Source organism: Tepidanaerobacter sp. EBM-38, from assembly GCA_001896545.1.
In the GTDB taxonomy this organism is placed as follows: domain Bacteria; phylum Bacillota; class Thermosediminibacteria; order Thermosediminibacterales; family Tepidanaerobacteraceae; genus Tepidanaerobacter.
The window spans coordinates 1-46,371 of record MPOT01000017.1; the positions used below are offsets into that span (position 1 = coordinate 1).

Here is a 46,371-nt window from a genome sequence, read left to right on the forward strand (position 1 = left end):
TTCCATTTCGAAATTTTTTTCGAGATATCCTTTTGAGTCAAGAATTTCTAACATTATTTCATATAAATCGAATTCTTTTATTTTAAATCCATAGTTCCCACTATTTACTTTGTCCTTTAAAAAATTGATATAATCCCTTACCAACATCTCATGTTGAGGTTCATAGTCAAAAATATAGTACCCAATCTCATTTCCAAGACCTTTGTTTTCCCTAAAAGATTTTTTGGTTATTGCAGGAAGTATTTTATCAAGTCTTTCTTTTGTTGTAGCCACAGCCTGCCTCCTTTCGATCGCAATATTTAATCCAGTTTACCTAATAAGATATCAAGATATACAGTATCTCCTATTTCTTTTAAATGATCTACGACAGAATGTTCTATAATTGGTCTTACTATTTCTATTTTTTTACCTTTATTTTTAACAAGGCCGGATTCGGTCAGAATCCTTGAAATTACCTGCTTAAGCTTATAAAAGGTATAATCCGCCCAGGATGCCACCTTAGCACTTTGCTCCTTTTTTCTGTCAAAAAATATATTAAAGTCCTTGTCCAAAATGAATCTATCCCCAAGTATGATTTTATCTTTATATACTTCATTCATAAATTCAAAAAACAGCCTATCAGTTTTCATTATAGAATATATTGCTATGAGCTTACTTGTTTGTATGTCAGAATTTACTAACTTTTCTATGAAGAATCTATCCAGTGCATTTAGTCTAGTTATAACAGCTGATGCAATTTCTGCTTTTCTGGCATCAGTATTTACCTGGAATATATTGTCATAAAGTGATTTATTTCGGATTTGATATTCATCCTGCCCTTGTAAAACAAGCTTTGCAGCTTTTTTTATCTCTACATACAAAAATGATTGCGATTTAATTGTCGTCCTGTATTTCCATTTATTTTCCATTGTATTACCTCATTTCGGGCCACTTTTACTTAATGTTATTATAGCACAAACATATTCAAAAGTAAGTCAAATCCCCCTAAAAAGCAAAAAAAGATTCCTGCATCTTTTTTTTGATGCAGGAATCTTTTTTAAGCAACTCTGATTTTTATGTCAAAACCAATTCTGATATATTATCTTATAACTGCAAAGTAGAGTATGAATATGACAGCAAGAGCATACATTATCCAATGCACTTCTTTGCCTCTTCCACCTAATAGCATTACCGCCACATATGCTACGAATCCTATGGCAAGACCAAATGAGATGCTGAATGAAAATGGCATCATTATAATAGTCAGAAAAGCAGGAAATGCTTCATAGAAATCGTTGAAATTTATCTTATTTAAGCTGCTGGACATAAACACACCAACTAAGATTAGTGCAGGAGCTACTGCTTCACCAGGAACGGCCAAGGCAATAGGCGAAAAAATAATGCTTGCCGCAAACATTATTGCCACAACTACCGCCGTAAGTCCGGTCCTTCCGCCTTCACTTACTCCAGCAGTTGACTCTACATAAGTTGTTATTGTACTTGTGCCCATCAGGGAACCTAAAACTGTTCCGATAAAGTCTACAAACAGTGCTTTATTTCCACGCTCTAGTTTACCCTCTTTATCAATCATTCCGGTACGGCTCGCAACACCGACAAATGTGCCGATAGAGTCAAACATGTCTGTAAAAAACAGCGAAAATACCACAGGGAATAAAGATATCTGCATAACCTCTCTAATGTTCAGTTTGAATAAAGTTGGCGCAAGACTTGGCGGAAGTGATATTATGCTTGAAGGAAATTTTGTTATACCCATTGGAATACCAATGATGGTCGTTATTATAATGCCTAGTAAAATACCGCCTTTTACTCTCCTAGCTGTTAAAATTGCCATTATGACAAGGCCTATGACAGCCAGCAAAGGCCCGGGTTCTGCAAGATTGCCCAAATCTAAATACGTAGCCTCACTTGCAACTATAATACCTGCATTTTTAAGACCTATAAATGCTATGAACATTCCGATTCCTGCACCCATAGCGTGTTTTAAAGGCATTGGTATTGCATTAATCAGAAGTTCCCTAAGTCCTGTAAGTGTTACTATGATTCCAATAATGCCGGAAATAAATACGGCTCCCAGAGCTGCCTGCCAAGAAAGTCCCACACTGCCGACCATAACATAGGCAAAATAAGCATTCAAGCCCATGCCCGGAGCCAGGGCAAAAGGATAGTTAGCATATAGACCCATTAATAGTGTAGTAAGAGCCGATGCAAGAGCAGTGGCCATAAATACCGCACCTTTGTCCATCCCTGCCGCTTCTAATGTAATGGGATTTACAAAGAGTATATACGCCATTGTCACAAAAGTAGTTAGGCCTGCTAGGATTTCCGTTTTTGGATTTGTCCCATTTTTTGTTAGCTCGAATCTCCTTTCAAGCCAACTACTTGACCCATTTGGAATAGAGATATCCTCCTTCATTATAAAAGCCTCCTCATAAATTGTGCCTTCAATTAGTTGATATGATTTGTTTTTAAAAGAACTATAGCGTTTTGCTCGTACGTAAAATATCTTAACAAAGTAAGCACTTCTTGTCAATATAAAAACGAACAATGTATTTAATTGTTGAATATATAGTTCGTATGTTAATAAAAAGTTTTTTTCATTTCTATTATATAGCATTATAGTTACGTATTATAAACAGTAAAATCCTATCTTAAAATTTGGGCTTTTTGCTGCAGGTTTTTTATTATTTATTTATTATGATATAATCAAATAAATATTGCAATTTAGACTTGGTCTTGTGAGGTGTTCCCATGAAAATCTATTTACCCAAAACCCCTGATATGGGTGGAAGTTTTAAACCTCAAGATGTGATAAATGCTCATATAGTACAAAAAACCGAAAACGGGTATATTGTAAACATTTGTGGTGATGAGGTTTTTGCGCACTGCTTACTCGATCTGAATATAGGCGATTTTCTTAAATTAAAACTAGTTGAATCTTCAGCATCACAAATCGTATTTAAAGTTGTGCAATATGAAGCAAAAGGAGAGTCGGAAGAAGTCACATCAAGACCTTCAATGCCGTTTAACATGCCTCAAACCTTAGAAACCAATGCTGCATTAAAACTTTTAGCAAAACTTAACCTGCCCATAAAAAAAGAACGTCTGACACTTATTATGGATTTACTAAGGCATGTTGTAAACAATAATGATAGTCAGGAATCTTCATTGGCCTTGGAAAGAGAATTATCCTCTCAATCTCAAAATTTATTATTCCATAAAGCACTGTCAAATTACATAAATAGCGACTCTATCTCTTTTGAAGACCAGGTTTTAGAACAACTTCAAGAATTTGTAGCACTTAAAGATGGAACTTCTACTTTACATAAAACTGCAATACATAATCGAACCGGGGCAGATATCATAAAAGATTACTTGGCATTAAAAGCTTTAAACTTCATATATAATGAAGATGGAAGTAATAGTATTTGCTTTTATACAGTACCTGTGCCTATATATCATAATATATACCTAAAGGTTCCTCACAACTTCTCTTCTCGTGATAATACACAGGCGCATCATATATGCCTTAGTTTTATTATCAATACAAAAAACCTAGGAGCTGTGCTTATTGACTTGGTATATGCCAACGGAAAAATAACGGCATCATCCACCTTTGAAGATAAAAAAGCCTTAGATGCGGCTAAAAGGGTTTTAAGTATGAATAAGAGCGCTAGCAGTTTAATTAAAAGCATAAAACTTAAAGTCGGCAAGGTATCTGTTGATGATTTCTTCTTTGGCGAAATTAAAGAACAGCCCATGCCGACAGGAATAAATCTCATGGTTTGATATTTTAAAGAGGTGAGCTAAAAATACCATGACTGAAAAATCACCTGATTTTATAAAGAAAAAAGCAACCGCACTCAAATATAATAGCGCCGAAGATAATGCTCCGAAAATCATCGCTTCCGGAAAAGGTATAATTGCAGAAAAAATTTTAGAACTTGCACAAGAGCATAATATAGCAATATACAAGGACCCGGCTTTAGTGGAAGCATTGGTTCAACTTGAAGTAGGGCAGGAAATTCCTCTTGAACTCTATCAAGCCGTAGCAGAGATACTGGCATTTATTTATTCTGTTGATAGGGAAAGCTTTTTTGAATCTTATTTTGACGATGATTAGTCAAATTCTGCTGTTATATCATATACTCCATCTATTTCTTTTAGCTTTTGCTTAATTTCTTCAAATTCCAATTTATTAATTTTGGGTATCATTAAAGTTATCTGCAACTTATTTTCTTCGATGGTTTCCATTTTAATATTTTTAATACTGATATTCATCTCACCCAAGCATGACCCTACCCTACCCAACTGACCCGGGTTATCTTCTATAACTACAAAGAGTGATTGTAAAAACTTTCTTTGGATGATTATCTGGTCTAATTTATTAAAGGTTACAAGTGTTATAAGTATCAACACTGTAGCTAAAGCAGCGCCATAATAAAAGCCAGCTCCAATCGCCAAGCCAATTGCCGATACAGCCCATAAACTGGCAGCGGTAGTAAGGCCTTTAACGGTAGCTCCTTCTCTGATAATAGTGCCTGCGCCAAGAAAGCCTATACCGCTTACAACTTGTGCCGGTATTCTCCCCGGGTCTAGATTAGTCTTGCCTTGAAACTGGGTAAAAATGAATATTGATGTGAGCATAATTATAGCAGAACCCATACAGACCAGAATATGAGTTCTAAAACCTGCCGGTTTATTTGTGCTTTCCCTTTCAAGGCCTACAATTCCGCCCAGCACAATCGACATTATCAGTCTTAATGTTAGCTCGGTATTACTTAAAACCATTTTTTCACCCCTTTTTATTTTTTTATGATAAGTCCATATCCCATAAACTTTTTCTCGTAGTTGAAATGGCAATGGCACCCGAAGCCAACGCATTTTTTACTTCTTCTTCAGTTTCGATAAGTCCTCCCGCTATTAAAGGTGTTCTCACTCTTTCTGAAATTCTTTTTAGCGTCTTGGTTAATACTCCCGGCAAAATTTCAACTGCATCAGGTTCTACTTGATCAATGGTCCTGACAGCCGTATCCACTGCAAGGCTATCGAGGATAAATACTCGTTGTATGGTGAAAATTCCCATCCTGCGTGCACTAAGAGCTAAATTGCTTCTTGTTGTGATGATGCCATCTGGCCTGATTTCCTCTACAATATACTTGGTTCCTTCACTGTCCTTGCTTATTCCTTCGACAAGGTCAATATGCAAAAATGCCCTCTTCCCTGCTTTTTTTATGCAGTGAACCACGTACTTTATGTTTAAAATACTTCCCGTAAGTAAAAAAATGCACTTGGGTTTTCTGGACAGAGCCATATCCACATCATCAATATCTCTTATGGCCCCTATAATGGGATATTTTTTAATATCGGCTAAGATTTCGTTATTCAAGAAATTCACTCCCGATTTTTAAGGTTTATATAGCATAACATTACTACTCTTGTCTTTTTATAACTGTCTAAAAAGATTATACCGCTATTTAATTTTTTGGTCAATTTTACTACTTTTGTAGATTTAAAGTTGCTGAAATTTATTGCCTTGAAATGTATTACAATTAATTGGGAACTTTTTTTCTAAATAGCCGTCAAATATAATAAAGGCACAAAGAAGTATTTAGGGGGTGATAGTTATTTCTATATTCCTTTCAGAGTTCCTAGCATATAGCTTAAAAAATAGAGGAGGACTGAATTAAAAATGAAAAAATTATTATCTTTAGTTTTAGTATTGACTTTTGCTTTCTCAATTGTCAGCCCTGCTATTGCTTTGGCTGACACGAGTATTTCCCAGGAAAAAGCGATAGAAAAGATTAAAAAAATATTCGATACAACTATCTATGACCGATTCAATATAAATTACAATGAAAATGACGGTAACAAAAAGGTCTGGGAATTATACTGGTCCAAATCAAAAGCACCATATGGCAGCTTAAGTGCAAGTATTGATGCGGAAACCGGCAATATCTTAAATATGTACATGTACAAAGGCTATGATCCTGACAGAAAAACTTCGGCTATTCCTAAATACAGCAGGGAGCAGGCTATAGAAATAGCCAAAACCTTTGCCGAAAAATTACAGCCTTTGGAATTTGCCAAAACTAAATTGATTAACCGCGAAGAAATCATTTATCCTTTAAGTGTCAAAGATTACGATGACAGCTATTTCTTTAATTTTACCCGTATAGAAAGCAATATACCTGTTGAAAACGATGGCATTTACATTAATGTAGATGCACATACAGGTGAAGTTGTAAGCTATTCCTTTAATTGGTCTTGGGAACCTTTACCATCTGCTGAAAAGGTGATTTCGCCAGAAGATGCAGAAAAAATTTTTAGTGATAAAGAAGGACTAAAGCTGATTTACCAGCGATATTACGACTACAGAACCCGGGAGGAAAATATTAAGCTCGTTTATACCCTTAGCTCCCAAAGATTTTTAATCGATGCGATAACGGGAGAACTGATTAATGATGTGTACTACGATAATTACAACATGGGAGCCGGCGAAGCACAAAAGGCGATGGATTCCGATTTCACGCCTGCGGAGGCAAAAGAAGTCGAAATTACAAAAAATTGCATATCAAAAGATGCCGCTGTAAATATTGTCAAGAAATACATTTCCATTCCCAATGATTATAAACAAAGTTGGGCAAATCTATATGAGGACTATGATAACCCTGACCAGAAAGTTTGGAGTATCAGTTGGGAAAAAAGCGATGACAACGGAGAAGGCGGATCAATTTACGCTCGGGTCAATGCAGTAACTTCAGAGCTGCTAAGTTTTGATTTTTACGATTATAGTAATCAGCCAAAGGAATTTAAGCAAAATTATGATAGAACAGCCGCCCAAAAGAAGGCTGAAGAGTTTTTAGAGAAAATCCAGCCGGAACGTTTTAAAGAAGTAAAGTTAGAAGAAGTAAACGAAAGAGTAGATGAGCTAGAAAAAATACGTGAACACAACTTTACCTATACGCGAATAGTTAACGGAATTCCTTATACTGCTAACGGATTTAACTTAACTGTAGATGCACAAAGCGGCAATATAACCAGCTACCGTATGCAATGGCATGAAAGAGATTTTCCCAGTACAGATGGAATCTTAGCAAAATCCGATGCAGAAGCTCGTTTCTTAAAAGATATAGGGCTAGAATTGGTTTATGCATCTATATACAACCCGAAGGATGATACTAATAGCTACAGACTGGTCTACAGACCTAAAACCGCCAAATCATATACCTTCGATGCCTCTGATTTCAAGCCTTTAGACTATAAAGGTAGACCTATTGAAGAAGATGTTAAAACAATTTTTACCGACATTAAAGGTCACTGGGCTGAAAATGATATTCAACTTTTAATAGACCTTGGTGTTATTAAATCTGCAGAAGACAAATTTTACCCTGATAAAAGCATCACCGAAGGTGAATTTATCAAGCTTTTATTAATAGCTAAAAATCAAGGAATATCCGATGACATGGAATTGCAGCCTGTTGCCAAGTCAGAATCCGGCGAAGAAATTCAAAAATATGTCGATGTAGCTTTAAAATTGGGTTGGGTAAAACCAGGTGAGGTTGATATTAAAAGATTCCTTTCCCGTGAAAAAGCAGCGGCTTTTGTTGTAAGAGCTATGGGTCTGGAAAAGGTTGCATGTCTATCTGATATTTATAAAGACATTGCAAAGGATAGTGCTTCTATAAAACCTGAGTATAAAGGTCATGCCACTATAGCTATGGGCCTTAAACTTCTATCGGCTGACAATGGCAACTTCAAGCCAAAAACCGATGTTACTCGTGCACAAGCCGCAACAATTCTTGTAAAGATGCTTAAAAGCGATAGTAGCCAGTAATAAAATCCCGCCTAATCCACATAAAAGGCATACTAAAGCGGATAATTGATTTTCCATGCTGGTGCCAAGCCTCCAATTATGTAGTAACACTAGAGCAAAAGTATATAACATAAAACGACTTTAATTTAAAATTTAAACTGCAATTTAATTACACATCATGCATAAACCCTGCAGAATTTTATCCCTGCAGGGTTTATGTGTTGCCCTTCAAATTAGAATGTTTTATTGTTTCATCATTAATGCTTTAAGCTCTTCGGCATCAATTTTAATTTTTGCAACTTGTGACTTCATAGCTGCTTTTGCTACTTCGCAGGCTACATGAGCCGCTACTCTTTTGTCAAATGCACCTGGAATACAGTATTCCGATGACAGTTCCTCAGGTGTTATAAGAGAAGCTATGGCATATGAAGCTGCAAGTTTCATTTCTTCATTTATATCAGAAGCCCTTACCTCTAGGGCTCCACGAAAAATACCCGGAAATGCGAGAACATTGTTTATTTGGTTGGGAAAATCCGAACGCCCCGTTCCCACTACTTTTGCCCCGGCTTGCTTAGCCTCATCCGGGTATATTTCAGGCACCGGATTAGCCAGTGCAAATATTATGGCATCTTTTGCCATGGTTTTTATCATATCTTTAGTAACAGTACCCGGGCCAGATACTCCGATAAATATATCGCTGTCCTTTAGGGCACAAGAAATATCTCCACTTAAACCCTGCTTGTTTGAAATATCAGCTAATTCCTGTTTGCTCTCATTTAAATCTGTTCTATCCCTTGACACTATACCCTTACTGTCGCAAACCACAACATCAAAAACTCCCGCTGAAAGCAGCAGTTTAGATATGGCCACGCCGGCGGCTCCTGCTCCACTTATGACAACTTTAACATCCTTTATGTCTTTTTTAACTATTTTAAGAGCATTGATAATGGCCGCTAAAACCACAACGGCTGTACCATGTTGATCGTCATGGAACACCGGAATATCAAGTTCTTGTTTTAATCTCTTCTCAACTTCAAAGCATCTGGGAGCTGATATGTCTTCCAGGTTAATTCCTCCAAAAGTTGGGGCTATATGTTTTATAGTATCCACTATTTCGTTTACGTCTTGTGTATCAAGGCATATAGGAAAAGCATCCACCCCGCCAAAGTTTTTAAAGAGAACAGCCTTTCCTTCCATCACAGGCATACCGGCCTCAGCTCCGATATTACCTAAACCCAGCACAGCCGAGCCATCGGTAACTACCGCAACCATGCGTCCTTTAGCCGTATATTCATATACAGAATCCGGATTTTCCTTTATTTTTTTGCACGGCTCGGCTACACCCGGTGTATAAGCAAGACTTAAATCTCTTGAATTTTTTAGCGGAACTTTGCTGATTACTTCTATCTTACCTTGATGCTTCATATGAAGTTGCAGTGCCTCTTGTTTTAAATCCATATTGGTAAGCCTCCTCTGTTTTTTATTTAAGACAATTGAACTTGCTACTGAATTCTGTATTTCGGGGGTTCACTTTCATAAAGATTATTGCCATAGGAATCTATGACGACTATTGCAGGAAAATCTTCCACATAAAATCTATGTATGGCCTCGGCGCCTAAGTCCTCGTAACAAACGACTTCGGCTTTTTTAATACTCTTAGAAATCAGAGCTGCGGCTCCGCCTACGGCTCCAAAATATACTGCGCCATGTTCTTTCATGGCATTAATTACTTCTTTGGACCTTAGGCCTTTTCCAATCATGCCTTTTAGTCCCAGCTCCAACAAAGGCGGTGTATAGGAATCCATTCGGTAGCTTGTGGTAGGACCTGCCGGTCCTACTACATATCCCGGTTTTGCCGGTGCCGGACCTACATAGTATATAATCTGGCCTTTTGGGTCAATAGGCAGCTTTTCCCCACGATTTATAAGTTCTATCAGTCGCTTGTGAGCTGCATCTCTTGCTGTATAAATCACTCCGGTTATTAAAACATTATCTCCGGCCTTTAGTTTTCTAATCTCTTCATCAGTGACAGGCGTTTCTATCCTAATATTGTTTTCCATTTCCTTCCCTCCTTGCTTTATATAACCCTTTGTGCATGTCTTGCTGCATGACAGCAAATATTTACCGCTACAGGAAGACCGGCAATATGTGTGGGAAAGTATTCAATGTTTACCGAAAGTGCCGTAGTCCTGCCTCCCAACCCTGCCGGGCCTATGCCGGATTTGTTTATTTCATTTAGAATTTCATCTTCAAGCCTTGCGTATCTCACATCACTGTTATGCTCCCCAACGGACCTTGTTGTAGCTTTTTTTGCTAAAATTGCCGCCATTTCCATCGTCCCCCCGATGCCTACACCTAAAATAATCGGAGGGCACGGATTAGGCCCTGCCTCAACGGCAGTCTTTACAATAAAGTCCTTAACACCTTGTATGCCATCAGCAGGTTTTAACATCTTTATTCTGCTCATATTCTCACTGCCAAATCCTTTAGCAGTTACGTTAATCGTTATTTTATCACCCGGCACTATAGTTATATGTGTTATGGCTGGTATATTGTATTTTGTATTCACTCTGTCAAACAAAGGATCGTTTACAACTGATTTGCGCAGATACCCTTTGGTATAGGCCTGTTTAACCCCCTGATTTATGGCATCATTAAAATCCCCACCTACCACTGCCACTTCTTGGCCTAGTTCTATAAAAACAACTGCCATACCCGTATCCTGACATAGTGCTATTTTTTCTTCCGCAGCTATTTCGTCATTTTTAATTATCTGGTTAAGTACTGATTTTCCTATGGGTGATTCTTCTGTTTCATACTGCTGCCGCAACTTATCCAAAATGTCTTTTCCGATTACATAATTTGCCTCTAAAAATAATTCTTTAACAGTCTGTTGAATTACCTTTGCATTTACCTCTCTCATTTAATAATTTTCACCTCTTTAATTTGTTTGTGTTAAGCTGCTTGCGTGATTCTATTTTATGGTTATTTACTTCGATTAATTTAACCAAAATCCTTCTTTATTTTTTATTTTCTTTTATTTATATATATTTGATTCTACCGCAGAAACTTATTTTTTATAAATTTATGGTCAACATATGGTATGCCTTATTATAGTAAAAACAGGGTGTTCATATTTTAGGTCAAAATTGACTTTTTACAGTAAAATCGTGTTTCTCTATTTGCGTAACTTTTATTGTCAATTATATTAAGGTTGTGTTAACATATACTTATGGTTTTGGTGAACATTGTTTGAATTTATAATTAGGTGGTGTCATATTCACCATCCAGCTTTCTGCATTATAATCAATAGTATATTTGGTGATATAAATGGCTATCGTAAATGTCTCAAATTTAAATAAAAGTTTTGGTATAGATACCATTCTGGAAGATATTAATTTTTTAATTGAAGAAAAGGATAAAATAGGGTTGGTAGGTCTCAACGGCACCGGCAAATCTACTTTACTCAAAATACTTGCAGGGCAAATGACCTATGACAGTGGTAACATTTATATAGACCGCAGTATCAAGATTGGGTATCTGGCTCAAGGTGTTAATTTTCAAGTCCATCAAACTGTTGGCGAGGTCCTTTCGTCTATATTTCAAGAACAGCAAAATCAGGAGAAGGAACTGCATAAACTCGAAGCTTTGATGTCCTCCCCGAAGGTTTATGAGAATGAGGCACGTTTAGATGGTTTGATGCATCAATACTCCATACTCTTTGAAGATTTTAAAGCAAATGGCGGATTTGAAATACAGAGTCGTATACGGGGAATTCTAAATGGTTTAGGTTTTAACGATGCCGATGCACAGATTTCAAACCTGAGCGGCGGTCAAAAAACACGTCTTGCTTTAGGTCAGATTCTTTTAGAATCTCCTGACCTTTTACTTTTAGACGAACCTACTAATTATCTGGATTTAGAGTCAATTCAATGGCTGGAAACATTTTTAAAAGATTACCCGAAGGCTCTGCTGGTGGTGTCGCACGACCGGTATTTTCTTGATAATATAGTCGGTAAGATTTTTGAATTAGAAAATAACCATATCTCTGTTTATACCGGCAACTACTCTGATTATGTGAATAAAAAACATGCATTGACAAAAGTTCTACAAAAACATGAGGAAATTAGGCAAAAGGAAATCGAAAAGCTTGAAAGCAATATTCAAACCTTTATCTCGCACAGGAATTATGTTCAAGCAGAAAGTCGGAGAAAAAGGCTGGAGGAGCTGCTGCCGAAATCTATTGTAAAAAACAGCAGTTCTCCAGTTAGGCTGAAATTTGATATTCAAGAAACCAGCGGAAAAGAAGTGCTCCAGATTGAAAATCTGGGCTTCTCCTATGAAGATAAAAGTATAGTGAATGATCTAAATTTAAAAGTGTTTCGAGGTGAGCGCATAGGCATAATCGGCCCTAATGGCATAGGAAAATCCACTCTTTTGAAGATACTGGCAGGTGAGCTTGAACCGCAGGAGGGTTTCATACATTTTGGTCATAATGTTGAACCGGTATATTTTGACCAAGAGCAGCAGGACTTTTCTCCTGATGCCACAATATTGGATGAAGTATGGAATTCTGCGCCAGGTCTTAGTTTAACAGAAATTAGAACCTTTCTTGCCAGTTTATTGTTTTTTGATGATGATGTAGAAAAGAATATAGGGGTACTTAGCGGTGGAGAAAAAAGCCGGGTTGCTTTAGGCAAGGCAATTCTTCAAGGGGCAAATCTTCTTTTATTGGATGAACCTACAAATCATCTTGATATATTGTCAAAAGAAAAGCTAGAAGATGCTCTGAAGGCTTTTAAGGGAACTATTATCGCCGTTTCTCATGACCGCTATTTTCTAATGAAAATCGCAACTCGTATTTGGGAATTTGACAATGGCAATATTATAGATTTTAATGGTAATTTCAACTACTATTTAGAGAAAAAAAACGAGAGTAAAAAGCAGGTCATTCCTGAAAATAAAGAGAATAAGACATTGCTTCGTAAGGTCAAGCTTCGGGAGCGACAAGAGCGTGAAAAAAGAAAGCAAGAGCAAAGACAACTTAAGCAGTTAGAAGAAAGTATCTTGGAAAAGGAAAAGGAACTGGAAGAGCTTGAACATATGCTGTGCCAGCCGGAAGTATACAGCAATCCGGAAAATTCCCAAAAGGTCAATACAGCATACAACCAAGTAATTAGCGATTTGGAACATTTATATGAGCAGTTGGATTATGAGGGTTAGAAGGAGCGATATTTTTGAAAGAAAATTTTATTACATTAGGCATTGAAACATCTTGTGATGAAACTTCGGTGTCAATGGTAAAAGACGGTAGGAAAATATTATCTAATACTATTTTTTCTCAGATTAAACAGCATCAGAAATTTGGCGGTGTAGTTCCTGAAATTGCCTCAAGGCAGCATCTGGAAGCCATAACCCATGTAGCTCAAAAGTCCGTAGAAGATGCCGGCATCGGCTTTGATGATGTGGATTTAGTAGCGGTAACCCACGGTCCCGGTTTGGTCGGCGCACTGCTGGTAGGGGTATCCTATGCGAAGGGTCTGGCTTATGCTCTTGAAAAGCCGTTGGTAGGCGTAAATCACATTGAAGGGCATATTTTTGCAAATTTCTTGGAAAACGATTTCGCTCCGCCTTTTTTGTGCCTTGTAGTGTCAGGAGGTCATTCCCATCTAATTTATGTAAATGATTATGGTGATTATGAACTTATGGGAAGGACCGTTGATGATGCAGCCGGCGAAGCCTTCGATAAGATAGCCCGTGCTTTAGGTTTAGGGTATCCCGGAGGTCCGCTTATTGATAAAACTGCAAGATTGGGTAATGAATCGGCTATATCTTTTCCTGTGGCCCATTTTAAGGAAGACAACTTATCTTTTAGTTTCAGCGGACTAAAATCTGCGGTTTTGAATTATTTAAATCACCAAAAGCAAAAAGACTTGCCTATAATAGTAGAGGATGTGGCAGCCAGCTTTCAAAAGGCTGTGGTTGATGCCTTAGTAGAAAACACCTTAAAGGCCGCAAGGGCAAAAAACGTTAAAACAATTGCCCTGGCCGGCGGTGTTGCTGCTAACAGTCGCTTAAGGGATGAATTGACCAATAGAGCCGGCGGGGAATTTAGGATTCAATTTCCGCCTATGATACTGTGCACAGATAATGCTGCTATGATAGCTTGTGCAGGTTATTATCGTTTTCTCCGGGGAATTAAGCATGATTTCACTCTAAATGCTCATGCAAGCTTAAATTTATTTTAAATAATAACTAGCGGAGGGTTCTATGCGTAGAGTAGAAAGACACCGAACAGAACCAATTAATTCTCTGTGGTTTTGGTATAAAACAGTTAATCCGTTAAGAGCGGTGTTTAATTTTATAGTGATTTATACGGCAAGGTTTGTGCCTTTCCTTCCGTTGAAAAATTCCATGTATAGGCTCACCGGAATGAAGGTGGGGAAAAACGTGTCAATAGGATTAATGGCCATGTTTGACATATTCTTTCCTGAGCTCATAGAAATCGGAGATAATACCATAATCGGGTATAACTCAACCATATTGGCACATGAGTATATGGTAAAAGAATGGGGAAAAGGAAAAGTTGTTATAGGAAAGGATGTGACGATCGGTGCTAATGTCACCGTATTGCCGGGAGTTATTATCGGCAATGGTTCGACTGTTTCAGCCTGTTCATTGGTTAACAGGGATGTGCCTGATTATGCATTTGTAGGAGGAATACCAATAAAACCTTTAAAGTGAATCTTTCCACATTATAATCGCATCTTCGCCATCGTCTATATAATATCCCCGTCGGATTCCCACCGGTTCAAAGCCAAGTTTGGAATATAAGTTTTGAGCTATATAATTGGTTTTACGGACTTCAAGGGTCATTTTTGTGGCTCCGTGGTTTTTCGCCACTGCCATAAGCGAACGCATCAGCAGCTCTCCAATGCCCTTTCCACGATATTCGGGCAGAACCCCTACATTGGTAACATGAGCCTCGTCTAGTATTATCCACATACCGGCATAGCCTATAACTTTACCAATATGCCTTACTACAATGTAATGGGAAAATTGATTATCGGTAAGTTCACATGCGAAGGAATATCGGGACCAAGGCGTTGTGAAACATTGACGTTCAACTTCCATTACATCATCCAGATCCTTCATTTTCATAACCTCTACGGTTAAATCATCATCGGCTCTTTGCTCCATGATGCTCCTCCCATTTCTCCTCGGCATTGGATTTTCGTATATAGAAAGGTTTTATTGAAAAGCAATCTTGTATATTCCCATGGATATATTCCTGCAAAGCTGCTGCTGCTATTGATGAAGCACGAGGCATAGAAAATACGGGGTGGGCGGAAATGATATTTTCTTCTGCCTGGTTTCCTCTGTTTTTCAATGAATCCTCTAATATCGGTAAACCATCGCCCAAAACCACTATATTTTCATTAATGCCTAAAAGTTCTTCAAGCAGCGTATCAGCTTTAATCAATTTATAGTCCCAAAGCCTTTTAAGCTTGCAGTCTTCCCAACGGTAAAGAGATGTATAAACTTCCTGCCGCTGAGCATTAATCACTGGGCACAGTAAATCTTTTGTGCCCATAAGATTATATGCCAAACCATCAAGGGTATTAACTCCTATCAAAGGCTTGTTCAAGGCATGTGCCATGCCTTGAACACAGGCCATGCCTATGCGGATTCCTGTAAATGACCCCGGCCCTTTAGCCACCGCTATTGCATCTATGTCATTTATGGTTAACCCTGAATCTTTCAGCACTTGGTCAACGATTGCCATCATTTTTTCCGAATGGGTCTTCTTATTATTTACAATATACTCTGAGAAAAGCTTTTTTTCGCTTAATACGGCTGCAGTCGCTACAATTGAAGATGAATCGATTCCTAAAATCCGTGTCATATGCTCAGCTCCTGAATAATCCTGTCATAACGAGGACTTTTTGTTGTAAATCTTATTTGCCTGCGGTTTTCTCCCACAACTTTGAAATCTATCCATAATACATCATCAGGCAGCATTTCCTTTACTTTGTCGGCCCATTCCATAACAATAATAAAATCTTCTAGATAATCATCAAACCCAATATTTTCAAGCTCTTCGAGAGTTTTAAGTCTATATGCATCCATGTGTGCAAGGGCAACAGGACCATGGTATTCATTTATTATAGTAAAAGTGGGACTTGTAACGGGGTGGTCTATGCCTAATCCCTTTGATATACCTCGAGTAAAAGCCGTTTTGCCCGCACCTAAATCTCCGGTTAGAGCCAAAAAGTCCCCTTTGGAAAGAAGTTTTCCCAGCGATACTCCTAGCTTTTCTGTTTGCTCAACATTTTTTGTTTCAAAGACTTTTTCCATTGTGCTCATCCTAATTTTATCCGCTAAAAATTATTTGTAAAATTATTATATCACAAAATATAATACAATAAATTGAAAGAAAACTTGACTAAATCAGCAGCCCTCTTCATAGACTATTTCACCGTTAACTATGACGCAATGGGGTTTAGATTTTATGTCAAGCGGATATCCGTTCCATATTACTACATCGGCATCCTTATCTTTCTCAAGACTGCCAAGGCGTTGTGCAATGCCTAAAATTTCAGCTGCATTGATAGTAATAGCTGCCAAAGCATCTTCTTCCTTCATGCCCTCACGCACTGCCAAGGCGGCACAAACAGGTAAGTATTGTATTGGTATAACCGGATGATCGGTCATTATGGCTACTTTTACACCTTTATCTGCTAGGATTCCCGGTGTGGTAAAACTCAGGTTTCTAAGTTCTACCTTTGAACGAGATGAAAACGAAGGACCTACCACTGCAGGAATACCTAATTCTGCTAATTCATCAGCTATCAAATGACCTTCTGTACAATGTTCAATAACCATATCCACATCAAATTCTTTGGCAATTCTCACAGCAGTCATTATATCATCTGCTCTATGAGCATGTGCTCTTAATGGAAGCTTTTTATCAAGAACATCACATAAAATCTCCATTTTAAGGTCTCTTTCAACTACTTTATCCGGATCGTTTAAGCTCTTTTGGTATTTTGTTTTATAGTTTTGAGCATTTACCAAAGCTTCCCTGAGCAAAGCTGCCGTTGCCATCCGGGTGGCAGGCATTTTTTTCTGCTCACCATATACCCTTTTGGGATTTTCCCCAAATGCGATTTTTAAGCCTGCAGGCTCTTTTACAACCATTTTGTCTATAATTTTCCCATATGTCTTTATAATAATAGACTGTCCACCGATAACATTAGCACTTCCGGGGCCTGTGAAGGCACATGTGATGCCTCCCATTATTGCATCCTTAAAGGCCTGGTCACCGGGATTTATTGCATCAATAGCTCTAAGTTGAGGTGTCACAGGATTGGTGCATTCATTACCTTCTTCCCCTATATCGCCTACTCCTTCTTCAAAAATGCCTATATGGCTGTGAGCATCTATAAAACCAGGAAAAACGTATTTCCCGGACGCATCAATTACATCGGCATTTTTAGGAATCTCTACTACTTGGCCAACTTCCTTTATCTTGCCGTCTTCAATTAGTAAGCTTCCTTTATCAATAACCTTACCGGTCATAGTATATATTTTACCATTTACAATAGCTAACATGTTTTTCCTCCTGCTTATCATATTATACCACTTGTTAAGGCAAGCATAACCCTAAATACTTTGTAAGTTTCTAAGTAATCTCTTCCTGTATAAATTACCGTACGTGCATCTTTTTTCATTACACCCGGTATAAGCTGCGCCATTGCCGACATATCAGATACGGTAAAAGTTACCTCTAATTCCACGGGGTCTTTTTCCACTGTTGGTTTAAATGATGGGATTTTTTTCATGGCTTCAGCCACACCTGCTTTTAAACGAGCTTCAACTCGACTAAATGGATAAATCACAGCAGCAGTGCGCCCTAATGCATGTTTCACCGCCACTCCCACATGTTCATTCAGTTCCTCTCGAGCACATCTTATGGCATTTTGATCTCCAGACACAAAAGCTACCGGAACATGATAATACCCCGCCAGTCGCCCGTTTAATCCTGCTTCGCTTACAGGCCTGCCATTTATCTTTGCCTCTAATACGCGAAAAGTATATGTATGGTCGATTATTGATTCACTGCTTCCTGCTCGAGCGTGATATCCGACAAAAAAGACCGCATCAAATGATTCATCAATACCTTCCATCATACTAAGCGGTTTGAGGCTTCCACTGATAAGTGAAACCCTAGAATCCAATTCTTCAATAAGTATATTATCCATATCTCCATGGGCATCATTTACGACAATATCCTTTGCTCCGTTTTCAAAGGCTGCTTCGATTACGGCATTAACCTCACTTGTCATCATCCTTCTTGCTCTTTCATACTCACGTGCGCCGGAATTTATTTGATGCATAGAAGTAATTCCGGAAATTCCCTCCATATCAGTTGAAATATATATTTTCACAATAATCCTCCTCCAACCGTCGGCTTACTTGTTTTAACGCCGCTTTGCAGCATCTATCATGGATTCGAATATACGTAAAAATACGGCATCCCTTATCATTTCCTCCGGGTGCCACTGAACTCCAATACAAAACATATCAGCTTCCTTTAGTTCTATGGCTTCGACAACTCCATCCGAAGCCAATGCAGAAACTTTACAGCTAGCTGCCGGTTCTTTTACCGCTTGATGGTGGAAACTATTTACACATAAGTGTTTTTGCCTTAAAATTTGAAAAATGGCAGAATCTTCTTCGACAATTTCAATTTCATGGCTTCCATGCCAGCGAGGTGCACTCTGAACATGTTTTAAAGGCTGTTTAAACTCTGTAGGGATATCCTGAAATAATGTTCCACCCAAAACTACATTTAAAACTTGCATACCCCTACATATTCCCAATAAAGGCTTTTTGACTCTTAGCATCTCATCGGCAAGAAACATTTCAGCAGTATCTCTGCAGGGATTTACATCTCCTAGATTAGTACTTGGTTTTTCATTATAATATGAAGGGTCTATGTCAGGACCTCCAGATAAGATTATACCGTCAAGCTTTTCAACCAAAGCTTTCAAGGCCGTCTCATCTTGAATCGGCGGTATTGCAACCGGTAACCCTCCGGCTAATTGTACCGCATGAAAATATTTTTCACCGAGTTGAGCCTGATTTTTATCATAATCAAAAGACATGGTAATTCCTATAAGAGGCAGCATTTCATATACTCCCCTTCTATATTTTATACTTTATAATGCCTTTACCGCAACTTTGACTATCTTAGGGTCGAACTGACTTCCTGCATTTTTTATCAGTTCCTTTTTAGCCTCATTCTTGCTCTTAGTTTTTTGATAAGGTCTAAAAGACGTCATTGCATCGAAGGAATCCGCTACTGCCATTATTCGAGCACCCAATGGAATATTTTCTCCACTAGCACCGTCAGGATATCCTCTGCCGTCGTATCTTTCATGATGGCCTCCCGCCACAGATACCAAATCTTTTAGTTCGCTTATCATGCTAATAATTTCCATTGTATACACCGGATGTCTTTTCATAAGCTTAAACTCTTCCAGCGTCAAGGCTGAGGGTTTATCCAATATACTCTTGGGTACTGCTACTTTCCCTGCATCATGTAAATATGCGGCTATCTCGTATTTTTTAGCCGTTTCCTCAAATAAACCCATACCCTTAGCAAGCCTATATGTATAAAATGCTACACGTTCCGAGTGACCTGCCGTATAACTGTGCTTGGCATCAATGACTTGAGCAAACACTTTGACTGCATTTCTTATATCTATGTTGCATGTTGTTAAGTCAAAAGGAGGCAACTCCCTCATAGCTTTCGGCAGCATTTCTGAAACTCTTTTTTCATCCATGATTTCATCAAAAAAATTACCCTCTTCCAGGGTCGCAATCATTAGCTCACATATTAAATCTGAAAACTCCGAGCCTCTGCGTGCGAAAAGAATAGTTTTTACTCCATTTAGATTCAGCGGCGGCTTTACTCTAGCTAAAATATCAAAGGTATCGGCAATTCTTAATATTTGTGCTCCCAAGTTTATATTGTTGCCTTTTAGGCCTTTCGGGTATCCTCTACCGTCCCAATACTCATGGTGCTCCATTATCATATTTGCCGCAATAGTTAGCGGACCTATTTCGCTTACGATTTGAGCGCTCTTTTCACTATGTTTTAACAGTATGGGATTTTTAAAATGTTCTTCTATATCCGTGTAGTGAATCACGTGCTCCTTTAAAGATATTGCACCTATATCATGCAAAAGTCCTGCATAAAATATCTGAGTTCTATATTCGGGTAATATTTTTCGCGACATTCTTTCAGCTAAAATTGCAACCCTCCATGCGTGATAGAGTTTCCTGCTTTCATCTAAATCCATCATTAAAGACAGTGCCATCATAAGCTCCGTAAAAAACCGGGTCTTTGTCTTTGTCTTCATCTTTATCCCCCAAGCGCCACTCTATATTTTATCATTTTATATATTCTAAATAATATTACATAATCCTTCTTTTTTTTATAAAAATCGTGTTTATTAATTTAACAATGATTGACAAAAATTAAGGCTCCCGCTATTTTATTGAAATGCTCTCCTTGAAGTAGACAGTTAAAGTAATAAAACTGTTTACATTAAGGGAATACGGAAGCCTTATCTTCGTATTTTCATTACAGTTCCTCAAGGCCTAAGCTAACTTTTAATGCTTCATCGACTTTTTTCATTATATCCTGATCTAAAATTGTAATCTTTTCTTTTAGCCTTCGCTTATCTATTGTTCTAAGCTGTTCAAGCAAAATTACCGAATCCTTTTCAAGACCATAATCCTTGCTTGGCAATTCTACATGTGTGGGCAGTTTTGCCTTATCGATCTGAGAAGTAATTGCAGCAATAATAATAGTAGGACTGTATTTATTTCCTACATCGTTTTGTACCACCAATACCGGTCTAATGCCGCCCTGTTCCGATCCGACTACCGGATTTAGGTCTGCATAAAATATGTCACCACGCCTAACCAGCACATTATTCACACCCCGAAAGTCTTGTTTCGTATAGTACAAAGTCTTTGTAATCCTCACATATCCCCATTTCTGCAAATTTTATGTTTAATTCTGCCATCTGCATGTAACCGGCTTTTAACTGTTCCCTTATCCTTATCTTCTCCATTTCTTTAATATATAATTTCATTGCATCGCGAATAAATTCACTGCGATTTCTATTTTCCAAAGCAACGAAATAATCTACCTCTTCTAATAAATTATCCGGCAAACTAACAACAATGCGTTTTAATTCCGCCATACCGGCACCCCCTAAATTTTTAAAGCAACGTGCAAGTACATAATTTATTATATATATCAATATAATTATGTCAATTGGGCAAGAAAAATATACCTATTTTACCAAAAAATTTTTGATATTTTGTATTTTACCATTACTAATATATACCCTTGGCACTCTTTTTGATATACCACAAGTTATTTCATAATTTATAGTCCCGATGATTTTTGCTATGTCTTCAGCCTCGATTCTCTCGCTGCCATCGGCTCCAATTAATGTAACTTCATCTTTCGGTTTTACATCACCTTGTATGTCAGTAACATCTACCATGCATTGATCCATGCAAATACGTCCTACAACCGGAGCTCGTTGCCCATTTATCAGTACCTGGGCTCGGGACGAAAGCAGTCTTGAGTAGCCATCGGCATATCCCACCGGTAGTGTTGCAATAAGGGTATGCCTTTCAGTTATATATGTTCCACCATAGCTGATTGCTTTGCCCTTCGGCAATGATTTAACATGAGCTACTCGGGTTTTTAAACTCAGTATGGGTTTTAAATGGATTTTACTTTTGGTAATTTCCTCTGAAGGATACATGCCGTAAAGGATAATGCCTGGTCGAACCATATCAAGATGTGTATTTGGATACTCTATAATACCCGCACTATTAGCAATATGCTTTATTGGTATCTTGTAGTCTTTTGCTTCAATAGTATTTACCGCTTCAGTAAAAATTCGAAATTGTTCTTCAGTAACTGTTCTATCTTTTTCATCTGCCTTTGCAAAATGAGTAAAAATGCCTTCTACTTTTAGGCCCTCAAGCTGAAACAGTTTTCTGATGTCTGAAATAGAAGATGCATCCGTTTGAAAACCTATCCGGCTCATACCCGTATCAAGTTTTATATGAACTTTGGCTTTTTTCTTTCGCTTTAAAGCCTTTTCGGAAAGCAAAATTGCAGATTTTAGACTATATACGGTCTGAGTAATATCGTGCTCTATTATTGTATCAAATTGATTTTCAGGTGTAAAACCCAAAATAAGGATGGGCGCTTTTATGCCCTTTTCTCTTAATTCTACTGCCTCATCCAAAAATGCTACTCCAAGATAATGTGCTCCACAAGAAAGAGCAGTCTGTGCAACTTCTACGGCTCCGTGTCCGTATCCATCTGCCTTTATTATCGCACATAATTTGGCGTTGGTTGAAGTAATTCTTCTAATTTCCATTAAGTTATGTCTTAAATCATCTAAGTTAATCTCAGCCCAAGTAGGTCTGATATTTAGAAGTTCTTTGGGCATCTTTATACTCCTTAATATCCTTTATTACTTTATACAAATAATCAATAATATCTCCGGCCGCAAGACATATTTCTCCTTTTTCCCGGGCTGCAAGGTCACCGGCTAAGCCATGCAAGTATACACCTGCTGCTGCAGCCTCATAAGGTTTCATGCCGCGAGCTAAAAAAGCTCCAATTATACCTGAAAGCACATCACCACTGCCGCCAGTAGCCATCCCGGCATTACCCGTAGGATTAATAAACAGCTTTCCTTCGGAAGTAGCAACTAAAGTCCTGGCACCCTTTAAGACTGCTGTGCAGCCGAACCTCTTGGCTGCTGTCTTAACAGAAGATATTCTGTCCTGTTGAACTTCCGATGAGGTTATAGAAAGAAGTCGGGCTATCTCTCCTGGATGTGGAGTAATAATTACCGGAGCTTGCGCTTTATTTAAGGTCTCCGGATATTCTGCCAAAGCGTTTAAGCCGTCAGCATCGATAACCATTGGCACTTTACAGTTTAGAATAAACTGCCTTACGAATTGTTTTGTTTCATTTTTTGTAGAAAGACCCGGTCCCAGGACTACAACCTTACTTTGGTTTGCAAACTGTAATGCCTTATCAAGAGCAGCAACGCTAATACAGCGTTCTGGCGTTTCAGGAAGCGGTATCGTCATAGCTTCCGTAAGTTTTATCTCAAGGATGTCGTTCAGGCTTTCGGGAATTCCAACTGTTACCAAACCCGCTCCACTTCTCACCGCGGCTTCTGCCGACAGAGTCGCCGCTCCTGTCATTCCACATGAGGCAGCTATAACAAAGACTTTGCCGAAAGTGCCTTTATGGGCATCAGGAGGATATTCTTTAAAACAACTCGAAACCCACTTGTAATCCAGAAATTCAGCCTCAGCTTCATTAGATTCAATTAAATTTATCGGCATACCTATATCGGCAACAATTAACTTACCTACATATTCAACTCCGGGATAGAGTAGTAAACCTATTTTAGGAGCAGCCATAGTAACCGTCTGCTCAGCCTTCACTGCATTTCCAAGCACCTTCCCCGTTTCGCCGCATATCCCTGAAGGTATATCTACGGCGATGACCGGAATTTCTAGCTTGTTAATCATTTCGATTACATCACGAGCAATACCTCTCACATCACCCTTTAATCCTGTGCCAAGTATGGCATCGACCAAGATTGAGGCATTGCTTGTCATTTTCATTACTGTATTTAAATCTGTTTCTTCATCAATGACTTTTATCTTTAAGCCCATATTCTTTGCAATTTTCAAATTTATAGCTGCATCACCTGTTATGCTACTTGGATTTGCTATAATAAACACATTTGTGTCAAAACCCATATTAGCTAGGTGCCGAGCAGCTACAAAACCATCACCGCCATTGTTGCCTTTACCACAGAATAATACAATTTTTGTCATGTTTGCCGGTCTTTTATCTTCTCTTTGACAATCCCACATATTCTTTACAGCCAACGCTACCTCTCTACCGGCATTTTCCATGAGAACAACTCCGGGAATTTCGTAAGTTTCAACGGCTGTTTGATCCATCTTCCTCATGGTAGAGGGACTTACTGCTTTCATCTGCTGCACCTCCAAGTGCTACAGCAAAAGCTATAGCATATTCCTTACTGTGCGAAATTGTAACAAGCATGCTTTTAAAGTTCTTTGACTTGAATATTTCTAGAGCTTTCCCTGTTATAGCAACTATCGGTTTTCCAGATATGTCACTTAAAATTTCTATATCTTTCCATTTTATATTGCGAAAACCAGTGCCTAATGCTTTTACCACAGCTTCTTTTGCGGCAAACTTTCCGGAAAGATGCATGTAATAATTCTTTTTGCCGTTTATTTCACTAAGCTCCCTGCAAGTAAAGAAACGCTTCTCAAATGCCTTCCTTTGACAAGCTTTTTTTATTCTATTTATTTCAATAATATCCACACCAATTTGCATATCAAGCCTCTGTATAAGATGAATTATATTTTTAAAATAAGTACAAAATAATCAATGTAACCATATATAAATATAATATATAATTTCTATATTTAAGTATAAAAACCTTCGTTATTTTAAATTTAAACTAAAAATTTATTGACCTATCCTGACCTTTATGGTATAATATTAGTAAATATTGACATTTGATAAAGGAGGAAAATATTATGCAGAGTAGAGGTTTGATGCCTTGGAGGCGGCGTAAGACTTTACTTCCTGAGTTTTTTGACTGGGCTTTTAACACTGATGATTTAACAAATTTTTTTGACGAGTTTGATTTTAAGCCTTTTAAAGTGGATTTAAGGGAAACCGAAAAGGAATATGTAATAGAAGCAGATCTTCCCGGCTGTGATAAGGATAATATTAAAATTAGTTATGAAGGGGACATCCTTACAATCAACGCAAATTATGAGGAAGCCACCGAAGAAAAAGATAAGAATTTTATTCGGCGCGAACGCCGTCAAGGCAATTTCTCCAGGTCCATTCCTATCCCGGACAATGTTAAAAGTGATGCAATTAAAGCAAACTTTAACAATGGCGTATTAAGGGTTATTTTACCAAAATTAGAAATCTCAAAGCCGAGCGGAAAAATTATAGATATTGAATAGCATACAATAGTATACAAAAAAACCGGGAAGTATCATATCATTTTTCCCGGTTTTTTTGTATCAATAATTGGTATGAATGCTAAAAAATTTTTTATTTTACTTGATTCTTTAGCTGTTCAATAACTTTTCGGACCTTAGGAATCATTGAAATCAAAAGACATATTAAAATATCTGTTCCTAATACCGTGCCGTTTACTGCTATTGAATAGACAATTGGACTCATCCCTTCAGGAGCAAAAGACGCAAAAAATATGACTCCTGAAAGAAAACTTGAAAATATCTGGCCAAGACCTCCTGCGATAATACCTAAACTGATATTATTACGGAAAAATCCAGCTAGTCCCCATGCTGCAAAGGCTAAAATATAATCCAGGAAGACCTGAAACGGGTGTAATATATATGGGTCTTGAACAAGTTGCAAAAGACCATATGCTGTTCCAGCCATCAAACCTGCAGCCGGTCCGAAAATATAGGCATAGATAAATATTGGCAGTGCACTTGCCAAAGTTATAGAACCCCCCTGCGGCCAGCGATATAACCGAATGTAGGACAGTATAAAGGCAACTGCAACGCAAAGACCACCATATACAATAGCTTTTGTATTAAACTTTGTGTGTTTCCCTAGGGTGCTAAGCACCACCACAAACGCAAAAATGCAAAACAAAACAAGCCATGTTATTGGAGTTATTTCCGCAAAGTCTTCGAAAAAATTAACTGCAGTATTCAACTTAGCTCACCTCCTCCCCCTGTGAAAATGCAATATGTCCGGAGAGTAGATGGCAAAGAAGCCGCCAACAACAAGGTTAGCGGCTTTATTTACATACTAAAACCACTTCCCTACGCTAGCATTACCTAGAGCAGGTTCAAGGGTCAGTGAGTTTACTCACTATCTCAGCTATCCGCGCTCCCCTAGTGGACATAAAATATAAATATTTATTTTGCTGAATTTAATATAGCATGATTTAGAAAATATATCAAGCATGAAATACTATAGCTAAGAAGAGGGAAGGGAAATGTTCGACTTGTTTAGCTATTAATCTAATGCTATAATGATGAAAGAAAATTTAGTATTTCTAAAGCAAGATAGGTTATTATCAAGATTATTTTAAAAAACATAATATGCATGTTATTTAAAATTATTATGTAGGGAGAGTGAATCTTTTGAAAAAAAACCTTGTTCTCGCCCAATCAGGAGGTCCTACATCAGTTATCAATGCTAGTTGCTATGGTATTATAAAAGAAGCCAGAAAATACGAAATTAAATTATATGCAGCAAAATTCGGTATCGAGGGTATATTACAAGATAATTTGATCGATATGACCAATATCAGCGAATCAGATTTAAATCTTTTAAGATATTCACCATCGGCAGCTTTCGGCTCCTGCAGACATAAACTCAAAGATGAGGATTTTGAAAAAATAATTGAAACCTTTGACAAGTATCAGATAGGTTATTTTGTCTATATCGGCGGTAATGACTCTATGGACACTGCCCATAGATTATCGGAGTATATTAAAAAGATAGGTAGGGACATTAAAGTCATAGGTGTGCCTAAAACTATTGATAATGATCTTGTGAATACACATTTTTGCCCCGGCTATGGAAGCGCTGCAAAGTATATAGCTACAAGCGTGCGTGAAATGTCGTTGGATGCTGATGTTTATGCAAAGGACATCGTCACTATTGTGGAAGTTATGGGACGGAATAGCGGCTTTTTGGCTGCCGCCGGTGCATTGGCTCGTGATAATGTTGTCAGTTCACCTCATTTAATATATTTCCCTGAAATACCCTTTGATGAAAATGAATTTTTAAATGATGTCAAGACAACTTTTAAAAGAAATAACGGCAAAGTATTTATAGTAGCTTCTGAAGGCCTCAAGAACAAGGATGGTAATTATATTTATTTAAACGAGCAGAAAGCCGATGCCTTTGGAAATGTACAAATGGGCGGCGTAGGACATTACATGAGACATCTTGTAACTGAAAATATAACAAAACGGGTTAAGGTTGTTGAGCTGTCAATTATCCAGCGCTGTGCGGCTCATGCGGCTTCACTTGCAGATAATGAGGCTGCTGTTATGGTTGGAGAGGCTGCTGCAAAAAAAATCATGGATGGCGTAAGCGATATAATGATATCTATCAAGAACACTGATAACGGCTTTGAAGCTGGAACAGTTCCTCTATCCGAAGTTGCCAATCGCACCAAACTATTGCCTAGCCAGTGGATAGATAGTAAAAACAGGTGGGTTACACAGGATGCTATCGATTACATGCTGCCACTTATTCAAGGCGAGGTAAAAGTTCCTTATGTAAACGGCATACCTAAATATATAAGGTTTATTTAGGCAAGCGCAAGTATGTGCTAATGTGATTCGTACAGTCTTAACAATAATTCACGGGTTATACCCGTGATATTTTTTTGCAAATAGAATACCGCAAAACTACCTTGGGACAGTTTTGCGGTATTCTATGTCTGTAAGCCAAATTATTATAAACTACTTAACATCGTCTTTTGTTATAACCGACACACCTGTATCAATAAACTCATGGCCAGTTTCTTCACCATTTAAGGCCTTCGCAGCAGTTTTTACACCTTCATAACCCATCACTTCCGGGTTTTGTGCCATTGTGCAGAGTAAATAGCCTTCTTTAATGAGATTGAGAATTGCATCTGACTTGTCAAACCCAACTCCTATAACATTCTTGCCGGCTTCTTTGATAGCATTGCCAATTCCAACCGTTGAACCTTCATTAGCTCCAAATAGACCCACACAGCCTTGGGTTATGAAATTAGCAGCGGCATCCTTGGATTTGGCCGCATCACCATCACAATACTGTGTTTCAAGAACCTCAAAACTGCTGCCTTTTAATGCTTCCCTAAAACCTTCTTCACGTGCCACTGTAGATGCTGTGGCGGCATTTACGCTAATAACGCCAATTTTACCTTCCTTAATGCCCGCAGCTTCAAGCGCTTTAAGCATTTCCTCACCGGCTGTCTTTCCAGCAGCTTTGTTATCAGTCGCTAAGGTTTGAATAGCGGGAAAATCCGCCGGAGAATCGACATAGACAATTTTAACACCAGCTGCTTGGGCTTCTTCGAGTGCAGACTGAACTGCTACAGGACCGTTAGCAGCAAGCAGTATCGCATCCGCTCCACCAGCTACAGCATTATTAATACATTCAATCTGTTTCGCATCATCTTTAACATCAGGGGCTAACCACTTATAGTCAATATTACCCAGCTCAGATACTGCCTGTCTACAGCCTTTATCTACATTTACCCAGTGCTGATCCATTTGATCCATTGTAATTAAATATACTTTATAATTTTGGGAATCGGATTTACCTCCATTTGTTTGTGTAGGTGTAGACTCTTGTGCTCCTTTATTTGCTTCTTTATTGCCACAACCGGCTGCAAAGCTAGCAATCAAAACCAAACACAGCAACAACGCAAACAACTTAGATTTTAGAAGTCTCACTTTCTATTCCTCCTTGTTTTTAGTTTTTATAAATTAAAGCATCATGCTTTAATTTCACCAGAATCTGAAATCACCTTTTCCCTTTTCTTTCTTATACTTCCACCTCTAACAATAACGTCCAATAAAACAGAAACCACAACAATGATTCCAATCACAATATTACGTATGGCAACCGGCGCGCCGGCAAATTGTAAGCCATTCTGCAATACTCCCCAGATAGAAGCTCCTACCACGGTTCCCAGCAAAATTCCTTGCCCTCCCAGAGTACTTACACCGCCAATAACAGAAGCAGCAACCGCAAACATCTCATAACCGGTACCAGCATCCATAGTACCCATGCCGCTTATAGCGCAAGTAATAAGGCCGACTGTACAAGCACAAATCGAACTGACAACATAAGCTGTTGTAGTAGTAGCAATTATATTAACACCTGAAAGCCTTGATGCTTCTATGTTGCTGCCAATCGCATAAATATAGCGACCTGTTCTGGTTTTGCTAAGAATAAAGTTAAACACTAGCCACAAGACAACTGCAATCCATATGGTATTATATATTCCTAAGATTTTACCATAGTAAAAAAAGTTCCTGAAACCATTTGCTGCAGCCCCAATCGAATCAGTATTGTAGTTATTATTTACAATTTGAGCTATGCCCCTTGCAATAGTCATAGTGCCAAGTGTTGCAATAAATGGCGGCAGTTTGCAGCTTGCAACCAACTGTCCGTTTGTTACGCCAACCACTAGGCAGCAAAAAAATGTAATCACAACAGCAACCCATGGATTAACTCCTTTTGTCATCATTGTTGCTGAAATCATACAACTCATACCGATAACAGAACCTATAGAAAGGTCGATATTGCCTGTAATTAAGACAAATGATTGACCTATGCCGATTATCAGAATAGGAGCAATTTGACGAAGCAGATTACTAATATTCCTGCTTGAAAAAAATATTGGATTTAATATGCCAAATACAATGCAAATTATAATAAGACCGAATGTTACCGATACGACCTGACCCATGCCCCTAGTTGCCATTATTTTTTTAAATATACTCTGATCTTTTCTTTTTTTCATTTATATCTCTCCTATAGATCTATTTATGTTGTTTTTAGGCAGTAGCAGCATTGTTTATTTTAGTCTCGAATTTTGTTGCATATTCAAGGATAAGATTTTGTGTGGCATCTTCAATGTTAAGCTCGCCGGTGATTCTCCCATCACACATAACAAGTATTCTATCACTAATACCCATTATCTCCGGCATTTCCGAAGAAACAAATATAACACCTATTCCCTGCTGCTTTAAGTCATTCATAATATTATAAATTTCTACCTTTGCTGCTACGTCAATTCCTCTTGTAGGTTCATCAAATATCACTACATGAGAGTTTCTGGCAAGCCATTTGCTTACAACAACCTTCTGTTGATTTCCTCCCGAAAGGCTGCCTGCATTTACTTCGGGACTTGGCAGTTTAATGCTTAAATCATTTATAGCTTTGTCTACTATTGATTTTTCTTTTTGAAAGTCCACCACACCCTGCTTATTACAAAGTATATCTAAATTAGGTAATGCAATATTTTCGCGAACACTTAACTCAGTGCATAAACCGTCTTTTTTTCTATCCTCCGGGACTAGCACTATCCCTGCTTTAATTGCATCCATCGGCCTATCAATCGTTATGGTCTTGCCATGTAAGATGATTTCACCTGATTCTTTGGGCTCAGCTCCAAAAATAGCACGAGTGGTTTCCGTGCGCCCTGCACCCATCAAGCCTGCAATTCCCAGAATTTCGCCTTCATACAGTTCAAAGCTGACATTTCGTACCATTCTGCCTGCATTTAAGTTCTTTACCTCAAATATTTTTTCTCCTCGATCTGTAACCACCCTTGGGAATTTCTGCTTAATTTCTCGGCCTACCATATAAGTTATAATTTCCGGCATTGTAATATCAGAGAAGTTTTTAGTTATAATGTGCTTTCCATCTCGCATAATCATGACCCGATCGGCAATGTGCTGTAATTCCTCTAAGCGATGGGAAATATATATGATACCACAGCCTTCGCTTTTTAGCTTTCGTATTATTTTAAACAAGTCATCAATTTCTTTAGAGGTTAAGGCGGATGTAGGTTCATCCATTATCAGTATTTTAGAATTTATTGAAAGAGCTTTTGCAATCTCCACCATCTGCTGTTTAGAAACTGCTAAATCGCCGACAATTGTGTCTGGAGAAATATCAATGTTAAGCTTTTCAAGAATAGCTTTTGCCCGTCTATTCATTTCACGACTTGACAAAATGCCTTTCTGACTCATCTCACGTCCTAAAAAGATATTTTCTGCTACTGTAAGATGTGGACACATATTCAATTCTTGATGTATAATCGCGACACCCATCTCTTGCGCCTTTTTAGGGGTTAAATTATCTACTTTTTGGCCTAAAATCCTGACATCGCCGCTATCAGGTGTGTAGACACCACTTAGGATTTTTACCAAAGTTGATTTACCTGCGCCATTTTCTCCAAGTAAAGCAAGAACTTCCCCAGCCTTTAAATTAAGTGATACATCATCTAAAGCATTTACTCCCGGAAAAGTTTTGTAAATATGCTCCATTTCGACTATATACTCTTGCATGAACCTCACCTGTTCTTAGATTTAGTATTCGCTCACCTATTTACCACTATATCATCTGTGATTTGACATAACAAAGAGGTAGTCTTTGGAATTAGGGGGGTATTCTTTGGAACTTCATTTAATTTTATGACAATCTAATAATATGTATTTTTCTGGAAAGTTAAATCCTTCTACATATTAAAAAGCCACTGTAAGCTCCCCGGTAATACTAAATCCGGGTTGCTGACAATGGCTAGTTATAAACTAAGATTAATTATTGGCTTGCTCGAAACAGCGGAAATTTTTCGCTGTCATATTTATCTCGAAGTTTTCCTTGCTCGACCACAATAAGCCGATCAGCTACAGTAAGACAATCCGATATGCTAACAGCTAAAATAACCACTGTTATTCCCTTTTTTCTAAGTTGATCAATTAACTGAATTACATGATGTCTAAGATACATATCTGCACCCGAGAAGGGTTGCATACAAAAAACAACTTTTGGATTGTAAAGATGAACTCTGTAATAGACTAAATTATATAAGGACTTTGGAGTCAAATTTCTTATGTCATCAGCATAAATATCTTCCCCTAACAATGGCTCATATTCTTGGATGATGCTATTTTTAACACTTTTGCTGCGCCAAAAATGATCGGACAGCTTCCTATCCAGCAGGAAGCATAGATTATCTAAATAGCTTCTTTCATAAAATAACATTGTCTGAATTGGGTTTTCTTGGATGAAACAAACCTTTTTAGTTAATTTTGCAATCTTCTCAATATAATTATCACCATCAAGAAAAATAGTTCCAGAGATGGGCTCAATTTCTCCGTTAATTAATTTAATAATATCTGTTAAAGTAGTATTATTTATATCTAAAAAAGCAACACACTCGCCTTTTTCAATTGTAAAGCTCATATCGCTGATATATTCTGTACAAACATTTTGAAATTTTAACATGCCCTTACTGCTACCCCTAGAAGCAATTGCCGAACCTACATGGGTAAAATCAAGGGTATATGGCTCTATCATTTCATCTCTAAATTCACTTTTATTGAGTACTTTTAACAGCCTGCCGTTTTCCATTAAAGAAACCCTGTCACAGATTTTGAAGGCTTCTTCATGATGATTGCAGATATATAAAAATGAGATGCCCTGCTTTGAGTAATAGCGTAAAATATCATGAATCTTTTTCAGATCAACCGCACTTATGAAGTTGCTGATATCTCTTAGAACAATCAATTTGACATTTGATACAACTGCTTTTATGATTTCTACTACACATTTTTCAAAAAAAGATAAATGCGATACTAATTCTTCTCCATCAATTTGAATATCCAATTCTTTTGCAAATAGGCTAAACTGAGTATTAAGCACTTTTGGATTAATTACGTATTTTTTAAAGCCTCTTCTCATTACAAATACATTATCCGCTACCGTTAAGTCCTCTACTAATCGGCTTTGCTTTTCAATGATGGATACCGGATTCATATCCATGCCACTATGTTGATAGCTATTGACTAATTTTTCTTGAAAATATATATGTCCATAGTGAATAGGCGTATTTTGGCAAAGCAGTTTAATTAAAGCTTCTTTGCCATGGGCGTTGACACATACAAGACCCATAATTTCCCCTTTAAAAACATGCATACTGAAATTATCTAAAAAAGTCACACCATCAGTAATCTTAGTTACCCGTTCCATACGAAAAACTTCTTCTTTCATCCGGACTTTCTCCACCTTTTTCGGTAATTCTCGGTAACGTAATTTCTACATCTGTACCTAAATTTACTGTGCTGTAAATATCAATCCCGTATTTTTCTCCAAATAAAAGCTTGATTCTGTTATTTACATTTATTATGCCGATACCGGCTCTCCTTTCACCGTCAGTCCTCATATAATCAAAAGACTGTGTATTAAGTTTTTTGTTAAGTTCTCGTAATTGTTCTTCCTGTATACCTAATCCATCGTCAGACACCGTTATGATGAGCCGCTTGGGAGTGGTTTCAATTCTAATGGTAACATTGCCCTTGCCCATTTTCCTTTCAATTCCATGAAAAATTGCATTTTCTACAATAGGCTGCAATGTTAGCTTAGGCAAGCGCAACTTTAATACCTCTTTTTTATCCTCACAATCATATTTGACGCTTAAATTCAGGCGCTCTCCAAAGCGATATTGTTGAATAATATAGTAATTTTCAATATTTGTCAGTTCATCCTCTAATGTAACCAAATTCTCCATGTTAGAAATCGTATATCGGAAAAAGACTCCCAACGCTTCCGCCATTTCAGCTACATTATCCAAGCCGGCCACAACGGCTTCACCGCGGATACCTTCTAAGCTATTATACAAAAAATGAGGATTTATTTGATTTTGCAGTGCTAGGTACTGTGACTGCTTTTTTGTCGCATTTATCAAATCACTTGTATCAAAAATCGCCTTAATTTTTTTAATAGCCTGATCCATTTCCGGGCTAAGTGGCCATCTTAGCTGGTAAATGCCTTGTATGGTGTAACCCTTTGCAAAAAGTTTCAAGACCTTGGACGTTTCTTTATATGGAAGGTATATCCGCTTGTATGACGCACATGCAATAATAAAAAATACCGCATAGCTTATTATAAGCATCGGAATGTATTTATTATTGGCTACTGATATTAAAGTAAGAGCAAATAGCAGGCAAGCTATAAAAGTCAGTAATACCAAAAACATATGGTAAACTCGAAAAGATATGTAATGAGCATTTTTATTTTTCATAACCATCATATTCCTAAGCATATAATTTTCTATATTCATTCGGTCTAAGACCAGTATATTTTGTAAAACTCTTTCTAAAATGTTTTAAATCAGCGTACCCTACTACTTCGCAAATATTGGCAATATTCATGTTTGTTTCCTTCAAGAGTTCCTTTGCTTTATTCAGCCTTACTTCAGAAAGATATTCTGTAAAATTTTTTCCGCTTTCTTTTTTAAATAAAAAACTAAAATAGGAATCATTAAACCCGACAAAATCGCTAACATCTTTTAGTGTGATGGGTTTCATATAATTTTGCTGAATATACTGCTTTGCCATATAAATTGGTTTAATATCAGTTTGCATTTTATCTTTTACAATAATGCCTAAAGATTTACAAATGTTCTCTACTAATAGCTCAAACAGTTCCTCTGCAGAGCTGCAAAGGTCTGCATGTAATAAAAAGGTTTCATAAAGCAGTTCCGAGTCACTTATATTAAACTTATACTTCCTCAATAACATCAAGCAATTACTATAAATAGCCGTTACTAAATCAAATATCTCTTGGCCGGAAATATTCGGTTTATTTAGCATCTTTTCTTTTAGTAAATTAATCTCGCAAATAACACCTTCTGAATCTAAAACTTCCAAAGGACTCTCTATGTTTTCGGTAAGTTCTGCTATTATACTGTCACAACTTTCATGGTGGTTTTTTAATTCCGCATACTCCAGTAAATTTCCCGTTCCTTCTACTAGGCGTTGTCTTATAGCCCATTGCGCCTCAAGGAGAGAATCTTCCAATTGTTTAATATCTTCCACAGCTCTTCCAAGTCCAACAGTAAATTCTATTTCATGGTATAATCGCTGTTGCATAAGGATATCATCAAAACTTGACTTGAGTTTTTTACGTACCACATCCTGCTTCGCTTTATCATAGTTTAGGATACCGTAAACCCTGCTGTTTTTAAGGTAAGTTTCTACATCAAAACATTCTTTGCCTAGACTTTTGTTCAGTGTTTGTACAATTTTCTCGCCTACTACATTCATATTTTCACATAAATCCTTGTATTTGCAGTCCACTTTAAAAATAAAAATTTGAAAGCAGTCAGGTTGAAATTTAAAAAGATAATTTTTGTTAATTTCATCAACCTTCATATCCGCCCGATTTGCATTTTTATTTAGTAACATCTCTACGAAAAATCCAGACCGCAATTTGCCTATGTTATCTTTTAATTGAAGTTGCAATTCCTCTTCTCTGGATAATTGTTGGGTTTTCCGCCTGTATTTTTCACGTATTTTATTTAATGTATTTAAGAGTTCATTTTTATTAATAGGTTTTAGCAAATAATCACTGACTCCGTATTTTATAGCAGTTTGAGCATATTCAAAATGACTGTACCCGCTTATGATTATGAAATCAACATCTTCTTTGATTTGCTTGCCCTTCTCAATCATTTCCAGCCCATCACATCCCGGCATGCGTATATCTGTAATCATCAAATCAGGCTGAAGTTTTTCTATCAATTCCAGTGCCTCAATGCCATTATGAGCTACCCCGACTATCTCCATATCTAATGCTTTCCAATCTATAAGATTGCAAATCAATTTGCATACCCTCACCTCATCGTCAGCTATTACAACCTTTATCATGAAGCTACCCCTCTATTCTTAAGATTTTTAGTCATGATAACCTTTTAGCAAGATAAACTCAAAATAAAACCACCTATCAAAAATTACTCTTTACGGTGGAATCATATATATATTCTTTAAAGAAATCCAATTTCCTGCATGGGACGAAAATTCAAAATTCTTTTCTTGACTGTTATCACTTTTACAATGTATGATATATCTGAATTTCTATTATTAGGAGGATTAATTTGAGCAAAGTCAATTTAACTCCCCGCCAAAAATTAATACTGGAAATACTATATAAAGAAAACCGCTGGTTAAAAGGTGGAGAAATTGCTGTAAAGCTAGGAATTACAGCAAGGACAGTAAGAAATGATATACAACAGCTCAATTCGGAGTTTAATATAGACCCAACATTAATTGCCTCTTCCAAGCGAAAGGGATACATTGTTGCCAACCGTGAAAAGGCCGAAGATATATTGGAACATCTTAAATCATCACAAAATAATTTGCCGATTTATCCTGATGAACGTGTAAATTTTATCCTTAAAAAGCTACTATTCGAGAAAACGGAAATTAATATATTTGACTTGGCTGATGAACTTATGGTAAGTGATTGCACCATTGAAAACGATCTTATTAAAGTAAAGAAAATCATAGCAGAGAGCTCTCAAAACTTAAATCTTAAAAGGAACTCAGACAACATCAGTCTTGAAGGAAGTGAAGATAGTAAAAGAAATTTGTTGAGCCAACTACTTTTTAAGGAAGCCGGCAATAATTTCCTAAATATATCGAAGTATGATACTTATTTTGAAGACCTAAATATGTCTGTCATACAGGATATTGTTCTTTCATCAATTAAAAAGCATAATTTTGTGATAAACGAAATAGGACTATTAAACCTGGTTATTCATATAGCCATTACAATCAAAAGAATAAAGAGCAACCACTTTATCGAAGATTCCCCGTGTCCCGAAAGTTTCCTTAAGACAAATGAATATAAACTGGCGGCAGAGATCGGTCAAGGTATATTGGAAAAATTCGGCATCCGTCTTCCTGAGCAGGAAATTTTATATATCGGCTATATGATTTTAGGAAAACGCATCTTAAAAAGCAAATGCAGCAGCTTCCACTATCTAGAAAATGTAATTGAATCAAAGTATATAAAAATAACTCAAAAACTTATTGAATCCATCTATGATAACTTTGGAATAAATTTTTTAGGCGATGAAGATTTGCTCGTAGGCCTGTCCATGCATATAAAGGCAATGGACAGCCGTATCCAAAGCAGCATTATTCTCAGAAATCCCATTTTAGACGAGCTTAAGCACAGGTACCCATTTATTTTCGAGCTTGCAGTCTTTTTATCCAATGAATTTTACAAACTCACAAATATACAAATGAACGAAAACGAGATCGGATTTTTTGCTCTTCATTTAGGAGCTGCGTTTGAACGTTTCAACCAAAAAACCGCATCAAAGAAAAAAGTTGCTCTTATATGCACTGAAAATTTGAAGGATATTTTACGCTCTAAAATCATGGCTGAATTTGGAAACAAACTTGAAATAGCGGACGTCTTGTCAATTATAGAATATGATAAAGCAAAGAACATGGAACTTGATTTCATTATAAGCACAGCCGATCTACAGGGCCATTTTAATATACCGGTAATATTCATTTCCCCATTTCTTGATAACAAAGATGTTCAAGAAATCAATAAGCAGTTGAATTTTTTTGAAATTGCAATGAATGTCAGAGGAATTATAAGCCGAATAGATCAGGCTATAGTCGAAGAATTATTCTTTCCCGATTTAGCTATTGAAGATAGTTTTGAAGTCATGAAGTTCTTGGCAGACAAACTGTATGAGAAGGGTTATGTTCCGGAAACGTATTTTGATTCCGTAGTCGAAAGAGAATCCTTGTCTTCCACATCTTTTGGTAACATGGTTGCCATACCCCATGCTCTAATAATGAACGCTTATCAAACCACCATTACTGTAGGTATTCTCAAAAAGCCTATAGAATGGGGCGACTACAAGGTCCAACTTGTTTTTATGTTCGCCATTAACGAATCCGATGTAAAAAGCCTCCAAAATCTTTATAAATATCTCATGCAAATATTAGACGATCCGCACGCCGTAAGCCGCCTAATTAAGGCGAGGAAATTTGATGAGTTTAAACAGATAATACTTGATTATTATGCAGCAAAGTAATGACTGATGTTAAAACTTTATTGTCAAAGGAGTTCTGGCTCAATTTAATCAGAACTCCTTTTCCGTTCTGTTAGGAAAATATTTATTTGAATATACTGTAAGCTAGTCATTAAAATAGATATAGAAGCATCAAATATCAAAATTAGGCGGAAAGGTGGCAATCATGCAAAACATTGAAGAAGTTTCTGTTAAAATTATTGCTTCTGCAGGTGATGCTCTGGCACAAATGATGCAAGCTTTAGATGTTGCACGAAATGGCGATTTTGAAAGGGCTGATAGTTTAATGGAACAAGCAAGTCTGTCTATCACTGAAGCCCATAAAGTTCAAACAGGCCTCATCACTCAGGAAGCTCAAGGCATTAAAAGCGAATATTCAATATTAATGGTCCACGCACAAGACCACTTAATGAACGCAATGCTGGCTCAGATTCTTATTAAAGAAATGATAGAACTTTATAAAAAGCTCAAAAATATATCAGAAGGAGGTAAATTTAATTGAGCTTTGGAATAATTGCCACATGGCGTATGGCTCTTGAAGGCGTTGCTGAAGCGATTAAAATGCTGAAAAATGACTCGAGCGCAGGTGATGCCTTAGAAAAAGCCATAATGATGGTCGAAGATTATCCATTCTATAAGTCTGTAGGCTATGGCGGACTGCCAAATGAGAATTGCGAAGTAGAACTTGATGCAGCTTTTATGGATGGGAACACTTTATCCATCGGCGCAGTTGGCGGTATTCGCGATTTTAAAAACCCTATTAGCATCGCACGCCGCCTTAGCCAGGAAAGATTTAATATTTTTCTGGTTGGCGTCGGTGCTGAAGAATATGCACATAAGAATGGTTTTGAAAGAAAAAACATGCTGACAAAGCGGGCTAAAAAAATCTGGGAGAAACGAATTAAGGAAATAAGAGAACAGAGCCTTAGCCCTTACGACGGCCATGACACAGTGGGTATGGTATGTCTTGACGCAAATGGCAATATGGCGGCAGGCACCTCTACCAGCGGTTTGTTTATGAAAAAGCCAGGGCGTATAGGTGATTCACCTCTATCAGGCTCAGGCTTTTATGTAGACTCGCAAATCGGCGGGGCTGTAGCTACCGGCCTTGGCGAAGATATCATGAAAGGCTGCCTATCCTATGAAACCGTAAGGCTAATAGAGCACGGCCTTCATCCACAAGAAGCCGCAGAAAGGTCGGTATATGAATTTACACAAAAACTCATAAAAAGGAGGGGAAAAGCCGGAGAAATATCCGTTGTATGCATGGACAGCGAAGGCCGCTGGGGCGTTGGAACAAATGTAGAATTTTCCTTTGTTGCAGCTAGCGACCGCGATGATGTTCCAAAAGTATATCTTGCAAATCCGCAAGGCGCCAAAACTTTATATTCAGAAGCTAGCCCACAGTGGCTTAAAGACTATCTGGAAAGAATTAAGAGTCCGATTGTGTAAAATAAAAAAAATGAAAGGAGCTTTGAAATGAATAAAGTACAAGATTTTCTCGAGAAAAAGTTATTACCTTTTGCCGTAAAATTAGCCGGTCAGCGGCATTTAGCAGCTATACGTGACGGATTTATTTCATTTATGCCCTTCTTAATCATTGGTTCTATATTTATAATTATTCAAGATTTTCCTGCTCCCGGCTGGCAAGAGTTGCAGACAAAGCTATTTGGGCCTGGATTCAATCAATTTATAATACTGCCTAAAAGAGTCACCTATGATATAATGTCAATATATATAGTAGCGGCAGTGGCATATAAGTTGGCTCAATCTTACAAAATAGATGCTTTCTCTGCATCGCTTTTAGGTATTGCCTCTTTTATACTTGTAACCCCTATTACTACAACGATTGAAATTAATAATACAGTTCATACCGTTGAAAAGGTTATAACGGTAGGAGGCTGGTATGGAACTCAGGGATTGTTAGTTGCACTGCTGGTAGCAATAGTATCAACTGAAATCTTTAATTACTTTATTAAAAAGGGTATTATCATAAGAATGCCTGATGGAGTCCCACCAGCGGTCAGCAGAGCTTTTTCAGCCCTTATTCCGGGATTTGTATTAATTGTTTTTATGCTATTGGTTCGCCTTGCTTTTCTCCAAACACCTTACGGCTATATTCATGAATTTATTTATAAAATAGTTGGGGCGCCTATGACTGCTTTAGTGGCTAATAATCTTTGGGGAGCAGTAGGCACTGTTTTTGCAATCTCACTGCTGTGGTGCATAGGTTTAAACGGTGGAGCAATCGTAAATGGCATCCTAAGGCCATTTTGGGTACCTCTGCAGGAAGCTAATATGGCAGCAATTGAACAAGGCCTTCCTATTCCAAATATTATTACAGAACAATTTTTTGACATGATTTGGATAGGGGGAGCTGGAGCTACGCTGGCGGTAGTGTTTTTGCTCATATTAAGAGCTAGGTCCAAGCAGTATAAAGAACTTGGAAAATTGTCACTAGCTCCGGGTTTGTTCAACATTAACGAACCTATCATGTTTGGCCTTCCGGTAGTTCTCAATCCTATTATGATGATACCTTTAATACTAGGTCCTGTAGCTATAACAATAGTGAACTACTTTGCTATGGCAGCTAATATCGTAGCAAGGCCTACGGGAGTCATTCTCCCTTGGACTACACCGCCGATAATACAGGGATTTCTAATCACCGGCCATTGGAGTGGAGCTGTTCTTCAAATCATAGATATCCTAATTGTAGGAGCAATATGGTGGCCCTTTATAGCAATGATTGATAAGCAGAAATATGAAGAAGAGCAGTCATTAAGTGATAAATAAATTATTGCTCATATGGAGGAAGCTTATGAAAATATATCTTGTATGTTATGCAGGTATGTCCACCAGCTTATTATTAACGCGCATGGAAAAGGTTGTAGAAGAAAGAAATTTAGATGTGGAAATTCAGGCTATTGCGGCTACTCAAATTCACGAAGTGCTAGAAGATGCCGATGTAATACTTTTAGGACCCCAAGCGCGATATCTTTTAAAGGACATCCAGGAAATTGCGGATAAAAAGGGAATCCCGGTTGATGTTATTGATTCTATAACTTATGGAACAATGAATGGGGCCAAGGTCCTTGATATGGCTTTGAATCTTGTGAAAAATAACTGATTTAAAAAACCGTCTGCAAAAATTTCAATTGCAGGCGGTTTTTTAAATTCTATGTATAATATACCACCATAGCTGTGCGCATTCTCAAAAAGCCTATAGAATGGAGTAATTACAAGAGCCAGCTTTTTTATATTTGTCATTAACGAATCTGATTGAAAAAGCCTTGAAAACCTTTATAAATATCTCATGCAAAGATGTATATATACATTTCTCTTGATTTACATGTTATGATATAAGTAAATGCAAAATTTATTATATGAGGTGAGTAAACTAATGAAGACTATACTTTGCTATGGCGATTCAAACACTTGGGGGTATAAACCTGATGGAACCGGCAGATACCCGAAGCATATACGCTGGACCGGTGTATTGCAAAATGAACTTGGGGAAGACTACGATGTTATCTCTGAAGGCTTAAACGGCAGGACTACTGTTTGGAATGATCCGGTTAGAGGTGAATATAGAAATGGAAAAGCCTATTTATTGCCATGCTTGCATACTCATAAGCCCATAGATTTGGTAGTATTATTTTTAGGAAGCAATGATTTAAAATACAGGTTTAGTGTAACCTCTACTGAAATAGCGCAGAGTGTAGAAATGCTGGTAAATATTATTAAAAAAAGTGAAACAGGCCCTAATTTAGATTCACCAGAAATCCTTGTCATAATCCCGCCTCCAATTCTGATTCCTAAAGAAGCTAGGCAAGTGGATTATCTGATTCCTGAGTTTGAAAAAACCGTAGAAAAAAGCAAGCATTTTCCTCAACAATTTGCAGCAGTATTGAGTGGGCAATGCCATTTACTAGATTCGTCTAAATTTATCTCAACCAGCAAAATAGATGGTATGCATTTAGATCCAGAAAGTCATGCCATATTGGGAAAAGAAGTTGCAAAATATATAAAAGAACATATATATGTTTCTTGAATTTTATGGTCTTTTCTGTTAACTTCACGCATCGTTAAGGCTTCTAATATAATTTCACTTATTTTCACTTATTTTTATTCATCATTATTCACAATCTATATGACATAATTATATATAGTAGTTAGAAGCATTTTTAAAGGTCAAAAAACATATCTCCAGCATTAAAGCTTTTAATAAGTTGTAGACACAATTACTTAAAAACTGATATACTATTAGATAGTCAAAAAATATTACAGTTAAAGGGTGAGGACAATTTTAATTAAGCACAAAAAAATTCTAGCTTTGGTCATACTTTTATCATTGGCAATACCATTAATTTTATCTGCTTGCGCTACAAGCGCATCGTCAAATAAGACAAAAGATAATGTAGTTGCACGTGTAAATGGTGAAGTTATTACAAAGGATGAGCTATATGAAGTTTTGGTCAAGGAAAATGGCAAGGCAGCTCTAAATTCATTAATTGTAAATAAAATAATTGAGCTTGAGGCTAAAAGTCAGGATATTAAAATAGCTGAGGAAGATATACAAAAAGAGATAGATAAGTTAGCAGAGCCGTATGGCGGCGAGGAAGGATTTACGCAATTCCTTGAAATATACGGTTACTCATTAGATGAAATAAAGAACAATATTAAGACGAACTTAAACGTTAAAAAGCTGCTTGAACCAAATATTAAAATAGAGGAAAATGAAATAAAAAGTTACTTTGATGCAAATAAAGAAAGTTTCGATACGAAAGAGCAGGTAAAGGCAAGTCATATCCTGGTTGACAGTGAAGATAAGGCAAAGGAAGTTAAAGAAAAGCTGCTAAACGGTGAAGACTTTGCCGAGCTTGCAAAAAATTATTCAATAGATACTGCAAATAATCAGCGAGGCGGCGAATTAGGTTTTTTTACAAGGGGAGAAATGACACCGGAGTTTGAAAATGCTGCTTTTTCATTAGAGGTAGGCAAAATCAGTGAACCGGTAAAAACAGAATTTGGATATCATATTATCAAGGTTGAAGATAAGAAACAGGCAAAAGAAGCAACGTATGAAGAAAGCAAAGAAGATATAAGAAATATTTTATTAGAAGAGAAATTATCGGCTTCCTTCAGCACTTGGATTCAGGATAAATTCGATGAATATAAAATAGATATCCTTTTATAATTTATCGTTTATAGTCTCTAATTGCCAAGCCCGGTATTTTAATGTCCAAGCAGTTCATCTTCTTGATATTTTACTTTTTTTGTTATATAATAGGTATGTAAACAACTTAATAAGGGGGGCGTTTGGTTTCGACGGGGGTGGCAGTGGTAAGAGCTGCAGGCCGAGCTTTCCGACTCGTAAATCCGGAAGCGAATTTAAACGCCAATAACGATTTAGCTTACGCTGCTTAATTAAAGCGGTGCGTCCTTCCTTGGCTTTGCCCGAGAGCCGGGGATAAGGGCGTCAAAAAGTCGGGATTTTCTTTTGGCATTGCTCTGGTGCTAAAAGAGAAACTTACAGAGCTGGCCGAGCTTTAATCCTTCCCTCAGGAGTAAAGCCGGCAAGATTTAAAATGAGGGATAAGCTTGTAGACGCTCTTATTGATGTACCTCCGGACAGGGGTTCGATTCCCCTCGCCTCCACCATAAAAGAACTTAAATATTGATATAAATATAAACCTCTTGATTTCAAGAGGTTTTGTTATTTTATAGATAAATTTGAGATTAAATTTTCATATACTTTCTTGCATTCGCAAGACCTTAAGCTAATATTTGGAATTACAGCAGATTTTAAGCGTTGAGACTTGTAATCCTTGTATACTCCTCTGCTACTTCTCTCAGCTTTTCGCAGCTAATATCCAAAGTGCAAGAGTCGTTTATTCTAACTGCAGTGCCGAAATGCACTTCAGATATCCCTGTTTTTTCAATAACAGGCCTTAAAATTTCTTTTGTCATGCCTCCGCCTGCCATAATTGCAAGCTTTCCCTCGCCGGCCTCAGCCATCCGGCGGATTACATCGAGGTTGTCTATAATTTTGCCCTTTCCGCCAGAGGTTAAAATACGGTTGATCTGAGGGTACTTTGTTAGAATTTTAACGCTCTTCACTAAGTCATTAGTTTCCTCAATTGCCCTGTGAAATGTCACGTCAAGACCTTCTGCTGCTTCCAGCAATTTTTCTAAATTTTCTTCAGCGATATTGCCATTTTCATCTATCATGCCTATAACGATTCCGTTTGCTTTAAGCTCTTTTACAATTTCTATGTCTTCTCTCATAATCTCTATGTCTTCTTTGCTGTATACAAAAGATTTGGCATGGGGACGAATCATTACATTAACAGGAATGGTAACTTTTTCAACTACATTTTTAATAAGGGCATAGCTTGGTGTAAGCCCTCCCTCAGTAAGACTTGACACCAACTCTATCCTTTGGCCGCCACAAGCCTCTATTTTTAGTGCATCATCAATACATGTCGCTATAACTTCCAACATATCTTATCACCTCTACACTTTCTTTAGTATGCTTTTACAACATTTAAAATGTTGAGCTCTTCATCAAAAATTATAAGGTCTGCATCTTTTCCTATTTCTATACTGCCTTTGTATCTATCTATGCCGATAGCTCTGGCCGGATTTAAACTGGCCATGCGCACAGCATCCTGTAAAGGCACCCCCACCATTTTCACCATGTTATACACAGCTTGATTTAGCGTAAGTGTTGAACCGGCTAAAGTACCATCTATAAGCCGGGCTTGTCTATCTTTTACTATAACTTTTTGTCCGCCCAAGGTGTATTCCCCATCTTGAAGACCTGCTGCCATCATAGAGTCAGAGATAAGTATGACTTTATCTTTGCCCTTTGCATTTACAACTAGCCTCATAGCACCCGGGTGTAAATGAATGCCGTCACAAATCATCTCACAGTATACTCTTTCATCAGTCAGCGCAGCCCCGGCAATTCCCGGCTCTCTGTGCGTAAAACTTTTCATGCCATTAAAAATATGGGTAACCTGTGTTGCTCCATGATCAAAAGCATTTTTTGCAATCTCAAAAGAGGCATCACTGTGACCTGCTGATACCGTTATGCCTTGACTATGTAAAAAACTTACCGCTTCCATGGCATACGGAAGTTCTGGTGCTAATGCCACTACTTTTATAGAGTTTCCTGATAGTTTAATTAAATCCACAAGTTCGTCAATATCCGGGTTTTTTAGGTATTCAGGCGATTGAGCCCCTTTTTTAGCCAAAGAAAAATACGGTCCCTCAAGATACAACCCCAAAACTTCTGCCTGCGGATTGTTTGAGATGTCTAAGGTTCCGTGTTTTTGTTGTACCATATAGTCAGATACATTTTTTATAGCTTTTTTTGTATCCGCAGTTGATGCTGTCATAGTTGTAGCCAAAAATCCTGTTACACCGTTTTTACTGTGAAATCGGGCCATTGCATCCAGTGCTTCAAATGTGGCATCCATGGTATCATGTCCTGAATTTGCATGTGTATGAATGTCTATAAAACCCGGTGAAAGATAGTTCCCTTTGGCATCTATTATTTCATCAAAACCGCCTTCTTCTAATGTTCCCGCTGGCGCTATATGCTTTATTTTAGTTCCTTCAACAGCCAGTTCAAAACCATATAATATCTCATAAGGTGTAATGATATTGGCACTTTTTATAAAAAGACTCATTAAGCTTCCTCCTGTTTTTATTCTAGTACTTTAATATATTTTACCATAGAAAGGTTGATTGTAAAAAATACTTTTCACTTTCGTAAATAAAAAACGCCAGGAGAAAATTGCTCTTGGCGTTTTATCTAGCTTTTATTTTATCTCTTGCACAGCGATGCTGCTTCTTCATCCATTATTATTGTTACATCGGGATGAAGCATGAGTAATGACGCGGGAACTTTTGTAGTTACAACATCGCTATTAAGAAGTTTTGCCATGATTTCGGCTTTATTCTTACCACTTGCCAACAGCAGAATTTTTTTGGCTTTCATTATGGAGCCAATACCCATGGTTATAGCTTTTGTGGGAACTTCTTCTGGCGAATCAAAAAAACGGGAATTTGCTTTAATTGTATCTTCTGTAAGGTCGGTTAGGTGTGTTCCTAGAACCAATTCCTCTGCAGGCTCATTAAAACCTATATGACCATTTACACCGATTCCCAGTAGTTGTAAGTCTATGCCGCCATATTTTTCGATTTCTTCATCGTACTGTTTGCAGTAAGTTTCGACATCTGATACCAAGCCGTTTGGTATGTGGACATTTTCTTTTTTTATATTTACATGGTTGAAAAGATTCTCGAACATGAAATAATTATAGCTCTGGGGATTATCAGAAGCAAGGCCATAATATTCGTCTAGATTAAAGGATACTGCCTTGGAAAAATCCAATCCTTCTTCCTTATGCATCCGGATAAGCTCCTGGTATGTCCCTATAGGAGTGCTTCCTGTAGCAAGCCCAAGAACTAAATCAGGTTTTTGTTGTATTTCATTAGCAAAAATTTGAGCTGCCTTTTTACTCATGGCTGAATAATCTTTCTCAATAAATACCTGCATTATATTACCTCCTGTCAGTTTTTAGACTGTCCATAAAAGATTATATCACTATGAAAAGTTATTGTATACTTATTTACACAATGAGCTTTTTGCTTTGTGACCTTTTTTATTCTCAACCATAATTTTACAGCTATATTTTCTCCATTTAATACGCTCAAAAAAGGTTTTTATTAGGTCAA

44 protein-coding genes, 1 other RNA gene, 1 pseudogene and 1 riboswitch are annotated in these 46,371 nt (G+C 37.4%); of the genes and pseudogenes, 16 read left to right on the forward strand and 30 right to left on the reverse strand.

The genetic code is table 11. The annotated features are described in order from the left end of the window. The 3 genes and pseudogenes from BUC45_RS00920 to BUC45_RS00930 all read right to left on the reverse strand — a co-directional run. Positions 1-273: pseudogene (locus tag BUC45_RS00920) on the reverse strand (DUF1788 domain-containing protein); the annotation flags it as partial. 26 nt (positions 274-299) lie between these two features. Next, a complete protein-coding gene (locus BUC45_RS00925; RefSeq protein ID WP_013777642.1) occupies positions 300-908 on the reverse strand; it encodes a DUF1819 family protein in 609 nt (202 codons plus the stop codon). 170 nt (positions 909-1,078) lie between these two features. Next, a complete protein-coding gene (locus BUC45_RS00930; protein ID WP_296969514.1) occupies positions 1,079-2,413 on the reverse strand; it encodes an NCS2 family permease in 1,335 nt (444 codons plus the stop codon). Between the two features lie 335 nt (positions 2,414-2,748). Between BUC45_RS00930 and BUC45_RS00935 the strand changes: the two genes are divergently transcribed. Together BUC45_RS00935 and BUC45_RS00940 are read left to right on the forward strand one after the other, a co-directional pair. Continuing rightward, positions 2,749-3,786: a hypothetical protein gene (locus BUC45_RS00935; protein WP_296969517.1), complete on the forward strand. Its 1,038-nt coding sequence runs from the start codon at positions 2,749-2,751 to the stop codon at positions 3,784-3,786. A 28-nt stretch (positions 3,787-3,814) separates the two neighbouring features. Continuing rightward, positions 3,815-4,120, forward strand: coding sequence for an EscU/YscU/HrcU family type III secretion system export apparatus switch protein (locus BUC45_RS00940; RefSeq protein WP_013777624.1), 306 nt, complete (start codon positions 3,815-3,817; stop codon positions 4,118-4,120). Here the strand turns inward: BUC45_RS00940 and BUC45_RS00945 are convergent. Both BUC45_RS00945 and BUC45_RS00950 read right to left on the reverse strand, forming a co-directional pair. After that, entirely contained in the window at positions 4,117-4,788 is a 672-nt protein-coding gene (locus tag BUC45_RS00945) for an MgtC/SapB family protein (RefSeq protein ID WP_013777623.1), read from the reverse strand. The two genes, BUC45_RS00940 and BUC45_RS00945, sit on opposite strands and share 4 nt — an antisense overlap. A 22-nt stretch (positions 4,789-4,810) precedes the next feature. Continuing rightward, positions 4,811-5,386 carry a glycerol-3-phosphate responsive antiterminator gene (locus tag BUC45_RS00950; protein WP_013777622.1) on the reverse strand — a complete coding sequence of 192 codons (576 nt, stop codon included), beginning with the start codon at positions 5,384-5,386 and terminating at the stop codon, positions 4,811-4,813. A 303-nt stretch (positions 5,387-5,689) separates the two neighbouring features. Between BUC45_RS00950 and BUC45_RS00955 the strand changes: the two genes are divergently transcribed. Beyond that, positions 5,690-7,834, forward strand: a complete 2,145-nt coding sequence (locus BUC45_RS00955) for a YcdB/YcdC domain-containing protein (protein WP_296969519.1) — start codon at positions 5,690-5,692, stop codon at positions 7,832-7,834. Positions 7,835-8,056: 222 nt separating this feature from the next. On the opposite strand, the gene BUC45_RS00960 is transcribed toward BUC45_RS00955, so the two are convergent. From BUC45_RS00960 to BUC45_RS00970, 3 genes are read right to left on the reverse strand one after another with little or no spacing between them, the layout of a single operon-like run. After that, entirely contained in the window at positions 8,057-9,271 is a 1,215-nt protein-coding gene (locus tag BUC45_RS00960) for a malic enzyme-like NAD(P)-binding protein (protein WP_296969521.1), read from the reverse strand. A gap of 44 nt (positions 9,272-9,315) precedes the next feature. Next, positions 9,316-9,873 (reverse strand): Fe-S-containing hydro-lyase, encoded by a 558-nt coding sequence (locus tag BUC45_RS00965; protein ID WP_296969523.1) that lies wholly within the window; start codon positions 9,871-9,873, stop codon positions 9,316-9,318. Positions 9,874-9,890: 17 nt separating this feature from the next. After that, complete coding sequence (locus BUC45_RS00970; RefSeq protein ID WP_296969526.1) at positions 9,891-10,736, reverse strand: fumarate hydratase; 846 nt, start codon at positions 10,734-10,736, stop codon at positions 9,891-9,893. A 407-nt stretch (positions 10,737-11,143) separates the two neighbouring features. On the opposite strand from BUC45_RS00970, the gene BUC45_RS00975 reads away from it, so the two are divergent. Genes BUC45_RS00975 through BUC45_RS00985 form a run of 3 tightly spaced genes read left to right on the forward strand, consistent with a single transcriptional unit; the run spans position 11,144 to position 14,557 of the window. Next, positions 11,144-13,036, forward strand: coding sequence for an ATP-binding cassette domain-containing protein (locus BUC45_RS00975; protein ID WP_296969529.1), 1,893 nt, complete (start codon positions 11,144-11,146; stop codon positions 13,034-13,036). 14 nt (positions 13,037-13,050) lie between these two features. Then, a complete protein-coding gene (gene tsaD, locus BUC45_RS00980) occupies positions 13,051-14,061 on the forward strand; it encodes a tRNA (adenosine(37)-N6)-threonylcarbamoyltransferase complex transferase subunit TsaD (protein WP_296969531.1) in 1,011 nt (336 codons plus the stop codon). Positions 14,062-14,083: 22 nt separating this feature from the next. Further along, complete coding sequence (locus BUC45_RS00985) at positions 14,084-14,557, forward strand: acyltransferase (RefSeq protein ID WP_296969534.1); 474 nt, start codon at positions 14,084-14,086, stop codon at positions 14,555-14,557. Here BUC45_RS00985 and rimI read toward each other — a convergent pair. The 12 genes from rimI to acpS all read right to left on the reverse strand — a co-directional run bounded on the left by rimI (position 14,549) and on the right by acpS (position 24,317). Beyond that, the gene (rimI, locus tag BUC45_RS00990; RefSeq protein ID WP_296969537.1) at positions 14,549-15,013 is read right to left on the reverse strand and encodes a ribosomal protein S18-alanine N-acetyltransferase; all 465 of its coding nucleotides are present in this window, start codon (positions 15,011-15,013) and stop codon (positions 14,549-14,551) included. The genes BUC45_RS00985 and rimI overlap by 9 nt on opposite strands. Beyond that, complete coding sequence (gene tsaB / locus BUC45_RS00995) at positions 14,994-15,719, reverse strand: tRNA (adenosine(37)-N6)-threonylcarbamoyltransferase complex dimerization subunit type 1 TsaB (protein ID WP_013777612.1); 726 nt, start codon at positions 15,717-15,719, stop codon at positions 14,994-14,996. The genes rimI and tsaB overlap by 20 nt, the downstream gene beginning before the upstream one ends. Next, complete coding sequence (tsaE, locus tag BUC45_RS01000; RefSeq protein ID WP_013777611.1) at positions 15,716-16,171, reverse strand: tRNA (adenosine(37)-N6)-threonylcarbamoyltransferase complex ATPase subunit type 1 TsaE; 456 nt, start codon at positions 16,169-16,171, stop codon at positions 15,716-15,718. Before tsaE ends, tsaB begins: the two co-directional genes overlap by 4 nt. A 93-nt stretch (positions 16,172-16,264) precedes the next feature. Further along, the gene (locus BUC45_RS01005; protein ID WP_296969540.1) at positions 16,265-17,428 is read right to left on the reverse strand and encodes an amidohydrolase; all 1,164 of its coding nucleotides are present in this window, start codon (positions 17,426-17,428) and stop codon (positions 16,265-16,267) included. Between the two features lie 17 nt (positions 17,429-17,445). Continuing rightward, complete coding sequence (locus tag BUC45_RS01010; RefSeq protein ID WP_296969542.1) at positions 17,446-18,264, reverse strand: M55 family metallopeptidase; 819 nt, start codon at positions 18,262-18,264, stop codon at positions 17,446-17,448. A gap of 33 nt (positions 18,265-18,297) precedes the next feature. Beyond that, positions 18,298-19,008, reverse strand: coding sequence for a gamma-glutamyl-gamma-aminobutyrate hydrolase family protein (locus BUC45_RS01015; protein ID WP_296969545.1), 711 nt, complete (start codon positions 19,006-19,008; stop codon positions 18,298-18,300). Positions 19,009-19,038: 30 nt separating this feature from the next. After that, entirely contained in the window at positions 19,039-20,244 is a 1,206-nt protein-coding gene (locus BUC45_RS01020) for an HD-GYP domain-containing protein (RefSeq protein WP_296969547.1), read from the reverse strand. A gap of 224 nt (positions 20,245-20,468) precedes the next feature. Beyond that, positions 20,469-20,819 carry a type II toxin-antitoxin system PemK/MazF family toxin gene (locus BUC45_RS01025; RefSeq protein WP_296969550.1) on the reverse strand — a complete coding sequence of 117 codons (351 nt, stop codon included), beginning with the start codon at positions 20,817-20,819 and terminating at the stop codon, positions 20,469-20,471. 1 nt (position 20,820) lies between these two features. Further along, positions 20,821-21,096 carry a ribbon-helix-helix protein, CopG family gene (locus BUC45_RS01030; RefSeq protein ID WP_013777605.1) on the reverse strand — a complete coding sequence of 92 codons (276 nt, stop codon included), beginning with the start codon at positions 21,094-21,096 and terminating at the stop codon, positions 20,821-20,823. A gap of 93 nt (positions 21,097-21,189) precedes the next feature. Beyond that, positions 21,190-22,371: an alanine racemase gene (gene alr, locus BUC45_RS01035; RefSeq protein ID WP_296969553.1), complete on the reverse strand. Its 1,182-nt coding sequence runs from the start codon at positions 22,369-22,371 to the stop codon at positions 21,190-21,192. Then, positions 22,331-23,947: an NAD(P)H-hydrate dehydratase gene (locus tag BUC45_RS01040; RefSeq protein ID WP_296969556.1), complete on the reverse strand. Its 1,617-nt coding sequence runs from the start codon at positions 23,945-23,947 to the stop codon at positions 22,331-22,333. Before BUC45_RS01040 ends, alr begins: the two co-directional genes overlap by 41 nt. Beyond that, complete coding sequence (gene acpS, locus BUC45_RS01045) at positions 23,895-24,317, reverse strand: holo-ACP synthase (RefSeq protein ID WP_296969559.1); 423 nt, start codon at positions 24,315-24,317, stop codon at positions 23,895-23,897. Before acpS ends, BUC45_RS01040 begins: the two co-directional genes overlap by 53 nt. A 206-nt stretch (positions 24,318-24,523) precedes the next feature. On the opposite strand from acpS, the gene BUC45_RS01050 reads away from it, so the two are divergent. Further along, positions 24,524-24,964, forward strand: a complete 441-nt coding sequence (locus tag BUC45_RS01050; RefSeq protein ID WP_296969562.1) for an Hsp20/alpha crystallin family protein — start codon at positions 24,524-24,526, stop codon at positions 24,962-24,964. 91 nt (positions 24,965-25,055) lie between these two features. Here the strand turns inward: BUC45_RS01050 and thiT are convergent, their stop codons facing one another. After that, positions 25,056-25,691, reverse strand: coding sequence for an energy-coupled thiamine transporter ThiT (gene thiT / locus BUC45_RS01055; RefSeq protein ID WP_013777600.1), 636 nt, complete (start codon positions 25,689-25,691; stop codon positions 25,056-25,058). 90 nt (positions 25,692-25,781) lie between these two features. Then, a riboswitch (TPP riboswitch) is annotated at positions 25,782-25,885 on the reverse strand. 240 nt (positions 25,886-26,125) lie between these two features. Here thiT and BUC45_RS01060 point away from each other — a divergent pair. Beyond that, a complete protein-coding gene (locus BUC45_RS01060; protein WP_366749431.1) occupies positions 26,126-27,310 on the forward strand; it encodes a 6-phosphofructokinase in 1,185 nt (394 codons plus the stop codon). A 150-nt stretch (positions 27,311-27,460) separates the two neighbouring features. Here the strand turns inward: BUC45_RS01060 and BUC45_RS01065 are convergent, their stop codons facing one another. The 6 genes from BUC45_RS01065 to BUC45_RS01090 all read right to left on the reverse strand — a co-directional run bounded on the left by BUC45_RS01065 (position 27,461) and on the right by BUC45_RS01090 (position 35,434). Then, complete coding sequence (locus tag BUC45_RS01065) at positions 27,461-28,444, reverse strand: ABC transporter substrate-binding protein (RefSeq protein WP_296969568.1); 984 nt, start codon at positions 28,442-28,444, stop codon at positions 27,461-27,463. A 41-nt stretch (positions 28,445-28,485) separates the two neighbouring features. After that, complete coding sequence (locus BUC45_RS01070; protein ID WP_013777597.1) at positions 28,486-29,520, reverse strand: ABC transporter permease; 1,035 nt, start codon at positions 29,518-29,520, stop codon at positions 28,486-28,488. Positions 29,521-29,554: 34 nt separating this feature from the next. After that, positions 29,555-31,072, reverse strand: coding sequence for a sugar ABC transporter ATP-binding protein (locus BUC45_RS01075; protein WP_296969571.1), 1,518 nt, complete (start codon positions 31,070-31,072; stop codon positions 29,555-29,557). A gap of 253 nt (positions 31,073-31,325) precedes the next feature. Continuing rightward, positions 31,326-32,777 (reverse strand): ATP-binding cassette domain-containing protein, encoded by a 1,452-nt coding sequence (locus BUC45_RS01080; RefSeq protein ID WP_296969574.1) that lies wholly within the window; start codon positions 32,775-32,777, stop codon positions 31,326-31,328. Next, positions 32,740-33,813: a histidine kinase gene (locus BUC45_RS01085; protein ID WP_366749440.1), complete on the reverse strand. Its 1,074-nt coding sequence runs from the start codon at positions 33,811-33,813 to the stop codon at positions 32,740-32,742. Before BUC45_RS01085 ends, BUC45_RS01080 begins: the two co-directional genes overlap by 38 nt. A 7-nt stretch (positions 33,814-33,820) precedes the next feature. Continuing rightward, entirely contained in the window at positions 33,821-35,434 is a 1,614-nt protein-coding gene (locus tag BUC45_RS01090; RefSeq protein WP_296969579.1) for a response regulator, read from the reverse strand. 227 nt (positions 35,435-35,661) lie between these two features. Between BUC45_RS01090 and BUC45_RS01095 the strand changes: the two genes are divergently transcribed. The 8 genes from BUC45_RS01095 to ssrA all read left to right on the forward strand — a co-directional run bounded on the left by BUC45_RS01095 (position 35,662) and on the right by ssrA (position 43,284). Further along, entirely contained in the window at positions 35,662-37,626 is a 1,965-nt protein-coding gene (locus tag BUC45_RS01095) for a BglG family transcription antiterminator (RefSeq protein WP_296969582.1), read from the forward strand. A gap of 163 nt (positions 37,627-37,789) precedes the next feature. Then, entirely contained in the window at positions 37,790-38,125 is a 336-nt protein-coding gene (locus BUC45_RS01100) for a PTS lactose/cellobiose transporter subunit IIA (RefSeq protein WP_296969586.1), read from the forward strand. Beyond that, positions 38,122-39,075, forward strand: a complete 954-nt coding sequence (locus BUC45_RS01105) for a N(4)-(beta-N-acetylglucosaminyl)-L-asparaginase (RefSeq protein ID WP_296969589.1) — start codon at positions 38,122-38,124, stop codon at positions 39,073-39,075. The genes BUC45_RS01100 and BUC45_RS01105 overlap by 4 nt, the downstream gene beginning before the upstream one ends. Positions 39,076-39,102: 27 nt before the next feature. Next, complete coding sequence (locus BUC45_RS01110; protein WP_296969592.1) at positions 39,103-40,416, forward strand: PTS sugar transporter subunit IIC; 1,314 nt, start codon at positions 39,103-39,105, stop codon at positions 40,414-40,416. A gap of 25 nt (positions 40,417-40,441) precedes the next feature. Further along, entirely contained in the window at positions 40,442-40,750 is a 309-nt protein-coding gene (locus BUC45_RS01115; protein ID WP_296969594.1) for a PTS sugar transporter subunit IIB, read from the forward strand. A 273-nt stretch (positions 40,751-41,023) separates the two neighbouring features. Beyond that, on the forward strand, positions 41,024-41,674 hold the full coding sequence (locus BUC45_RS01120; protein ID WP_013777592.1) for an SGNH/GDSL hydrolase family protein: 651 nt from the start codon (positions 41,024-41,026) through the stop codon (positions 41,672-41,674). A 282-nt stretch (positions 41,675-41,956) separates the two neighbouring features. Further along, positions 41,957-42,820 carry a peptidylprolyl isomerase gene (locus BUC45_RS01125; protein ID WP_366749437.1) on the forward strand — a complete coding sequence of 288 codons (864 nt, stop codon included), beginning with the start codon at positions 41,957-41,959 and terminating at the stop codon, positions 42,818-42,820. A 114-nt stretch (positions 42,821-42,934) separates the two neighbouring features. Continuing rightward, positions 42,935-43,284: a transfer-messenger RNA gene (gene ssrA, locus BUC45_RS01130) on the forward strand. A 144-nt stretch (positions 43,285-43,428) separates the two neighbouring features. Here the strand turns inward: ssrA and BUC45_RS01135 are convergent. The 3 genes from BUC45_RS01135 to nagB all read right to left on the reverse strand — a co-directional run bounded on the left by BUC45_RS01135 (position 43,429) and on the right by nagB (position 46,192). Then, positions 43,429-44,127 carry a copper homeostasis protein CutC gene (locus BUC45_RS01135; RefSeq protein ID WP_296969600.1) on the reverse strand — a complete coding sequence of 233 codons (699 nt, stop codon included), beginning with the start codon at positions 44,125-44,127 and terminating at the stop codon, positions 43,429-43,431. A gap of 23 nt (positions 44,128-44,150) precedes the next feature. Then, entirely contained in the window at positions 44,151-45,320 is a 1,170-nt protein-coding gene (nagA, locus tag BUC45_RS01140) for an N-acetylglucosamine-6-phosphate deacetylase (protein WP_013777589.1), read from the reverse strand. Between the two features lie 137 nt (positions 45,321-45,457). Further along, entirely contained in the window at positions 45,458-46,192 is a 735-nt protein-coding gene (gene nagB, locus BUC45_RS01145) for a glucosamine-6-phosphate deaminase (RefSeq protein WP_013777588.1), read from the reverse strand. Between the last annotated feature and the right edge of the window lie 179 nt (positions 46,193-46,371).

Bases quoted from the DNA above. Each gene is read 5' to 3' on its own strand.
- BUC45_RS00940 (WP_013777624.1), top strand. From the start codon at position 3,815: ATGACTGAAAAATCACCTGATTTTATAAAGAAAAAAGCAACCGCACTC.
- BUC45_RS01005 (WP_296969540.1), bottom strand. From the start codon at position 17,428: ATGTTAGCTATTGTAAATGGTAAAATATATACTATGACCGGTAAGGTT.
- BUC45_RS00955 (WP_296969519.1), top strand. From the start codon at position 5,690: ATGAAAAAATTATTATCTTTAGTTTTAGTATTGACTTTTGCTTTCTCA.
- BUC45_RS01090 (WP_296969579.1), bottom strand. From the start codon at position 35,434: ATGATAAAGGTTGTAATAGCTGACGATGAGGTGAGGGTATGCAAATTG.
- BUC45_RS00935 (WP_296969517.1), top strand. From the start codon at position 2,749: ATGAAAATCTATTTACCCAAAACCCCTGATATGGGTGGAAGTTTTAAA.
- BUC45_RS00985 (WP_296969534.1), top strand. From the start codon at position 14,084: ATGCGTAGAGTAGAAAGACACCGAACAGAACCAATTAATTCTCTGTGG.
- BUC45_RS00975 (WP_296969529.1), top strand. From the start codon at position 11,144: ATGGCTATCGTAAATGTCTCAAATTTAAATAAAAGTTTTGGTATAGAT.
- alr (WP_296969553.1), bottom strand. From the start codon at position 22,371: ATGCCCAAAGAACTTCTAAATATCAGACCTACTTGGGCTGAGATTAAC.
- BUC45_RS00970 (WP_296969526.1), bottom strand. From the start codon at position 10,736: ATGAGAGAGGTAAATGCAAAGGTAATTCAACAGACTGTTAAAGAATTA.
- BUC45_RS01020 (WP_296969547.1), bottom strand. From the start codon at position 20,244: ATGAAGACAAAGACAAAGACCCGGTTTTTTACGGAGCTTATGATGGCA.
- BUC45_RS01115 (WP_296969594.1), top strand. From the start codon at position 40,442: ATGAAAATATATCTTGTATGTTATGCAGGTATGTCCACCAGCTTATTA.
- acpS (WP_296969559.1), bottom strand. From the start codon at position 24,317: ATGCAAATTGGTGTGGATATTATTGAAATAAATAGAATAAAAAAAGCT.
- BUC45_RS01085 (WP_366749440.1), bottom strand. From the start codon at position 33,813: ATGGTTATGAAAAATAAAAATGCTCATTACATATCTTTTCGAGTTTAC.
- BUC45_RS01110 (WP_296969592.1), top strand. From the start codon at position 39,103: ATGAATAAAGTACAAGATTTTCTCGAGAAAAAGTTATTACCTTTTGCC.
- tsaE (WP_013777611.1), bottom strand. From the start codon at position 16,171: ATGGAAAAAGTCTTTGAAACAAAAAATGTTGAGCAAACAGAAAAGCTA.
- BUC45_RS01100 (WP_296969586.1), top strand. From the start codon at position 37,790: ATGCAAAACATTGAAGAAGTTTCTGTTAAAATTATTGCTTCTGCAGGT.
- BUC45_RS01040 (WP_296969556.1), bottom strand. From the start codon at position 23,947: ATGAAAGCAGTAAGTCCCTCTACCATGAGGAAGATGGATCAAACAGCC.
- nagB (WP_013777588.1), bottom strand. From the start codon at position 46,192: ATGCAGGTATTTATTGAGAAAGATTATTCAGCCATGAGTAAAAAGGCA.
- BUC45_RS01080 (WP_296969574.1), bottom strand. From the start codon at position 32,777: ATGAAAGAAGAAGTTTTTCGTATGGAACGGGTAACTAAGATTACTGAT.
- BUC45_RS01135 (WP_296969600.1), bottom strand. From the start codon at position 44,127: ATGTTGGAAGTTATAGCGACATGTATTGATGATGCACTAAAAATAGAG.
- BUC45_RS01015 (WP_296969545.1), bottom strand. From the start codon at position 19,008: ATGCTGCCTCTTATAGGAATTACCATGTCTTTTGATTATGATAAAAAT.
- BUC45_RS01050 (WP_296969562.1), top strand. From the start codon at position 24,524: ATGCAGAGTAGAGGTTTGATGCCTTGGAGGCGGCGTAAGACTTTACTT.
- BUC45_RS00965 (WP_296969523.1), bottom strand. From the start codon at position 9,873: ATGGAAAACAATATTAGGATAGAAACGCCTGTCACTGATGAAGAGATT.
- BUC45_RS01030 (WP_013777605.1), bottom strand. From the start codon at position 21,096: ATGGCGGAATTAAAACGCATTGTTGTTAGTTTGCCGGATAATTTATTA.
- BUC45_RS00960 (WP_296969521.1), bottom strand. From the start codon at position 9,271: ATGGATTTAAAACAAGAGGCACTGCAACTTCATATGAAGCATCAAGGT.
- rimI (WP_296969537.1), bottom strand. From the start codon at position 15,013: ATGGAGCAAAGAGCCGATGATGATTTAACCGTAGAGGTTATGAAAATG.
- BUC45_RS00930 (WP_296969514.1), bottom strand. From the start codon at position 2,413: ATGAAGGAGGATATCTCTATTCCAAATGGGTCAAGTAGTTGGCTTGAA.
- BUC45_RS00945 (WP_013777623.1), bottom strand. From the start codon at position 4,788: ATGGTTTTAAGTAATACCGAGCTAACATTAAGACTGATAATGTCGATT.
- nagA (WP_013777589.1), bottom strand. From the start codon at position 45,320: ATGAGTCTTTTTATAAAAAGTGCCAATATCATTACACCTTATGAGATA.
- BUC45_RS01120 (WP_013777592.1), top strand. From the start codon at position 41,024: ATGAAGACTATACTTTGCTATGGCGATTCAAACACTTGGGGGTATAAA.
- BUC45_RS01075 (WP_296969571.1), bottom strand. From the start codon at position 31,072: ATGCAAGAGTATATAGTCGAAATGGAGCATATTTACAAAACTTTTCCG.
- BUC45_RS01070 (WP_013777597.1), bottom strand. From the start codon at position 29,520: ATGAAAAAAAGAAAAGATCAGAGTATATTTAAAAAAATAATGGCAACT.
- tsaB (WP_013777612.1), bottom strand. From the start codon at position 15,719: ATGACACGGATTTTAGGAATCGATTCATCTTCAATTGTAGCGACTGCA.
- BUC45_RS00925 (WP_013777642.1), bottom strand. From the start codon at position 908: ATGGAAAATAAATGGAAATACAGGACGACAATTAAATCGCAATCATTT.